At 71.3% G+C, this 56642-nt stretch carries 53 protein-coding genes and 1 pseudogene (1 of these 54 only partly in view); 24 read left to right on the top strand and 30 right to left on the bottom strand.

Features of this window, described 5'->3' with window-relative positions:
- Positions 1–907, bottom strand: part of the annotated coding region (dxs, locus tag ABD120_RS01655; RefSeq protein WP_425563920.1) for a 1-deoxy-D-xylulose-5-phosphate synthase (this coding region is incomplete at its 3' end). Its footprint begins 779 nt before the window's first position; 907 of its 1686 annotated nt are in view.
- A gap of 192 nt (positions 908–1099) precedes the next feature.
- Between dxs and ABD120_RS01650 the strand changes: the two genes are divergently transcribed.
- From ABD120_RS01650 to ABD120_RS01630, 5 genes are all read left to right on the top strand, one after another.
- Entirely contained in the window at positions 1100–1906 is an 807-nt protein-coding gene (locus tag ABD120_RS01650) for a neutral zinc metallopeptidase (RefSeq protein ID WP_343947831.1), read from the top strand.
- 64 nt (positions 1907–1970) lie between these two features.
- On the top strand, positions 1971–2738 hold the full coding sequence (locus tag ABD120_RS01645) for a neutral zinc metallopeptidase (RefSeq protein WP_343947830.1): 768 nt from the start codon (positions 1971–1973) through the stop codon (positions 2736–2738).
- Positions 2739–2773: 35 nt separating this feature from the next.
- Positions 2774–3529, top strand: a complete 756-nt coding sequence (locus ABD120_RS01640; RefSeq protein WP_343947829.1) for a neutral zinc metallopeptidase — start codon at positions 2774–2776, stop codon at positions 3527–3529.
- Positions 3530–3587: 58 nt separating this feature from the next.
- Positions 3588–4349: a neutral zinc metallopeptidase gene (locus ABD120_RS01635; protein ID WP_343947828.1), complete on the top strand. Its 762-nt coding sequence runs from the start codon at positions 3588–3590 to the stop codon at positions 4347–4349.
- A 32-nt stretch (positions 4350–4381) separates the two neighbouring features.
- Positions 4382–5428: a DUF5685 family protein gene (locus ABD120_RS01630; RefSeq protein WP_343947827.1), complete on the top strand. Its 1047-nt coding sequence runs from the start codon at positions 4382–4384 to the stop codon at positions 5426–5428.
- A gap of 3 nt (positions 5429–5431) precedes the next feature.
- Here the strand turns inward: ABD120_RS01630 and ABD120_RS01625 are convergent, their stop codons facing one another.
- The 3 genes from ABD120_RS01625 to ABD120_RS01615 form a co-directional block, all read right to left on the bottom strand.
- Entirely contained in the window at positions 5432–6154 is a 723-nt protein-coding gene (locus ABD120_RS01625; protein ID WP_343947826.1) for a sulfite exporter TauE/SafE family protein, read from the bottom strand.
- An 84-nt stretch (positions 6155–6238) separates the two neighbouring features.
- Positions 6239–8950, bottom strand: a complete 2712-nt coding sequence (acnA, locus tag ABD120_RS01620) for an aconitate hydratase AcnA (protein ID WP_343947825.1) — start codon at positions 8948–8950, stop codon at positions 6239–6241.
- Between the two features lie 144 nt (positions 8951–9094).
- Positions 9095–9823, bottom strand: coding sequence for a metal-dependent hydrolase (locus tag ABD120_RS01615; protein WP_343947824.1), 729 nt, complete (start codon positions 9821–9823; stop codon positions 9095–9097).
- A 126-nt stretch (positions 9824–9949) separates the two neighbouring features.
- Between ABD120_RS01615 and ABD120_RS01610 the strand changes: the two genes are divergently transcribed.
- Complete coding sequence (locus ABD120_RS01610; RefSeq protein ID WP_343947823.1) at positions 9950–11890, top strand: ricin-type beta-trefoil lectin domain protein; 1941 nt, start codon at positions 9950–9952, stop codon at positions 11888–11890.
- 82 nt (positions 11891–11972) lie between these two features.
- Here ABD120_RS01610 and ABD120_RS01605 read toward each other — a convergent pair whose 3' ends face one another.
- Positions 11973–13226 (bottom strand): MFS transporter, encoded by a 1254-nt coding sequence (locus ABD120_RS01605; RefSeq protein ID WP_343947822.1) that lies wholly within the window; start codon positions 13224–13226, stop codon positions 11973–11975.
- 61 nt (positions 13227–13287) lie between these two features.
- Between ABD120_RS01605 and ABD120_RS01600 the strand changes: the two genes are divergently transcribed.
- From ABD120_RS01600 to ABD120_RS01590, 3 genes are all read left to right on the top strand, one after another.
- The gene (locus ABD120_RS01600) at positions 13288–13800 is read left to right on the top strand and encodes a CGNR zinc finger domain-containing protein (protein WP_343947821.1); all 513 of its coding nucleotides are present in this window, start codon (positions 13288–13290) and stop codon (positions 13798–13800) included.
- A 67-nt stretch (positions 13801–13867) separates the two neighbouring features.
- Positions 13868–14605 (top strand): PadR family transcriptional regulator, encoded by a 738-nt coding sequence (locus ABD120_RS01595; protein ID WP_343947820.1) that lies wholly within the window; start codon positions 13868–13870, stop codon positions 14603–14605.
- A 5-nt stretch (positions 14606–14610) separates the two neighbouring features.
- On the top strand, positions 14611–15063 hold the full coding sequence (locus tag ABD120_RS01590) for a DUF1707 SHOCT-like domain-containing protein (protein ID WP_343947819.1): 453 nt from the start codon (positions 14611–14613) through the stop codon (positions 15061–15063).
- On the opposite strand, the gene ABD120_RS01585 is transcribed toward ABD120_RS01590, so the two are convergent.
- Positions 15060–16469 (bottom strand): sugar porter family MFS transporter, encoded by a 1410-nt coding sequence (locus tag ABD120_RS01585; RefSeq protein ID WP_343948238.1) that lies wholly within the window; start codon positions 16467–16469, stop codon positions 15060–15062. The two genes, ABD120_RS01590 and ABD120_RS01585, sit on opposite strands and share 4 nt — an antisense overlap.
- 109 nt (positions 16470–16578) lie before the next feature.
- On the opposite strand from ABD120_RS01585, the gene ABD120_RS01580 reads away from it, so the two are divergent.
- Positions 16579–17688, top strand: a complete 1110-nt coding sequence (locus ABD120_RS01580) for a hypothetical protein (protein ID WP_343947818.1) — start codon at positions 16579–16581, stop codon at positions 17686–17688.
- 12 nt (positions 17689–17700) lie between these two features.
- Here ABD120_RS01580 and ABD120_RS01575 read toward each other — a convergent pair whose 3' ends face one another.
- The 4 genes from ABD120_RS01575 to ABD120_RS01560 are packed head-to-tail and all read right to left on the bottom strand — an operon-like array spanning position 17701 to position 23095.
- Positions 17701–20208 carry a polynucleotide kinase-phosphatase gene (locus tag ABD120_RS01575; protein ID WP_343947817.1) on the bottom strand — a complete coding sequence of 836 codons (2508 nt, stop codon included), beginning with the start codon at positions 20206–20208 and terminating at the stop codon, positions 17701–17703.
- Positions 20201–21721: a 3' terminal RNA ribose 2'-O-methyltransferase Hen1 gene (locus ABD120_RS01570; protein ID WP_343947816.1), complete on the bottom strand. Its 1521-nt coding sequence runs from the start codon at positions 21719–21721 to the stop codon at positions 20201–20203. The genes ABD120_RS01575 and ABD120_RS01570 overlap by 8 nt, the downstream gene beginning before the upstream one ends.
- Before the next feature lie 24 nt (positions 21722–21745).
- Positions 21746–22651 carry an LLM class F420-dependent oxidoreductase gene (locus tag ABD120_RS01565; RefSeq protein ID WP_343947815.1) on the bottom strand — a complete coding sequence of 302 codons (906 nt, stop codon included), beginning with the start codon at positions 22649–22651 and terminating at the stop codon, positions 21746–21748.
- A gap of 51 nt (positions 22652–22702) precedes the next feature.
- Positions 22703–23095, bottom strand: coding sequence for a hypothetical protein (locus ABD120_RS01560; protein ID WP_343947814.1), 393 nt, complete (start codon positions 23093–23095; stop codon positions 22703–22705).
- On the opposite strand from ABD120_RS01560, the gene ABD120_RS01555 reads away from it, so the two are divergent.
- From ABD120_RS01555 to ABD120_RS01535, 5 genes are all read left to right on the top strand, one after another.
- Positions 23079–23879, top strand: a complete 801-nt coding sequence (locus ABD120_RS01555) for a glycoside hydrolase family 18 protein (protein WP_343947813.1) — start codon at positions 23079–23081, stop codon at positions 23877–23879. The two genes, ABD120_RS01560 and ABD120_RS01555, sit on opposite strands and share 17 nt — an antisense overlap.
- A gap of 53 nt (positions 23880–23932) precedes the next feature.
- The gene (locus ABD120_RS01550) at positions 23933–25051 is read left to right on the top strand and encodes a sensor histidine kinase (protein WP_343947812.1); all 1119 of its coding nucleotides are present in this window, start codon (positions 23933–23935) and stop codon (positions 25049–25051) included.
- A complete protein-coding gene (locus tag ABD120_RS01545; protein ID WP_343947811.1) occupies positions 25048–26118 on the top strand; it encodes a sensor histidine kinase in 1071 nt (356 codons plus the stop codon). The genes ABD120_RS01550 and ABD120_RS01545 overlap by 4 nt, the downstream gene beginning before the upstream one ends.
- Positions 26115–26714 carry a response regulator gene (locus ABD120_RS01540; RefSeq protein ID WP_343947810.1) on the top strand — a complete coding sequence of 200 codons (600 nt, stop codon included), beginning with the start codon at positions 26115–26117 and terminating at the stop codon, positions 26712–26714. Before ABD120_RS01545 ends, ABD120_RS01540 begins: the two co-directional genes overlap by 4 nt.
- Before the next feature lie 86 nt (positions 26715–26800).
- Positions 26801–27382 (top strand): hypothetical protein, encoded by a 582-nt coding sequence (locus ABD120_RS01535; protein WP_343947809.1) that lies wholly within the window; start codon positions 26801–26803, stop codon positions 27380–27382.
- 9 nt (positions 27383–27391) lie between these two features.
- Here the strand turns inward: ABD120_RS01535 and ABD120_RS01530 are convergent, their stop codons facing one another.
- A complete protein-coding gene (locus ABD120_RS01530) occupies positions 27392–28144 on the bottom strand; it encodes an SAM-dependent methyltransferase (protein ID WP_343947808.1) in 753 nt (250 codons plus the stop codon).
- A 132-nt stretch (positions 28145–28276) separates the two neighbouring features.
- On the bottom strand, positions 28277–29527 hold the full coding sequence (locus ABD120_RS01525) for a class I SAM-dependent RNA methyltransferase (RefSeq protein WP_343947807.1): 1251 nt from the start codon (positions 29525–29527) through the stop codon (positions 28277–28279).
- Positions 29528–29594: 67 nt separating this feature from the next.
- On the opposite strand from ABD120_RS01525, the gene ABD120_RS01520 reads away from it, so the two are divergent.
- The gene (locus ABD120_RS01520) at positions 29595–31232 is read left to right on the top strand and encodes an alpha/beta hydrolase (protein WP_343947806.1); all 1638 of its coding nucleotides are present in this window, start codon (positions 29595–29597) and stop codon (positions 31230–31232) included.
- Here ABD120_RS01520 and ABD120_RS01515 read toward each other — a convergent pair.
- The gene (locus tag ABD120_RS01515; RefSeq protein ID WP_343947805.1) at positions 31210–33243 is read right to left on the bottom strand and encodes an APC family permease; all 2034 of its coding nucleotides are present in this window, start codon (positions 33241–33243) and stop codon (positions 31210–31212) included. The genes ABD120_RS01520 and ABD120_RS01515 overlap by 23 nt on opposite strands.
- 99 nt (positions 33244–33342) lie before the next feature.
- Between ABD120_RS01515 and ABD120_RS01510 the strand changes: the two genes are divergently transcribed.
- Together ABD120_RS01510 and ABD120_RS01505 are read left to right on the top strand one after the other, a co-directional pair.
- Positions 33343–34008, top strand: a complete 666-nt coding sequence (locus ABD120_RS01510) for a potassium channel family protein (RefSeq protein WP_343947804.1) — start codon at positions 33343–33345, stop codon at positions 34006–34008.
- Entirely contained in the window at positions 34008–34667 is a 660-nt protein-coding gene (locus tag ABD120_RS01505; protein WP_343947803.1) for a potassium channel family protein, read from the top strand. Before ABD120_RS01510 ends, ABD120_RS01505 begins: the two co-directional genes overlap by 1 nt.
- A gap of 216 nt (positions 34668–34883) precedes the next feature.
- Here the strand turns inward: ABD120_RS01505 and ABD120_RS01500 are convergent, their stop codons facing one another.
- From ABD120_RS01500 to ABD120_RS01480, 5 genes are all read right to left on the bottom strand, one after another.
- The gene (locus ABD120_RS01500) at positions 34884–35549 is read right to left on the bottom strand and encodes a DUF3159 domain-containing protein (RefSeq protein ID WP_343947802.1); all 666 of its coding nucleotides are present in this window, start codon (positions 35547–35549) and stop codon (positions 34884–34886) included.
- 4 nt (positions 35550–35553) lie between these two features.
- Positions 35554–35943: an OB-fold nucleic acid binding domain-containing protein gene (locus ABD120_RS01495; protein WP_343947801.1), complete on the bottom strand. Its 390-nt coding sequence runs from the start codon at positions 35941–35943 to the stop codon at positions 35554–35556.
- Between the two features lie 28 nt (positions 35944–35971).
- Positions 35972–36619 (bottom strand): DUF3710 domain-containing protein, encoded by a 648-nt coding sequence (locus ABD120_RS01490; protein ID WP_343947800.1) that lies wholly within the window; start codon positions 36617–36619, stop codon positions 35972–35974.
- A 47-nt stretch (positions 36620–36666) separates the two neighbouring features.
- Entirely contained in the window at positions 36667–37110 is a 444-nt protein-coding gene (gene dut, locus ABD120_RS01485; RefSeq protein ID WP_343947799.1) for a dUTP diphosphatase, read from the bottom strand.
- 110 nt (positions 37111–37220) lie between these two features.
- A complete protein-coding gene (locus ABD120_RS01480; RefSeq protein WP_343947798.1) occupies positions 37221–38339 on the bottom strand; it encodes an AI-2E family transporter in 1119 nt (372 codons plus the stop codon).
- An 83-nt stretch (positions 38340–38422) separates the two neighbouring features.
- Between ABD120_RS01480 and ABD120_RS01475 the strand changes: the two genes are divergently transcribed.
- A complete protein-coding gene (locus ABD120_RS01475) occupies positions 38423–40588 on the top strand; it encodes a DUF6351 family protein (RefSeq protein WP_343947797.1) in 2166 nt (721 codons plus the stop codon).
- Positions 40589–40639: 51 nt separating this feature from the next.
- Here ABD120_RS01475 and valS read toward each other — a convergent pair whose 3' ends face one another.
- Positions 40640–43138 (bottom strand): valine--tRNA ligase, encoded by a 2499-nt coding sequence (valS, locus tag ABD120_RS01470; protein WP_343947796.1) that lies wholly within the window; start codon positions 43136–43138, stop codon positions 40640–40642.
- Positions 43139–43218: 80 nt separating this feature from the next.
- On the opposite strand from valS, the gene ABD120_RS01465 reads away from it, so the two are divergent.
- Entirely contained in the window at positions 43219–43497 is a 279-nt protein-coding gene (locus tag ABD120_RS01465; protein ID WP_343947795.1) for a DUF4235 domain-containing protein, read from the top strand.
- Here the strand turns inward: ABD120_RS01465 and ABD120_RS01460 are convergent.
- Genes ABD120_RS01460 through ABD120_RS01435 form a run of 6 tightly spaced genes read right to left on the bottom strand, consistent with a single transcriptional unit; the run spans position 43478 to position 50067 of the window.
- Positions 43478–44863 (bottom strand): alpha,alpha-trehalose-phosphate synthase (UDP-forming), encoded by a 1386-nt coding sequence (locus tag ABD120_RS01460; RefSeq protein ID WP_343947794.1) that lies wholly within the window; start codon positions 44861–44863, stop codon positions 43478–43480. The genes ABD120_RS01465 and ABD120_RS01460 overlap by 20 nt on opposite strands.
- 24 nt (positions 44864–44887) lie before the next feature.
- Complete coding sequence (locus ABD120_RS01455; protein ID WP_343947793.1) at positions 44888–46408, bottom strand: FAD-dependent monooxygenase; 1521 nt, start codon at positions 46406–46408, stop codon at positions 44888–44890.
- Positions 46387–47334, bottom strand: coding sequence for an MBL fold metallo-hydrolase (locus tag ABD120_RS01450; RefSeq protein ID WP_343947792.1), 948 nt, complete (start codon positions 47332–47334; stop codon positions 46387–46389). Before ABD120_RS01450 ends, ABD120_RS01455 begins: the two co-directional genes overlap by 22 nt.
- Before the next feature lie 20 nt (positions 47335–47354).
- Positions 47355–48164: a 3-hydroxyacyl-CoA dehydrogenase family protein gene (locus tag ABD120_RS01445; RefSeq protein ID WP_343947791.1), complete on the bottom strand. Its 810-nt coding sequence runs from the start codon at positions 48162–48164 to the stop codon at positions 47355–47357.
- On the bottom strand, positions 48161–48898 hold the full coding sequence (locus ABD120_RS01440) for an enoyl-CoA hydratase/isomerase family protein (RefSeq protein WP_343947790.1): 738 nt from the start codon (positions 48896–48898) through the stop codon (positions 48161–48163). The genes ABD120_RS01445 and ABD120_RS01440 overlap by 4 nt, the downstream gene beginning before the upstream one ends.
- The gene (locus ABD120_RS01435; RefSeq protein ID WP_343947789.1) at positions 48895–50067 is read right to left on the bottom strand and encodes a thiolase family protein; all 1173 of its coding nucleotides are present in this window, start codon (positions 50065–50067) and stop codon (positions 48895–48897) included. Before ABD120_RS01435 ends, ABD120_RS01440 begins: the two co-directional genes overlap by 4 nt.
- A 146-nt stretch (positions 50068–50213) precedes the next feature.
- Here ABD120_RS01435 and paaI point away from each other — a divergent pair, with 146 nt between their 5' ends.
- From paaI to ABD120_RS01420, 3 genes are read left to right on the top strand one after another with little or no spacing between them, the layout of a single operon-like run.
- Positions 50214–50585 (top strand): hydroxyphenylacetyl-CoA thioesterase PaaI, encoded by a 372-nt coding sequence (gene paaI, locus ABD120_RS01430; protein WP_343948237.1) that lies wholly within the window; start codon positions 50214–50216, stop codon positions 50583–50585.
- A gap of 1 nt (position 50586) precedes the next feature.
- A complete protein-coding gene (paaK, locus tag ABD120_RS01425; RefSeq protein WP_343947788.1) occupies positions 50587–51882 on the top strand; it encodes a phenylacetate--CoA ligase PaaK in 1296 nt (431 codons plus the stop codon).
- 4 nt (positions 51883–51886) lie between these two features.
- The gene (locus ABD120_RS01420; RefSeq protein WP_343947787.1) at positions 51887–52474 is read left to right on the top strand and encodes a TetR/AcrR family transcriptional regulator; all 588 of its coding nucleotides are present in this window, start codon (positions 51887–51889) and stop codon (positions 52472–52474) included.
- Between the two features lie 45 nt (positions 52475–52519).
- Here the strand turns inward: ABD120_RS01420 and ABD120_RS01415 are convergent, their stop codons facing one another.
- The 4 genes from ABD120_RS01415 to ABD120_RS01400 all read right to left on the bottom strand — a co-directional run bounded on the left by ABD120_RS01415 (position 52520) and on the right by ABD120_RS01400 (position 55962).
- Positions 52520–53329 carry a hypothetical protein gene (locus tag ABD120_RS01415; RefSeq protein ID WP_343947786.1) on the bottom strand — a complete coding sequence of 270 codons (810 nt, stop codon included), beginning with the start codon at positions 53327–53329 and terminating at the stop codon, positions 52520–52522.
- Positions 53330–53342: 13 nt separating this feature from the next.
- Positions 53343–53642 carry a DUF4193 domain-containing protein gene (locus ABD120_RS01410; protein ID WP_090929286.1) on the bottom strand — a complete coding sequence of 100 codons (300 nt, stop codon included), beginning with the start codon at positions 53640–53642 and terminating at the stop codon, positions 53343–53345.
- Between the two features lie 285 nt (positions 53643–53927).
- Entirely contained in the window at positions 53928–55292 is a 1365-nt protein-coding gene (locus ABD120_RS01405; protein WP_343947785.1) for a sensor histidine kinase, read from the bottom strand.
- 16 nt (positions 55293–55308) lie between these two features.
- Complete coding sequence (locus ABD120_RS01400; protein ID WP_343948236.1) at positions 55309–55962, bottom strand: response regulator transcription factor; 654 nt, start codon at positions 55960–55962, stop codon at positions 55309–55311.
- 223 nt (positions 55963–56185) lie between these two features.
- On the opposite strand from ABD120_RS01400, the gene ABD120_RS01395 reads away from it, so the two are divergent.
- Positions 56186–56350: a hypothetical protein gene (locus ABD120_RS01395; RefSeq protein WP_343947784.1), complete on the top strand. Its 165-nt coding sequence runs from the start codon at positions 56186–56188 to the stop codon at positions 56348–56350.
- A gap of 79 nt (positions 56351–56429) precedes the next feature.
- Here the strand turns inward: ABD120_RS01395 and ABD120_RS01390 are convergent.
- A pseudogene (locus ABD120_RS01390) lies at positions 56430–56642 on the bottom strand (hypothetical protein); the annotation flags it as partial.

Raw genomic sequence — 56642 nt, 5'->3', positions numbered from 1 at the left:
CGGTGGCGCGGTCGAAGGCGCCGGGCGAGTGGAACTGGTCCTCGTCGTGGTTCTCCGCCGGGGTGTAGCCCCGGCCCTTCTGGGTGAGCGCGTGGACGATGACCGGGCCGCCGAAGTCGCGCGCCTTGCGCAGCGCCGCCTCCATGGCCTGCTCGTCGTGGCCGTCGATGGGGCCGACGTACTTGAGGCCGAGGTCCTCGAACATGGCCTGCGGCGCGAGGACGTCCTTGACGCCCTTCTTGAAGCCGTGGAGCGCGTCGTAGAGAACGGGCACGTTGCCGATCTTGTCCTTGACGAAGTCGAGCATGTCCTCGTAGCGGCGGGTGACCCGCAGGGAGGACAGGTGGGAGGCCAGGCCGCCGATGGTCGGGGAGTAGGAGCGGCCGTTGTCGTTGACCACGATGACGACGGGCAGGTCCTTGATCCCGGCGATGTTGTTGAGCGCCTCCCAGGCCATGCCGCCGGTGAGGGCGCCGTCGCCGATGACGGCAACCGCCCTGCGCTCGCGCTCGCCGCGCAGTTTGAACGCCTTGGCGAGGCCGTCGGCGTACGACAGCGCGGTGGAGGCGTGGGAGTTCTCGACGAAGTCGTGCTCGGACTCGGCCTGGCTCGGGTAGCCGGACAGGCCGCCCTCCTGCTTGAGCGCCTCGAACCCGGACCGGCGGCCGGTCAGCAGCTTGTGCACGTACGCCTGGTGGCCGGTGTCCCAGATGACGGGGTCGCGCGGGGAATCGAAGACCCGGTGGAGGGCGATGGTGAGCTCGACGACGCCGAGGTTGGGGCCGAGGTGCCCGCCGAACCTCGCGCAGCTGTCGACGAGCAGGTCGCGGATCTCTCCTGCGAGGAGTGGCAACTCCTCCGCGCCGAGCCTTTTCACATCCTCCGGTCCGTTGATTGAGCCCAGCAGCGCGCCCACGTAATCAGCCCCTCCTGCTCGTTCCCGCCAACTCACCCGAGTGTAGTTCGTGAGGTGAGAAGTGATGGCAAGGTGGCAAATGAGCCCTCATTTGTCCGATCTTGACCTAGTCTTTCCATCATCATGAACACTCTCCCCTTTGGAAAACTCTCGTCTCTCGCGGCCACAGGGCTGGTGATCGCCATGGCCGCGGTAGGCACGGCGAACACGGCGAACGCGGAGGTCAGACCCGCTCAGCAGCCCGTCCGGGTCCAGCAGGCCGGCGCACAGTTCCAGCAGCAGGCGGCCCCCCGGGGCCGGGCGGCGGCGATGAACAACCCGCTCTACCGGAGCGGGCGCCTGGCCGACTCCGGGTGCGCGCCCGGCGACCTGCCCCGGGGCAGCACCGCCGCCTACCGGAAGTTCCTGCAGCGCGTCACCAACTGCCTGAACGCCACCTGGAGCACGCAGTTCCGCAAGGCCAGGATCCCGTTCACCAAGCCGCGCCTGCGGATCGTCACCGGCAAGGTCCGTACCGCGTGCGGCCCGTGGAGCTCGGGCGCCGACGGCATCTACTGCCCGACCGACCGCACGATGTACATGCTGATCACCAAGAAGCAGCTCAGGCAGCCGTACCCGCTCGGCATCAGCAGGCTGATGGCCCATGAGTACGGTCACCACGTCCAGCAGATCTCCGGCATCTGGAGCTACTACTGGTCGGCCAGGTCCGCCTCGGGCAAGTCGGGGCAGCTCCTGCTGTCGCGCCGCTCCGAGCTGCAGGCCGAGTGCTTCTCCGCGGCCTTCATGAGCACCGTCCAGGACACCCTGCCGGTCGACCCGCAGCAGTGGGAGGGCACGGTGGACTGGTTCCACAAGAACGGCCACAAGGCCTGGGCCCAGAACGACCACGGCCGGGGCCCGACCCAGGCCACCTGGATGCGGCGGGGCTTCCAGCACGCCTCGCCCGGTGCGTGCAACACCTGGAAGGTCAGCCCGCGCTACGTGAGCTGACGCCCGTTCCGATCCGGCCCTCCTGAGATCCAGGGGGGCCTTTCCTCACATAAGGTGCCTATCCATGCGTTCTCCGTTACTCGCGCTGGTTTCCGGCGCGCTGGCGAGTGTGCTCTTCGCGGGCGTCGCCCATGCCGCTCCCCCGGCGTACAGCCCGGTGCTGACCGACAACCCGATCCACAAGACGGGCCGGTTCGACCTCAGGGAGTGCAAGGAGCAGCCGGTCGACAGCGGCGACCTCGACGCCGCCCGCGTCTACCTGGAGTTCCTGCTCGACTGCATGAACACCACGTGGAGCTCCCAGCTGGCCAAGGCGAAGATCCCCTTCTCCAAGCCCCGCTTCGGGGTGATCGCCAAGCCGGGCGCGCGCACCCGGTGCGGCGCGTTCCCGAAGGGCGCCCAGGCGCTGTACTGCCCGGTCGACCGGAAGATCACCTTCCTGCTGGACGAGGCCATCCTGGAGGAGCCGTTCGAGCTGTTTCTCATGGCGGTCATGGCCCACGAGTACGGTCACCACGTCCAGTACCTCACCGGTGTGCTGAAGGTCGCCGACCGGGTCAAGGGCAAGTCCAAGACCCGGATCCTCGACGAGAGCCGCCGCGTCGAACTGCAGGCGGAGTGCTACGCCGGCGGCTTCATCGGCAGTGTGTGGCGCTCGCTCGGCCGGGGTGACTTCGACTTCCGCTACATCGTGAAGACGGCGCAGAACGGCTACGACTTCGCCACGCACGGCAAGGCCGCGAACGTCGGCTACTGGCTCAAGCGCGGCTTCGACGCCGAGTCGCCGGACTCCTGCAACACCTGGAAGGCCCCGAAGTCGCGGGTCTCCTGACCAGCCCTGCGATATTTCGTCTAAGATCCGCGATCGTGCGCATTCGCCATTTCGCCCTGTGTGTGGGCATGGTCGCGGGTCTGACCGTTTCTGGGACCGCGCGCGCGGAAAGCGCGACGCCGCCCGCTCTCAGCCAGAACCCGATCTACCGCTCGGGCCCCACCACGCCGATGGCGTGCGCGGTGCCCGCCATCCGGCGCGGCAGCCTCCGCTCGCTCAAGTCCTTCCACCGGGCCATGGCCCGCTGCGCCGACCGGTTCTGGGCGGGCCGGTTCAGGGCGGCGGGGTTGCCGTACAGTTCGCCGAAGGTGGAGATCACCACGGGCAACGCCTCCGCCTGCGGGCGGGTCACCACCCACGGTGCGCAGTACTGCCCGCAGCAGCGCACGGTCGTCATCCGCGTGATGCGACGCGACCTGACCGACCCGTTCCGGATGAACATCGCGCACTCCGTCGCGCACGAGTGGGGCCACCACGTACAGGAGCTGAGCGGCATCCTCGACGCGCGCACCACCGTCTACCTGACCTCCTCCGACGAGGAGCGCACGACCCTCAGCCACCGGCTGGAGATGCAGGCCGAGTGCTTCGCCGGGGTCTTCTACAGCTCCACGCTGGAGTCGATCGGGCCCGGCATCACCTGGGCCCAGTGGATCCAGGCCGTCGGCGACGCCGGCGAGAGCCGCAGCCACGGCCGCCCCCGCAACCTCGCCTACTGGCAGAACCGGGGATACACCGAGGCCGGCGCGGGTGCCTGCAACACCTGGACCGCGCCGAAGTCCCGCGTCTCGTGATCGTCAAGCGGGCGTCAAGCGGCCACCCGCACAATGCCCCATGACCTTAAGCATCCGCGTGAGCACCGCTGTGCTCACGGCCTTTGTGATCATCCCGTTCGCCTCCACGCCTGCGGCCGCCTACCCGGTCAAGGGCGAGGAACTCACCGCCAACAGCCTGTACGACACCGGTCCCGTCGAGGCCACGAGCTGCCGGGAGCCGAGCGTGCGGCCGTTCGACATCGCCCGCGCCAAGGCGTACGTCCGCGCCGTGCACGCCTGCACCGACCGGATGTGGCGGAAGCACTTCAAGGCGGCGGGCCTGCCGTACTCCTCGCCGAAGGTCACCTTCATCACCAGGAAGAACGCCCGTTTCTGCGGCGAGAAGTGGGACGCCGTCGGCGTCTACTGCGCCAAGACCCGCACGTACGCCGTCAGCCTCCTGCGCGACACCATGACAGAGCCGGACGACCTGTACCTGATGAACGTGATCGCCCACGAGTTCGGCCACCACGTCCAGGAGCTCACCGGCCTGGCCGACGCGTACGTCGAGGAGCCGTACCGGCACAAGAAGGAGATGCTTGAGCAGAACCGCCGCCATGAGCTGCAGGCCGAGTGCCTGTCCGGGGTTGTCATCGGCGGCCTGTGGGACTCCCTCGACCGCTCCTCCGCCGACTGGAGGGACCTGCTGGCCATCGCCGCCGACTCCGGCGACGATGCCACCTCGGACAGAACCCACGGAGCGGACCGCAATGTCAGGTACTGGCTCGGCAGGGGCTTCCGGGCGGCCTCGCCCGAGGCGTGCAACACCTGGACGGCGCCGTCCTCCCGGGTCGCCTAGCAGGCGTCCGCCGTCCCACGGATCGAGGATCGATGTTCGGCATCGTACGGCCGTGCCAGCAGGGGATGTGTGACGGGCACTTCTCCGACTGGCTGGGCCATCTGTGCGGGTTGTGCCTCGCGTTACGCGACGAGCACGGGCAGGCCGCCCGCCTGGTTACCAACTACGACGCGCTGCTCGTCTCGGTTCTCGCCGAGGCCCAGGTGCCCGCCGCCGCGCCACGCCGTACGGCGGGGCCGTGCCCGCTGCGCGGCTTCAGGGGCGCCGAGGTCGTCCGATCGGACGGGGCCCGGCTGGCGGCGTCGGTCTCGCTGATCCTGGCGGCCACCAAGCTGCGCGACCACGTCTCGGACGGCGACGGGCTCTACGCGCGCCGCGCGGTCGCCGCCGGGGCCGCGCGAACGGCCGCCCGCTGGACCCGGGCGGGCACCTCGACCGCCCGTGACCTCGCCTTCGATCCGGCGCCGCTGGTCGCCGCCGCCGAGCGGCAGACCGGGCTGGAACGCCGGGGCGAGGCGGGCCTGCTGGAGCTGACCGCGCCGGCCGAGGACGCGGTGGCCGCCGCCTTCGCCCACACCGCGCGCCTGAGCGGATGTCCGGGCAACGCCGAGCCCCTGGAGCGGGCCGGGCGCGCGTTCGGGCGGCTGGCGCACCTGCTGGACGCGGTCGAGGACCTCGGCGCGGACCGGGCGGTGGGAGCGTACAACCCGCTGGAGGCCACCGGCACCGGCCTGGCCGAGGCGCGCGGGCACTGCGACGCCGCCCACACCGACCTGCGGGCCGCGTTCGACACCCTGGAACTGCGACGGTCCGGGCTGGCTCGGACGCTGCTGGTGACGGAGACCGCGCGGGCGATCACGCGGGCCTTCGCGACCCCGGACGAGACGCGGCCCCCGCCACCGGGGCTGCCGAAGCAGGTGGTGGGCGGGCTGGCGACGGCCTTCTCGTGCGGCCTCTACCGCCCGCCGTGGGATCCGAAGCACCGCCGGTCCTTCTGCAAGCGCCACGACTGCGGCAACTGCCGGTGCGACGCCGACTGCGGCAGGTGCGACAACTGCTGCTGCGACTGCGGCGGCTGAGGCTCACAGCGCCTGTACGACGCTGTGCCCGATGAGCACCAGCGCGGAGGCGGACGCGACGACCAGGATGGCGATGCGGACCTTGCCGCCGTCGAGGTAGCGGCGCAGCGGGCCGGAGACCAGGAAGCCCACGACCATCGGGACGATGAGCAGCCCGCCGGTGGTGAGCGCGGCGCTCGGCAGGTGGCCGATGTAGGCGAGGAGCACCAGCGACTGGCCCGCGCTCAGGAAGAAGTACATCGCGAGCGTCGCCCGGATCTGCGGGCCTTTGGCGTTCTGGTAGACCAGGCCCATGGGCGGGCCGCCGATGCCGGTGGCCGTACCGGTGACGGCGGAGGCGAAGCCCGCGCCCATGAGGGTTCCGGCGTTGCGGGGGACGCTGATCGCGCGGGCGCTCAGCGCGACCGCGACGAGCACCATGGAGCCTACGAGGATGCCGAGCGTCTGCGTCGAGACGTAGACGACGATGAGCGCGCCGATGGCGCTGCCGGGCAGGCGGCCGATCAGCGCGAAGCCGAGGCCCTTCCAGTCGACCCGCCGCCATTCGACGGCGAGGGTGAACAGCGGCAGGGCGACGTTGACCACCTGGACGGCGCCCGGCATGATCTCCGGTTTGAGCAGGGTGAGCACCGGGGCCGCGACCAGTCCGAGGCCGAACCCGACGGCGCCCTGCACGATCGCGCCCACGAAGACCGCTACCCCACCGACGATCAGCACCAAAGCCATGTCACTCACATGACAGAGTCAACCATTCGTCAAATAACGGTCGGACCGCGCCCCCGAGGCAGCCCCCGGGGGCGCGGCCGAAGATCACTTGGCCAGGAGCGAGCGCAGGACGTACTGCATGATGCCGCCGTGGCGGTAGTAGTCGGCCTCGCCGGGGGTGTCGATGCGGACCACCGCGTCGAACTCCACGTCGCCCGCCTTCACGTGCACGGTCGCCGGGATCCCGCCGTCGTTGAGCGCCTCGACGCCGGTGATGTCGAAGCTCTCCTCGCCGGTGAGCCCCAGTGAAGCGGCCGAGGCGCCCTCGGGGAACTGCAGCGGCAGCACGCCCATGCCGATGAGGTTGGAGCGGTGGATGCGCTCGTAGGACTCGGCGATGACCGCGCGCACGCCCAGCAGCGCGGTGCCCTTGGCGGCCCAGTCGCGCGAGGAGCCGGAGCCGTACTCCTTGCCCGCGAGCACCACCAGCGGCGTGCCCTGGGCGGCGTAGCTGACCGAGGCGTCGTAGATGAACGACACCGGCGCGCCGTCGAGGGTGAAGTCGCGGGTGTAGCCGCCCTCGGTGCCGGGGGCTATCTGGTTGCGCAGGCGGATGTTGGCGAAGGTGCCCCTGATCATGACTTCGTGGTTGCCCCGGCGCGAGCCGTAGGAGTTGAAGTCCTTGACCGCGACGCCGTTGGCCTCAAGGTACTGGGCGGCGGGGGTGCCGGCCTTGATGGACCCGGCGGGCGAGATGTGGTCGGTGGTGACCGAGTCGCCGACCTTGACCAGCACGCGGGCGCCCGCGATGTCGGTGACGGGCTCCGGCTTGGACGGCATGCCGTCGAAGTAGGGCGCCTTGCGCACGTAGGTGGAGGCGGGGTCCCACTCGAAGGTGTCACCGGTCGGGATCGGCAGCGAGCGCCAGGTGTCGTCGCCCTTGAAGACGTCGGCGTAGTCGCGCTCGAACATGTCGCGCCCGATCGAGGAGTTGACGACCTCGGTGATCTCCTCGGGCGAGGGCCAGATGTCGCGCAGGTAGACGGGCTCGCCGTCGCTGCCGACGCCGAGCGGCTCGGTGTCGAGGTCGATGTCCATCGTGCCCGCGAGCGCGTAGGCGACCACCAGCGGCGGTGAGGCCAGGTAGTTCATCTTGACGTCGGGGTTGATGCGGCCCTCGAAGTTGCGGTTGCCGGACAGGACGGCGGTGACGGCGAGGTCGTTGTCCTGGACGGCCTGGGAGATCTCGGGCAGCAGCGGGCCGGAGTTGCCGATGCAGGTGGTGCAGCCGTAGCCGACCAGGTTGAAGCCGATCTTGTCGAGGTACGGCTGCAGCCCCGACCGCTCGAAGTAACCGGTGACGACCTGCGACCCGGGCGCCAGCGAGGTCTTGACCCACGGCTTGCGGTTGAGGCCCTTGTCGACGGCGTTGCGGGCGAGCAGCGCGGCGCCGAGCATGACGAACGGGTTGGAGGTGTTGGTGCAGCTGGTGATGGCGGCGATCGAGACGATGCCGTGGTCGATCTCGAAGGTGGTGCCGTCGGCCAGCGTGACCGGGCAGGACTTGCTCGGGCGGCCCGCGCTGACGGCGGGGGCGTCGGAGGCGGGGAAGCTCTCCTCGCCCGCCTCATCGTCGGCGACGTAGTCGGACACGTCGTGGCGCCAGGTGACCTTGGCGGCCGACAGCGCGATGCGGTCCTGCGGGCGCTTGGGCCCGGCGATGGAGGGGACGACGGTGGCGAGGTCGAGTTCGATGTACTCGGAGAACTCGGGCTCGGGCCCGGTGGGGTCGAGCCAGAGTCCCTGGGCCTTGGCGTACGCCTCGACGAGGGCGATCTGCTCCTCGGAGCGGCCGGTGAGGCGCAGGTAGGCGGTGGTCTGCTCGTCGATCGGGAAGATCGCGCAGGTGGAGCCGAACTCGGGGCTCATGTTGCCGATGGTGGCGCGGTCGGCGAGCGGCACGGAGGAGACGCCCTCGCCGTAGAACTCGACGAACTTGCCGACGACGCCGTGCTTGCGCAGGATCTCGGTGATGGTGAGCACCAGGTCGGTGGCGGTGGCCCCGGCGGGCAGCTTGCCGCTGAGCTTGAAGCCGACGACGCGCGGGATCAGCATGGAGATGGGCTGGCCGAGCATGGCCGCCTCGGCCTCGATGCCGCCGACGCCCCAGCCGAGGACGCCGATGCCGTTCTCCATCGTGGTGTGGGAGTCGGTGCCGACGCAGGTGTCGGGGTAGGCCTTGCCGTCGCGGATCATGACGACGCGGGCCAGGTGCTCGATGTTGACCTGGTGCACGATGCCGGTGCCCGGCGGGACGACCTTGAACTCGTCGAAGGCGGTCTGGCCCCAGCGCAGGAACTGGTAACGCTCGCGGTTGCGCTCGTACTCGCGCTCGACGTTGCGCCGGAAGGCGTCGGGGTGGCCGAAGTAGTCGACGATCACGGAGTGGTCGATGACCATCTCGGCGGGCGCCAGCGGGTTGATCCGCGCGGCGTCGCCGCCGAGGTCGCGTACGGCCTCGCGCATGGTGGCCAGGTCGACGACGCACGGCACGCCGGTGAAGTCCTGCATGATCACGCGGGCGGGCGTGAACTGGATCTCGACGCTCGGGTTGGCGCTCGCGTCCCAGCCGCCGAGCGCGCGGATGTGCTCGGCGGTGATGTTGGCGCCGTCCTCGGTGCGGAGGAGGTTCTCAAGCAGGATCTTCAGGCTGTAGGGCAGGCGCGCCGAGCCCTCGACGGCGTCGAGCCGGAAAATCTCATACGACGCGTCGCCGACGCGTAGCGTGTCACGGCTGCCGAAGCTGTTCGCGGACACGGTGGATCGCCTCCTCGGTGGACCAGATACTCAGCTCAAATCCTGCCGCACCTCAGGACCAGACCGGACGTTAGGTCACCCTAACCGGCGGGCGGCGACAGGTATCTCGACATCAAGATATCTCCATACTATCTCGACATCAAGCTAAATCGGACCGAGGCGCCAGAACAGCAACCCGATGATCGCCACCGACAGCACCGGGGCCAGGATCTTCTGCTCGAACTTCTGGCCGGTCTTGATGCCCATCTTCCACGGCAGCAGGAACCTGGCCCTGAGCGGCCAGAGCACCGGGCAGCCCTTCTCGGTCATGCAGTCGCCGAGCACATGGACGAAGGAACCCACCCCCACCGCGAGACCGAGCCACGCGTAGCCGACCCCCATCGACTGGAACACCACGAACAGCCCGGCGGTCAGCCCGATGTTGACCATAGCCGAGCCCAGCTTCTTGCCCGGGATGCCGATGCCGATCGCCCGCAGCGCGAGGCCGACGAGCAGCACGACGACGATGTCGCGGGCGATCGGATAGGCGTCGGCCAGCAGGTGGACGCCGATTCCGGCCGCCAGGGCGAAGGCGAGGGAGTGCGTCATCCCCCGGTGCCCGCCGGCCAGCCAGTTGACCGCCTTGGACAGCCCCCACGTCACCGGCCCGAACGTCTGCGCGATCGTGGCGCTCGGGTGGTCGAGGTCGGGCAGCATGGCCGCACCGGCGCAGACGATCGCACCCGCGATGAGCTCGACGGGTGTCAGCGCGGTCGCCATGATCCCGGTGTCGATGTACCGCGACGACTCGTTGAACAGCGGAATCGCCGCGAGCCCCGGAGCGAGGCCGAGCCAGGCGATGGCGCCGGTCATCGCGTGCGAATGTCCCATCATGCGAAGATCACAGAAGGTCACTGTACGGCAAAGGACCGTCGATTCCCGGGTAACGGCACGGCTTCACTTTCGTCCGAATATGAGGTTACTTATGAGTATCGCTCATATAAGCGGAGGTGCCCCCCAATGCGCTTACCCCTCGCGATCCTCGCCGCACTCACCGTGCTGGTGACACCCGCCCAGGCGGAGTCCACGGCGGCGGAGACCCCGCTGCCCGCCCGCCTGGAGACCATCCGCCAGGCCGAGGCCGTCGCCCTGTACGGCGACCCGGCCGTCCGCCCCCTCTCCCAGCGCAAGACCTCCCTCGCCACCCTCGGAGACAGCGAGATCTCCGGCGAGGGCGCCTTCGACCGCTCCCTGTACGAGCCGGGCACCGACGGCCCGGACAACTGGTGCCACCGCTCGGTCAAGGCCGCCGTCCACGTGACCGCCGTCCCCGCCGATCGCACCTACAACCTCGCCTGCTCGGGGGCGCAGACCAACGACCTCACCATCGGCGGCACCCATCAGTACGAGGAGCTGAACCAGGGCGAGAACCTGGCGATCAAGGCCCGCAACACCCGGATCAAGATGATCACCGTCGTCGCCGGGGCGAACGACACCGGCGGCCCCGAGTTCGGCCCGACGATGACGAGTTGCGTGACGCGGCGGGTGCTGTTCCAGGGCGACTGCTGGCCCGCCCAGGACCCGACCTGGGCCGCGCGGGTCGACTTCATCGTGCCGCGCGTCGCCAAGGCGCTGACCGACGTCAAGCAGATCATGGCGGAGGCCGGGTACGCCCCCGGCGACTACCGGCTCGTCTCGATGTCCTACCCGGGTCCCGGCAGTCCGGACGTCGAGGACAACCCCAACTTCCCCGGCTGGTACAACGGCGGCTGCCTCGCCTACCTGTCGGACATGGCCTTCGCCCGCAACAAGGCCGTCCCGATCTTCGAGAACGGCATCCGCAGGGCGGCCCAGCAGGCGGGCGCCCGCTACCTGGACGCCAGCCGCCTGTTCCACGGCACGGAGGTCTGCCAGGACCCGGCGTGGCTGACCGGGCTGCACGCCGTGGGCGGCGACTTCTTCAACCCGAACGCCGTGCGCCAGTCCTTCCACCCGAACACGCGCGGCCACGCCGCCTTCGCCGCCTGCCTCGGTCAGTTCTACGCGGCCGACCTGACGCAGGGCACCTGCATGAACCCGGCGGGCTCGCTCACCCCGAAGGTCTACGCCGGCCTCGCCGAGTTCAAGCGGCTGACGCACGCGGCGACGGGCAACTGCGTGGACGTCGAGGGCAACAGTTCGCGCAACGGCCGCGACCTGGTCTCCTGGCCGTGCGAGGGGACCCGCAACCAGGCGTTCTGGTACGACCCCGCCACGCAGGCGATCCACTCGCAGCTCTCGCAGGACCGGTGCGCCGACATCGACGGCGGCGCGCTGCGGGCCGGCACGGTGATCCAGGTGTGGGACTGCACGGCGAGCCCGGCCCAGCGCTGGACCTACGACGGCGCCCGTCTGCGCCCGGCCGCCGCGCCGTCGCTGTGCGCGAGCTTCCCCGGCACGGCCCGCGCGCTCGGCGACGACCTGGTGCTCGCGGCCTGCGACGGCGCCGACCGGCGGCAGGTCTTCACCTGGGACCGGCCGCAGGCACTGACGTACACGCAGTTGAAGCTCGGCGCCAAGTGCCTGGACGTGCCGGGCACCCGGCCCTCCGGCGGCGCGAACCTGCTCCTGTACGCCTGCGACGGCAACGCCGACCAGTTCTGGGGCTTCAACGCGGTCTCCGGCCAGTTGCACAACCTGGCCGACCCGGGCCTGTGCGCGGACGTGGAGGGCGGGACGACGACCCAGGGGCGGCCGGTCCAGGTCGCCGACTGCGCCTCGGCCGTCGGGCAGTACTCGGACTCGATGCGCTGGACGCTCGCGGGCGGCGTGTACGCCTCGCGCAAGGACGGCTCGTGGGTGATCGGCGCCGCGGGAAGCGCGGACGGCACGCCGGTGACGCTTCAGCGGGCGGGAACGTGGTCGGCGGGCCAGAGCCGGACGCCGGACCCGTGGAAGTTCCTCACGGTCGACATCTACTGAAAGGCCGGGAAACGCAGACGAGGTCGTTTCCAGCGGCGACAGCACCCCCCAGCCCTGCCGACGCGGAACGACCTCGTCTGCTCTAGTTAACGGTAGTCGAGGGACTCCTGTTCCCAGATTCCGCAACTTTTTCGTGATCTGCCTCACTCTCTTTGATCTCTCGTTCGGTGACGGAACGGAGGAAGGGGACAAAGACGACGGCGGCTAGAAGCGCGAACGCCAGGAAAGCCTCCCTTACTCCCACAAACTGGGCGAGTAGCCCGGCGAGGAGGGTCGCGATGGGCATCGAGCCGTAGGAGAGCAGACGGGCGGCGGCGCCGTACCGGCCGAGGAGTTCGTCGGGAACACGGCGCTGCGAGATCGTGCGGGCGTTCACGGTCCAGAGCGTGCCGCCCATGCCGCCGAGGAAGGCGGCGGCGCCGACCGCCCACACGTTCGGCAGCGCGAACGGGACGAGCACCATGAGGAAGGTGGCGACCAGGTCGGCGAACAGCGCCCAGCGCACCCCGGCCACCCTGTTGACCCACACGGTGGCGACGGCGCCGACCAGTCCGCCGACGCCGATGGTGCTGATGAGCAGGCCGAAGCCCTGGGGGCCGAGGCCGAGGACCTGGGTGGCGTAGACGGGCAGCAGGGCCAGCCAGGCGGCCCAGGAGGCGCCCAGCACGGTGACGGTCAGGTTAAGCGTGCGCAGCAGCCGGTCGCGCCACAGGAACCGCAGCCCCTCGCGGATCTCGCCGGAGACCGTCTGCCGCTGCTCGGCACGGCGGGCGCGGAAGCGTCCGGCCAGCAGGGCGAGCAGCACCGCGCCCAGCGCGAACCCGGCGGCGGCCGAGCCGAGGGCGAAGGAGACGCCGATGCCCACGAGCAGGCCGCCGACGGCGGGGCCGGCGAACTCGTTCATGAGCGTCTCGGCGCCCGCCATCCAGGAGTTGACCCGGGTCAGGCCCTTGGCGGGCACGGCGGCGGGCACCAGGGCGCCGACGGCGGCGGTGGCGATCACCTCGGAGACGCCCAGGGCGAGCCCGGTGGCGTACAGGACGGGAAGGGAGGCCCAGCCGCCGAAGACGGCCGCGAGGAGCACGCCGACGGCCAGGAGGCGGCCGAAGTTGGCCAGGACCGCGATCCGGCGGCGGTCGCCCCTGTCGACGAGCACGCCCGCGTGGAGGGAGACGAGCAGCCAGGGCAGCGTCAGCGTGAACGGGACGATCGCCACCAGGGCGGGAGAGTCGGTGATCGCGACGGCGGCCAGCGGCAGCGCGACCCGGGAGACGCCGTCGGCGAGGTTCGTGACCGCGGTGAAGCCGACGAGGACGGCCTCGTTCCTGGAGCGCATTTCTACCACCTATCGCAATGGACCAGATGGATTCTAACCATCTAAGTGATTAGATGGAATAGTGCTGACACCATCGCCTTCGACGAGCCTGATCGAGTCCTTCGCGAACACCGTCGACATCGAGGAGGACACCGACCTGCTGTCCACCCTTGAGGGCCTGCGGACCTGGCTGGACGCCCGCGACCTGCCCGCCGAGGCCGACACCGCCACCCTCGAACGCGCGCGCGTGCTGCGCGCCGGGATCAGGGAGCGCCTGCTGGCCGCCAACGGCGGGCGGCCGGACGAGGCGGCGGTCGCCGCCGCCGACGCGGTGCTGGCCGGGCTGCCGCTGACCGTACGGCTGAGCGTCGAGGAGCCCCTTCGGGCCGACGGCGCGCTGGCCGCGATCGGGGCGGCCTGGGCCACGACCGTCGCCACCGGCGAGTGGCAGCGGCTCAAGCGCTGCCCCGACCACGACTGCGCCTGGGTGTTCTGGGACGGCACCCGCAGCCGCACCCGCCGCTGGTGCTCGATGCGCGTATGCGGAAACCGGGCCAAAGCCCGCGCCCACGCGGAACGGCAGCGGACGACGTAGGGTTGTTGTCGACATGTTCTCGATATATCTTTGAAGCATCGAGAGCGTTCGACAGAAGGAGAACAACATGACATCGGCACAAGCGTCCGGCGGGTCCTGGTACGACCCCGGAGAGATCGCGCGCGCTGCCAAGGAGGCCCTCAACGCCGTCGCGGGCGCCTTCGAGCAGCACGCCGGACACCACGGACACCACCACCGGAGCGGGCACCACGAGCACAGGGGACGCGGCAACCGCGGTCCCGGCGGGCCGTTCGGCTTCGGCCCCGGGGGGCCGTTCGGACCCGGCGGGCCCTTCGGCCCTGGGGGGCCGTTCGGCGGCAAGGGCGGCTGGGGCGGCCGGCCGCGCAAGGCCAAGCGCGGTGACGTCCGCGCCGCCATCCTGGCCCTGCTGTCGGAGGAGCCGCGCAACGGCTACCAGATCATCCAGGAGATCGCCGAGCGCAGCGAGGGCGGCTGGCGGCCCAGCCCCGGCGCGGTGTACCCGGCGCTGCAGCAGCTCACCGACGAGGGCCTGGTCGTCCCCGACGAGAGCGAGGGCCGCAAGACCTTCCGCCTCACCGACGCGGGCCGCGCCTACATCGACTCCCACGCCGACGAGGTCCGCGCCCCGTGGGACGAGATGCGACCCGACATCGACGACAACACCGCAGATTTGTGGGATATCGCAAGACAATCCGCGTTTGCGATGATGCAAGTACTGCAGACTGGATCTGACGCCCAGATCCGCGAGGCCCGCAAGATCCTCGCGGACACACGGCGCAGGCTCTACCAGATCCTGGCAGACGGCGACCCCGACGAGGAGTGAACCCGGTGGACTCCCGCGACCTACGCATCGGCGACGCGGAACGCGAGCAGACGACGGCCTCCCTGCGCGAGCACTACGCGCAGGGGCGCCTCACCCCCGAAGAGCTCGACGAACGACTCGACGCGACCCTGGCCGCCAAGACCTTCCGCGACCTGGACTCGATCACCGCCGACCTGCCCGGCGAATGGCAGAACAGGCGGGCGCCCGACCTCCCGGCGGGCCTGCCCCGGTTGCACGCACCCTGGCACGGGCCGTTGCACGGGGCGATGCAGGCCCGCCGGGCCGGTTTCCTCGACAGGTTCGGCCGCCTGCCGATCGGGCGGATCATGCTCGCCGTCGCCGTCGTCGGACTGGTCCTCGGCGGGATCGGCACGGCCTTCCGGTTCCTGCTGCTCGCGTGGATCGTCATCGGCGTGGTCGCCCTCGTCAACCGCCGCGCCCACCGGCGCGACGGCTAACCCATCTCCTCCAGCCTGCGGCCCTTGGTCTCCCGCACCCACACCAGGACGAACCCGAACGACAGCACCGCGAACAGGGCGTACATCGCGTACGTCAGCGGCAGGTTCCACTCCGCCAGCGCCGGGAACGTGACCGTGATCAACCAGTTGGCGAGCCACTGGGCGGCGGCGGCCACGCCCAGTGCGGCGGCGCGGATCCGGTTGGGGAACATCTCCCCCAGCAGCACCCAGACCACCACACCCCACGACAGCGCGAAGAACAGCACGAACAGGTTGGCCGCCACCAGCGCGACCGGCCCCTGCGGGTCGGGCAGCACCACCCCGCCGGCTGTGCCACCCACCTCGCGGGCCGCGCTGAAGGCCCACGCCGCCGTCGCCAGCGACACCGCCATGCCCGCCGAGCCGATCAGCAGCAGCGGCCTGCGGCCGATCCGGTCCACCAGCGAGATCGCGATGAACGTGCCCACGATGTTGATCACGGAGCTGGAGAAGCTGATGAGCAGCGAGTCGCTCTGGTTGATGCCGACCGACTGCCACAGCACCGACGAGTAGTAGAAGATCACGTTGATGCCGACGAACTGCTGGAACACCGACAGCACGATGCCGACCCACACGATCGGCAGCAGCCCGAGCGCCGGGCCGCGCAGGTCCTTCGCCGTCGGCCGCACCTCGCTGCGCAGCACCTGCCTGATCTCGGCCACCCGGGCGTCGAGGTCGGTGTGCTCCCCCTCGACCTCGGCCAGCACCGTACGCGCCTGGGCGGTGCGCCCGGCCTGGACGAGGTAGCGCGGCGACTCGGGGATCGTCGAGGCGAACAGCAGGTACAGCAGCGCGGGCACCACGCAGGCACCCAGCATCCACTGCCATGCCTGCAGGCCGAGGACCACGTTGTTGACGTTCCCGCCCGCGATCCGCGCGATCACGTAGTTGACGAGCTGCGAGACCGCGATGCCGAGCACGATCGCGAGCTGCTGGAAGGATCCCAGCCTGCCCCGGTACGCCGCCGGCGCCACCTCGGCGATGTAGGTCGGCCCGAGCACCGAGGCCATCCCGATGCCGAACCCGGCCAGCAGCCGCCAGAACGCCAGGTCCCAGATCGCGAACGGCAGCATCTGGCCGATCGAGCTGACCGCGAAGACCACCGCCGCGACCTGCATCGCCCGCGTGCGCCCCCACCGGTCGGCCAGCCCGCCGCCCACCCAGGCGCCCAGCGCGGAACCGAGCAGGGCGATGGCCACCACCAGCCCGGTCTCCACCGAGCCCACGCCGAAGTGCTTCTGGATGCCGGTGACCGCGCCGTTGATGACCGAGCTGTCGTAGCCGAACAGGAACCCGCCGATGGCCGCGGCCGCCGTGATGAACACGACATGGCCGAGGTGTTCCGCATGGGGCTGCGCTCTCGCCATGCCCGTGATGTACCCCTTGGTGACTGTCCGCACCGCTGCGATTGCGCAATCTTGAACCGGACCCGGCATGCGCCCGAGACGGCGCGGGCAGGCGTGCTAGCGTCGCGCCGTGAGCACCGATCCGCTGCCGTTGCTGTGGCTGCACGGCCCGCCGGGCGTAGGGGCCTCGTCCGTCGGGTGGGAGGTGTTCTCCCGGCTCGGCCGCGACGGCGTCACCACCGCCTTCGCCGACGGCGACCGGCTCGGCCTGTGCTATCCCGTCCCCGACGGCGACACGCTCCCGCTGCGCGCCCGCGCGCTGGCGGCGCTCTGGCCCAACCTGCGCGCGGCCGGGGCCCGGGGCGTGGTCATGTCCGGCGTCCTCGACGGCCGCGAAGAGCTCGACCTCTACGCCAAGCTGCTGCCGGACGCCCAGTTGATGCCGTGCCGCCTGCGGGTGCCGCCCGAGGTGCTGCGGGCCCGCTACCTGAGCTGGGGCTGGCGGCCCGACCTGGCCGAGGCGGCCGTCGCCGACGCGCTCGCGGACGACGACGACCTCGGCGGCACCTGCCTCGACCTGGGCGAGCTGGGAGTGACCGAGGCGGCCCGCCTGGTCTGCGAGCAGGCCGTCACCTGGGACGCGAGCCCGGCCGACCCCCCGGCCGCCCACTGGCCCGGCGCCTCCCCCGCGACCGAGCCGATCATCTGGTTCTCCGGCCCCACGGCGGTCGGGCGCTCCACGGTGACGAGGGGTGTCTTCAGCCAGCTCGTCCTGCCGGGCGTGCCGGTGGCCTACGTCGATGTGAAGCAGCTGTGCGCGGTGCGCCCGGCGCCCGCCGACCCACGCCCGCTGGTGGCGCGCAACCTGGCCACCCTGTGGGAGTGCTACCGCGACGCGGGCGCCCGCGTCCTGATGGTCTCCGGCGGCCCCGACTCCGACCAGGACGTCGCCGCCTATCTCGCCTACCTGCCCGAGGCCACCCCGATGGTCTTCCGCCTGCACGCCTCCCGCGAGGCGCTGGCCGAACGGGTCGAGGCGCGCGGGCGGGGCACCGGGCCGAAGGAGCCGGGCGACGAGCTGCACGGGCTCGACGCCGACTCCCTCGCGGCGGTGGCCGCCCGCGCGGCGGCGGAGGCGGCCCGGATGGAGCAGGCGGACATGGGCGACATCCGCATCGAGACCACCGGCCGCTCGGTCTACCAGACGGTCGTGGAGATCATTCAGCGCCTGTCCGACTGACGACCCGGAGCGCTACAGCCTCGGGTCCACGGGTTCGGTCTCCAGGGCGAGGACGCCGAAGACCGCCTCGTGCACCCGCCAGGTGGGCTCGCCGTCGGCCAGCCGCGACAGCGCCTCCAGGCCGAGCCAGTGCTCCCGCAGGGCCAGCGAGCGCTTCTTGCCGAGGAAGCGCCTGCGCAGGATGTCCAGCGACTCGGTGTAGTCCGGTCCGTAGATGATGCGCAGGTACTCACGGCCGCGCACCTTCACGCCCGGCTGCATCCGGCCCTCCCTCGCCGGTACGGCGGGCTTGACCACCATGCCCTCGCCGCCCTGCGCGGTCAGCTCCTCCCACCAGGCCACGGCCGAGTCCCGCTCGGCGTCGGAGTCGAGGTCGACGAACCGGTGCCGGGTCTGCTGGATCATCGGCGAGTCGAGCGCGCCCAGCGTCTCCAGGTGCCAGGCGTGCGGCTCCAGCGCGGCGTTGCGCCCCTCGTGGGCGAGGATCTGGAACGGCGCCAGCCGTACGCCGTCCAGCCCCTCGACCGGCCAGCAGTAGCGCGCGTAGGCGTCCCGGAAGCGGGCCGCGTTGTCGTGGCGGCGGCGGGTGCGCTCAAGGAGCGCGCCCACCTCGACGCCGCGCGCGGCGGCCGCCTCCAGCGCCGCCGTGGCCAGCGGCAGCGAGGTCCGGGCGGCCGCGCCGACCGAGGCGTACTGCGACCTGATCAGCTCGACCGCCTTCGCCGACCACGGCAGCAGTTCGCCGTCGAGGACCACCCAGTCCGAGCCGAGCGCCTCCCACAGGGGCTCGCACGCGGCTCGCAGGCCGTCCACGAGCGGCCGGGTGTCGCCGAAGAACCGGCGGCCGGTCCGCGTGAAGACCTCGCCGGCGCGGCCGTCGTCGACGCCGAAGCGCGCGGCCGCCACCTCGGGCGTGCGCGCGAGTACGGCGACCGCCCGCGAGCCCATGTGCTTCTCCTCGCACACCACGTGGCGCACCCCGGCGGCGGCGAACTCCGCGAACGCCTCGTCCGGGTGCTCCAGGTAGCCGTCGCGCCCGGACGTCTCCGGCGGCGCCATCGTCGGCGGCAGGTAGACGAGCCAGCGCGGATCGACGGCGAAGCGGCTCATCACCTCCAGCGCCCCGGCCGCGTTGGTGTCCAGGATCTTGACCGGGCGGCCGAACCTGTTCTCGATATGCCGGGTGCCCTGCACGTCGCCGATGTCGAGGCGGCTCGGCGTGCGCCCGGCGCCGCCCAGCGGCTTGACCGAGGTGTACCAGGTCTGCTCGGCGGGCACGGAGACCAGCTCGCGCGACGGGTAGCGCAGCGCGGTCAGCCGCCCGCCGAAGACGGCGCCGGTGTCGAGGCAGATGGTGTTGTTGATCCACTCCGGGGTGGTCGTCGGCGTGTGGCCGTAGACGACCATGGCCCGGCCCCGGTACTCCTCCGCCCACGGGTAGCGCACCGGCAGGCCGTACTCGTCGGTCTCGCCGGTCGTGTCGCCGTACAGGGCGAAGGCGCGCACCCGCCCGGAGGCCCGGCCGTGGTATGCCTCCTTGAGGCCCGCGTGGGCGACGACGAGTTTGCCGTCGTCGAGCACGTAGTGGCTGAGCAGGCCGTCCATGAACGTGTGCGCCCGCTTGACGAACTCCTCGTCGCAGGCGGCGAGCTGGTCGAGCGACTCCTGGAGCCCGTGGGCGACGCGCACCTTGCGGCCGTTGAGCGCGCGGGCCAGCTTCTGCTCGTGGTTGCCGGCCACGCAGAGGGCCGTTCCCGCCTCGACCATGTCCATGACGATGCGCAGCACGCCGGGGGTGTCCGGGCCCCGGTCGACCAGGTCGCCGACGAACACCGCCGTCCTGCCCTCCGGGTGGTGGAGGCCCTGCCAGCCCAGCTCGGCCAGCAGCGACTCCAGCTCCGCGCGGCAGCCGTGCACGTCGCCGATGATGTCGAACGGGCCGGTGAGGTGGCGCAGGTCGCTCCACGAGCGCTCGTGGACGATCTCGGCGTTCTCGACGGCCTCCACGCCGCGCAACACGTGCACGCGGCGGAAGCCGTCTCGGTTGATCTTGCCGAGCGAGCGCCGCAGGTCCTTGCGCTGCCTGATCACCACGCCGGGGCCGAAGTCGCGCTCGGGCCGGCTCCGGTTCCGCTCGATCGCCACGTCCTCCGGCACGTCGAGGACGATCGCGTCGGCCAGCACGTCGTGGCGCTTGGCCAGCTCGATCAGGCTCTGCCTGGCCGGGTACTGCACGTTCGTGGCGTCGACCACGGTGAACAGGCCCCGGCTCAGCCGTACGCCCACGATGTGGTGCAGCAGGTCGAAGGCCGCCGGGGTCGCCGCCTGGTCGTTCTCGTCGTCGGAGACCAGGCCCCTGCAGTAGTCGGAGGAGATCACCTGCGTGGGCTTGAAGTGCCTGGCGGCGAAGGTGGACTTGCCGCTGCCCGAGACGCCGACCAGCACCACCAGCGACAACGCGGGCACGCCGAGCGCGACGCGGTCCTTCGCCGCCTCGGCGACGTCCTGTGTGTCAGTCACGGTGGAACACTCCCATCTGCGTCGGTGCGCCCAGCTCCGGGTCCTGCTCACCGATCGGTTCGTAACTCACGCCGTACCCGTAGGCGGCGCAGACGCTGTCGCACCAGGCGGCGAACTCCGCCCGCGTCCACTCGAAGCGGTGGTCGCGGTGGCGCATCCCCGTGAGGAACTCATAGCGCGGGTTGTATTCGACATTGGGGGTGGTGACCAGGACGTACCTGGGCTTCGCGGAGCCGAACACGACCTGTTCGAGGGCGCCGAGCCGCTGCGGGTCCACATGCTCGATCACCTCCATGAGGACGGCGGCGTCGTATCCGGCGAACCGCTTGTCCGTGTAGGTGAGCGAGCCCTGGAACAGCTCCAGCCGGGCGCGCTTGGAGTCCGGCATGCGGTCCAGGCGCAGCCTGCGGGCGGCGATCATGAGCGCGAACGCCGAGACGTCCGAGCCGCCGACGCGGGTGTGGCGGGGTCTGGACAGCAGCGCGCCGACCAGGTCGCCCTGGCCGCAGCCGAGGTCGATGACGCTGTTGACGCCGAGCCGGTCGAGGGTGTCCAGAACGGCCTCGCGGCGCAACAGGTTGAGCGGCTTCGGCCGGGCGGGATCCTGTGCGGCCCCGTCCTGGGTGGCCCCTTCTTGGGCGGGCCCGTCCGGCGCCGGCTCGGTCTCGGTTCGCGTCGCCCGCTCCGGTTCCCGCGCGGTGGCGTCCTGGTCCGGCGCCTGCGCGTCCTGCTCGGAGGTGTCGGCCTCCAGCGGGACGGCGGAGTCCAGCTGCTCCTCGGTGTCGTCGCCCAGCTCGGCCAGGCGGGCCAGGGCCGTACGGGCCAGGGACCACCTGCGGCCGAGGTAGCGGCGGGCGATCACGCCGCGCAGCGGATGCTCGCGCAGCCAGCCCTCACCGGCGCGCACCAGCTTGTCCACCTCGTCCGGCGCCACCCAGTAGTGCTTGTTGTCGTCGAGGACGGGCAACAGCACGTACAGCTGGTTCAGGGCGTCGGCCAGACGCAGGGTCCCGCGCAGCGTCAGCCGCACGTAGCGGGAGTCGCCCCACTCGGGGAAGCCCTCGTCCAGTGGCACGGCCTGCGCCTCGACCGCCCAGCCGAGTGGCGAGAAGACCCCTTCGGCCAGTTCCGCGCCGCCCCGGCAGACCAGCGTGATCTCCAGTGGCAGCGGGCGGCCGGGCAGCTCCGGCCGGGCCTTGCAGCGTCCGCCCCTGGCCGTCCGGTAGACGTCGGCCAGGGCCACCGCCATCAGCGAGGAGGCGGCGTAGGGGCGGTCGTTGACGTACTGGGAGAGGCTGAAGTCGGCGGAGGTCTTGCCGCGCGAGCGCACGAGGGCGACGGGGTCGACGTCGAGCAGCAGCGCGGCGGTGCAGCGGTCCTCGCCCGCCTCTGGGTAGAACACGGTCGCGGTGCCGAAGGACTGGCCGAACTCCTGCACACGGTCGGGATGTTTGTGCAGCAGGAAGCCAAGGTCGGTGGCCGGCCTCGCGGTGGTGGAGATCGTCAGCAACACCGGACAAGTGTTGCGTATCGCCCGTCACACGTGCGGAAGGATCTCCGCCGCGATGAGCTCCAGGTGGTCGAGGTCGGCGAGGTCGAGGACCTGCAGGTAGACGCGCTCGGCGCCGATCTCGGCGAACTCGCCCAGCTTGGCGAGGACCTCCTGCGGGGTGCCCGCGAGCCCCTCGTGCCGCATCGCGTCCAGGTCGCGGCCGATGGCGGCGGCGCGGCGTTCGAGTTCGGCCTCGCCTCTGCCCACGCACACGACCTGGGCGGCCGAGTAGACGAGCGGCCGGTCGGCCGCCGCGCGGACCCGGTCGAACAGGGCCCCCGTGTCGGCGGGACCGGCGAACGGCACGTTGTACTCGTCGGCGTACTTCGCCGCGAGCAGGGGTGTGCGCTTGGCGCCGAACCCGCCGATGATGATCGGCGGGCGCGGGCGCTGGACCGGCTTGGGCAGCGCGGGCGAGTCGGTGAGCCGGTAGTGGGCGCCCTCGTGGGTGTAGGCGCCGTCGGCTGTCCAGAGCCCGGTGACGATCTCCAACTGCTCCTCGAACCGGTCGAAGCGCTCGCCGACGGACGGGAACGGGATGCCGTACGCGTCGTGCTCGCGCTCGAACCAGCCGGTGCCGAAACCGAGTTCGACGCGGCCGCCGCTCATCTGGTCGACCTGGGCGACGCTGATCGCCAGCGGTCCCGGCAGGCGGAAGGTGGCGGGCGTGACCAGGGTGCCGAGCCGGATCCGCGAGGTCTCGCGGGCGAGACCGGCCAGCGTGATCCACGCATCGGTGGAGCCGGGCCCGTGCTCTCCCTCGCCGATCCGCACGTAGTGGTCGGAGCGGAAGAAGGCGTCGAACCCCAGCCGCTCGGTGGCCTGCGCGACGGTCAGCAGTTCGTCGTAGGTGCTGCCTTGCTGAGGCTCTGTGAAGATCCGCAATTTCATGGGGATCATTATCCGAAGACCGCCTCCGCGCCGGGTAAAGGCTTGCTAGTTTCACTTTCGGTAGCTGCCCGGCGACAGGGGGTCAAGCATGCCGAGAACGCGTGGAGACGGGGAGAGACTGCCCCGGCCGATCGCCGTGATCCTCGGGCTGCTCTTGGTCACGGCCACCGGTCTTGCGGTGTGGCTGCTGCCCTCGCGGACGGTCCTGGCCCCGGCGACGCCCAGGACCTCCGCCAGTGCGGACGTCAGGCGGCCACGGGCGAGTCTCAGCCCGTCGCCCGTGCCCGCCGTGCCCTCCACCGGGTCTGCCTCCACCCTGCCTTCCTCCTCAGGGCCGTCCTCCGCCGGGTCTCCCTCGCCCTGGCCGTCGCCGTCCCCCGCGGCGTCCGTGCCGTCGCCGCAGACCGCCGCCGGGCCTTCGGCGTACGTGTCGTACGTCGACACCGCCCGCGCGCCCTCCTTCGACCTGCCCGGACACGCGGCCCGCTCCGGGGTGCGGTGGTACGTCCTCGGCCATCTGGTCTCCGGCGGCGACGGCTGCGCCCCGCGCTGGAGCGGCAGGCACGAGCCGGGCGGCGACCCGGTGGCCAACCGGATCGGGCGGCTGCGCGCCGAGGGCGCGGACGCCGGGCTGTCCTTCGGCGGACCGACCGGCACCGACCTGGCCGACGCCTGCGCCTCGACGCGGCGGCTGACGGCGGCCTACCGCCGGATGGTGGGAGCCTTCGACGCCGACTTCGTCGACTTCGAGCCGCGCGACGACCTCAGCCTCGACGTGGTGCTGCGGCGGGCCAGGGCGGTCCGGGCGCTGCAGCGGGAGCGGCCGCTGCACGTCAGCCTCACGCTGCCGGTCGGCGCCGCCGGGCTGTCCGAGCGCGATCTCGCGGTGCTGCGCTTCACCCATGAGGCGGGGGCGGTGGTCTCGACGGTCAACCTGCTCGCCCCGATCGAGCCGCACAGCGCGGGCGAGGGGCGGATGCACCGCGTGGCGGAGGCGGTACGCGCGGCGCACCGGCAGGTCGGCCGGGTGTTCGCGCTGCGCGACGAGGCGGCGGTGTGGCGGCGGATCGCGGTGACGTCCGTACTCACCTCGCCCGCCGATCTGGACGAGGTGGACGCCCGCAAGCTGAGCACGTTCGCGGTGCGCAACGAACTGGCCTGGCTGTCGATGCGGGGGGCCACCCCGGTCACGGACGTGTGCCGCATCCTCTGGCGCACTCGTGGATGAACTATAAGATTCTGCACGTCGGAGGAACATCTGTTCGCGTGCAAGGGGGGTTGATGGCGTCCCGGCCGGAAGTGGCGAGAAAACTGCTGCTGTTCTGGATGGACGCCATGATGGTCCTCATCGGCGTGCTCACCTTGTCCTCCATGGTCGCCCTGGCCGTCACCAAGGTGCTCTCCCCGCAGCAGGCGATCTTCGGCACCCTCTGCGTCTGGGGCGTGGTCGCCTTCATCCCCCCCATCCTGCGCGCCGCCTACGACGACCGGCCCCGCCCCACTCTGCTGCTCATCCTGTCCGGCCTGCTGGCGCTCGGCACGTTGGTGATGATCCCCCGGGGGCTGGCCACGCCCACGTGGGAGGTGGTGGGCGCGGTCTGGCTGTCGGGGCTGGCGATCTACGTGCGGTGGCGCGTGTCCGTCGCCTTCGGCGTCCTGGTGTTCGCCCTCACCGTCGCCGCGAGTGTGCTCATCAGCGGGCAGTCCCTGATCTCCGCCGCGCTCACCGAGGCCGTCAACGTGGTCGTGGTGCCCCTGGCCATGTGGTTGTGGCTGTGGCTGTGGCGGGTGATCAGGGAGGCGCACGAGAGCAAGGAGGCCAAGGCCCGGCTGGCCGTCGCGGAGGAGCGGCTGCGTTTCGCCCGCGATCTGCACGACCTGCTCGGCCACAGCCTCTCGGTGATCGCGTTGAAGAGCGAACTGTCGGCCAAGCTCGCCACCAAGGATCGCGAGCGGGCGGCGGGCGAGATGGGGCAGGTGCGCGAACTGGCCGAGGCGGCGCTGACCGAGGTCGAGGCGGCCGTGGAAGGCTATCGCGCGCTCGACCTGCAACTGGAGCTCGACCGGGTGCGCGCCGTGCTGGAGGCGGCGGGAACCCGCTGCACGTTCCAGGTGAGCGCCGACGACCTGCCCGAGGCGACGCGAACCCTGCTGGCCTGGGTCGTCCGCGAGGGGGCGACGAACGTGCTCAAGCACAGCACCGCCGGCCGCTGCGACATCACCGTCGGCGGCGGGGTCCTGGAGATGCGCAACAACGGCGTGCGCACGCCCCGCCGGTCCCAGGGGGACGGCAGCGGCCTGCGCGGGCTGGCCGAGCGGCTGACCTCGGCGGGCGGCTCGTTCTCCGCGACGTTCGTGGGCTCGGACGAGTTCCTGCTGCGGGCGGAGGTGCCCGTATGAGGAAGATGACCCGGCTCACCAAGATCCGCTGGCTGATGATGGCCTCGGGCGACATGGTCAATCTGACGGTGTTCATCGGCCTGTTCCAGCTTTACGTCCTGTACACCCTCGGCCAGGTGCCCGTCGTCCTGGCCGCCGCCGCGGCGGCCGGACTCGTCGCCTTCTACGCCCTTGCCACCCGCCCCTTCCGCATCGCGATCCGCAACGGCCCGCGTCCGACGGTACTGCTGGTCGTCGCCGGGCTCCTCGCGCTGGTGTACGCCGTTCTCGGGATGATCTGGCCGGTCCCCGTGTGGGTCGCGATGCTGGCGCCCTTCGTGCGGCGGGCGACCTATCTCAAGCTCGCCGTGCCCATCACCGTGATCTGCTGTGTCTACTACGGCATCATGGGCGGTCTGGCCGCCGTGGTCGTCGTCCTGCTGCTGTCGCTGTTCGTCATGGGCGGGATGCTGGCGAACGCCGTCATCTGGCGAGTCTCCGTCGAGGCGCACGACGGGCAGGAGGCCAAGGCGGCGCTGGCGGTGTCGGAGGAGCGGCTGCGCTTCGCCCGCGACCTCAACGACGTGCTGGGGCAGAGCCTGGTGGACATCTCCTCCCGGACCGGCCAGGCCGCCGCCGCGCTCGCCGCCGATCCCGGGCGGGCGGAGCGCGAGATGTTCGAGGTGCGCGATCTGGCCAGGCGGTCGCTGCGCGAGGTGCGGGCGACCGTACAGGACTACCGGGCCCTCGATCTCGGCGAGGTGCTCGCGAGCGTACAGGCGGTGCTGGAGGCGGCGGAGGTGCAGTGCGCGATCGACGCCGATCTCGACGGGCTCGCGCCCGAGGCGCGGACGCTGCTCGCGGCGGTCGTCCGCGAGGGCGCGACCAACGTGCTCAAACACAGCGCCGCCCAGCGGTGCGCGATCACGATCAGGAACGGGGTGCTGGAGATGTCCAACGACGGGGTGTCCATGGCGGCGGGCCCGCCCGCCGGGCTGCGCGGCCTGTCGGAGCGGGTGCGCGCGGCGGGCGGCACGCTCACCGCCGGGGCCGAGGGCGGCCGGTACGTCCTGCGGGCGGCACTGTGACCATCCGCGTGCTGCTGGCCGACGACGAGCACCTGATCCGGGGCGCACTGGCCGCGCTGCTCGACCTGGAGGACGGGATCGAGGTCGTCGCCCAGGTCGGCAGGGGCGACGAGGTGCTGCCCGCCGTGCAGGAGCACCGGCCGGACGTGGCCGTGCTCGACATCGAGATGCCCGGCATGGACGGGCTGAGCGCCGCCGACCGGATCAGCTCGCTGTGCCGGATCGTGATCCTGACGAGCCTCGGGCGGCCGGGCTACCTACGGCGGGCGATGGCGGCCGGGGTGAGCGGGTTCCTGGGCAAGGACGCCTCGGCCGAGGAACTGGCGATGGCGATCCGCAAGGTGATGGCGGGCGGGCGCTACCTCGACGCCGAACTCGCGGCGGCGGCGATGGCGGCGGGCGACAGCCCGCTGTCGGAGCGGGAGCGTGACGCGCTGCGACTGGCGGCGGACGGGGCCTCGATCTCGAAGATCGCCTCGGATCTGCACCTGACCGAGGGCACCGTGCGCAATTACCTGTCCAACGCGATGACCAAGCTCAACGCGGGCAACCGGGTCGAGGCGATCAGGACGGCGCAGCAGATGGGCTGGCTCTAACTTTCCCGACATTTATGTTGATTTCCCCATATATCGGGCAAATCACTTATATGGCTACGTTGTCAGTTGAGCGGGTCGTGGTCCCCATGCCGGAGCTCCCGGACCGGATCGCCACCCTGGCCTTCGCCCACGGCGCCGACCGATTCATGATCGTCGGCAGGCACTCGCTGCGCAGCCTCATGGAGGCCGAGATCGGGCAGCGCCGCAAACCCACTCTGCACCTCAACGCCGACCGGGTGGACGTCGACTATCCGCACACGGGCATCCTGCGGCGGCCGGAGCCCGCGGCCTTCCATCTCAGCACCCGGGTCGGCTGGCGCCTCGAACTCGTGGGCGGCGTCCACGACCTGCGGGCCGACCTGTCGGAGCTGGACGTCCACACCGTCACGGTGGACGGCGGCATGACCGAGTCGGCGATCGAACTCGGCGACCCCAAGGGGGCCAGGACGTTCACCGCCGACCACCTCAGCCACGTCGAGATCCGCCGGCCGCCCGACGTGCCCGTCCGGGTCGTCGTCACCCGCTCGGCCGCCCACCTGCGGGTGGACGGCCGGCATCTCGGACACACGGCCGAGGTGGAACTGCAGTCACAGGCCTACGACCTGCACTTCCCCGGCTACACCTTCACCTTCCGCCGGGCCGACCGCGTGACCATCGCCACCACCTGAGCGCGAACCCTACGGCAGGGAGGGGCGCAGGACGAAGACGCCCCACCCCAGGTACCGCCTGCCGAACTCCAGATGGGCCCGGCGGCCCTTGCGCAGGAACTCGCGCAGGCCGGGGGCGTCCGGGTCGCCGGGGTTGTCGCGCAGCCAGTCGCTGACGGTCCACCACTGGGAGGCGACGTAGCGGTCCCAGCTGTCGGCGTTGGCGAGGACCATGTCGAGCAGATCGTAGCCCGCCGCCTCCATCGCCTCCGCCGTGTCGGCCAGGGACGGGCACGCCTCCGGGTCGGCGTGGAGGGCCTCGGCCGCCTCCGGTGTCGGGACGGCGTTCCAGAAGACCTCGCCGACCAGGATCAGGCCGCCCTCGCGCAGGAGCGGGCGCATGAGGTCGAGGGTTCCGGCCAGGCCGCCGCCGATCCAGGTGGCGCCCATGCAGGAGACGACGTCGTAGGCACCCTTCTCGGCCCCCTCCGCGTACTCGGCGGCGTCCGCGCGGGCGAAGCCGACCCGGTCCGAAACACCGAGTTCGGCGGCGCGGGCCGCCGCGGCGTCGAGGAAGACGTCGCTGATGTCGACGCCGGTGCCCTGCACACCGTAGCGGGCGGACCAGCGGGCGAGCAGCTCACCCTTGCCGCAGGCCAGGTCGAGGACCCGGGTTCCGGCGCCCGGGCGGCAGATCTCGCCGAGGGTGTCGAGTTTGTCGTCGGTGAACGGGTTGAGGATGCGGTGCCGGGATTCGGCGATCTCGTGGAAACGGAGCGACATACGGGTCTTTCACTGAGTCGGGCAAGGACGGAGTCGTCACGGCGAGAGGCGGCCGGAGGAGGAGCGTGACCCTGGAGGCCGCCCGCGCGGGGCGGCGGGTGGGGGGAAGAGGGCTGGCCGTGGCCGGAAACATCAGGATCTGAGGAGCAGGGCCACGCACTCCACGTGATGCGTCATCGGGAAGCAGTCGAAGGCCCGCAGGTCCGTCAGGGGGTAGCCCAGCTCCCCGAACCACGCCAGGTCGCGCGCCAGCGTCGCCGGGTCGCACGAGACGTACACCACCCGCTCGGCCTCCAGCCCCGCCACCCGCTCCACCACGTCGCGCCCCAGCCCCGACCGGGGCGGGTCCACCACCACCAGGTCGGCACGCTCGATCTGGAAACGGTCGAGGGCCTCCTCGACCCGCCCCCGCTCCACCCGGGCCTGCGGCAGGTCGCGCAGGTTCGCGTGGGCGTCGCGGACCGCCGCCGTCTCCCACTCCAGCCCGAACACCGCGCCCTCCGGCCCCACCGCCTCGGCCAGCGCGGCCGCGAACAGGCCCGCGCCGCAGTACAGGTCGAGCGCCCACTCGCCGGGCTCCGGCTGCGCGTAGGCGAGCACCGCGTCGAGCAGCGTCTCGGCCGCCCCCGGATGCACCTGCCAGAACCCGCTGCCCGACACCCGGAACTCGCGGTCCTCGACCCGCTCGTGCAGCACCCCCGAGCCGAACCTGGCGTCGGTGCGCCCCTTGCCCTGGTCGACCAGGATCGACGCGGGCGCGTCGAGGTCGGGCACCGCCACCGTACGGCGCGGCCGGGGCGCGATGACGACCGCCCGGTCGCCGCCGGAGGAGGCGATGACCTCCACCCCCGCCGCCCCGTTCCAGCTGCGCGCCTCGGCGCCGACGGCCTCGACCTCGGGATGGGCGATGAGGCAGGCGTCGACCACCTCGATGTCGTGGGAGCGGTGATGGCGGAAACCCAGCCGCCCCTCGCGCGTGGCGGCGAACTGCACCCTGGTACGCCAGCCGAGCCCGTCCGGCGCGCCGGGCACCTCCTCGACCACGATCTTGCGGTCGATGCCCGCCAGGCGGCGCAACTGCTCGGCCACCACATCGGCCTTGAGGCCGCGCTGGGCCTCCAGCGTGGCGTGCTGCCAGTCGCAGCCGCCGCAGCGTCCCGGGCCCGCGTACGGGCACGGCGGGAGCACCCGATCGGGCGAGGCGTCGAGGATCTCGACGGCGTCGGCCCGCAGGAACCTGGCCGTCTCCTCCGTCACCCGGGCGCGCACCCGCTCACCGGGCAGCGCGTGCCTGACGAACACCACCCGCCCCTCGTGGCGTGCCACGCACCACCCGCCGTGCGCGACGGGTCCGACTGTCAGCTCCAGAGTTGCCTGTTCCACAGGACCACAGCCTAAGCCCTCGCCCACGGGACGCCTCCGCGCACCCGTACGGCTACGCTGGGTGGTCATGCGTGTGGTGAGGCGGCGGCTCGGGTTCGGCGGCACGCTGCTGGCCGCGTTGTTCTTCTGCGCGTCGCTGACGCCGACGCTGCTGCCCCGGCCGTGGGTGATGCAGGGGCTGATGGGCGCGCTCGCGGCCGCGATCGGCTACGCCGTCGGCGCCTCGGCGGGCGCGCTGGGCCGGGCGCTCATCCCCTACCGGCTCCCCGAGCGCGGCCGGGTGCCGGCGTGGCGGGTGATGCTGGCGGGGTGCGCGCTGCTGACGGTGCTCGCGCTCGGCTACAGCCTCGGCTGGCAGCAGGACCTGCGGCAGCTCATGGGCATGGACACCGCCATCACCTGGTTCCCGCCCGCGATCCTCGGGCTCAGCGCGCTGCTGTTCGCGGCGATGCTGATGGCGGCCAGGCTGGTACGGCTGGGCGGGCGCACACTGGTGCGGTGGCTCGACAGGTACGTCCCGGTGATCGTCGCCCAGGTCACCGGCGTCCTCGTCGTGGCGTGCGCGGTCGGCGTCCTCGCCAGCGACGTGCTGTTCTCCGGATTCGTCAACGTCATGAACGACGCCTCCTCCGTGACCAACGGCACCACCGACCCCGGTGTGGCGCGGCCGGCGTCGCCCAAGGTGTCCGGAGGGCCGCGCTCGCTGGTGTCGTGGGACACCCTGGGCCGGGAGGGGCGCACGTTCGCGGGCACCGCCGTGCCGGTCGCGCGGCTGTCGGCGTTCTCCGGCGCCCTCGCCAGGCAGCCGATCCGCGTGTACGTCGGGCTCGACTCGGCCGGTTCACCGGCGCAGCAGGCGGCGCTCGCGGTCAGGGAACTGGAGCGCACCGGCGCCTTCGACCGCGCGGTGCTGGCGGTGCTCGGCACCACCGGCACCGGCTGGGTCGACGAGAACATCTCCGACAGCCTCGAGTACATGTACAACGGCGACACCGCCCTGGTCGCGATGCAGTACTCCTACCTGCCGAGCTGGCTGTCGTTCCTGGTCGACAGGGGCAAGGCGGCGCGGGCGGGCGCGGCGCTGTTCGACGCGGTGCGGGCCAGGTGGGAGCGGGCTCCGCAGGGGCGGCGGCCCAAACTCGTGGTCTCCGGCGAGAGCCTCGGCAGTTTCCAGTTGGAGAACGCCTTCGACGACCTGCCCGACCTGGTGCGGCAGACCGACGGGGCGCTGTTCGTCGGCCCGCCGGACGCCAACCCGATCTGGCGCACGCTCACCTCCGGCCGCGACCCCGGCAGCCCCGTGTGGCGCCCGGTCTACCAGCGCGGCGCCACCGTGCGGTTCGGCCAGTACCCCGAGGACCTGACGAGGCCGGGCACCACCTGGAACCACCCGCGCGTGGTCTACCTGCAGAACGCCTCCGACCCGGTCGTGTGGTGGTCGCCCCGGCTGATCTACGCCAGGCCGGAGTGGCTGGCGGCGCCGCGCGGGCCCGATCTCAACCCGGAGATGGACTGGTTCCCGCTGGTGACGTTCTGGCAGGTGCTGGGCGACATGTCGGTCGGGCTGGACGTGCCGCCCGGTCACGGCCACGTCTACGGCGCCGGCGTCGTCGAGGGCTGGGCCGCCGTGGCCGCCCCGCGCGGCTGGAGCGCCTACGACACCGCCCGCCTGCACACCCTGATCAGCGCTCGCCCCGATCAGTGACCTGGTCGACGGCGTGCCAGGGACGGCGCACCGAGCCGGGGGCCAGCGGCTCCGGACGGCCCTGCAACCGGTCGGAGGAGTGCAGCTGCCAGGGCACGCTCGTCACCATGACACCCGGCTTGAACAGCAGCCTGGCCTTCAGCCGCAGCGCGCTCTGGTTGTGCAGCAGGTGCTCCCACCAGTGCCCGACGACGTACTCGGGGATGAAGACGGTGACGACGTCGCGCGGCGAGCGGCGCCGCAGCGTCTTGACGTAGTCGAGGATGGGCTGGGTGATCTCCCGGTACGGCGAGTCGAGCATCTTCAGCGGCACCGGGATGCCCCGCCGCTCCCACTCCTCCTGAAGGCGGCGGGCCTCCTCGCCCTCGACGCCGACGGTGATGGCCTCCAGCGTGGACGGCCGCGTGGCGCGGGCGTAGGCCAGGGCGCGCATGGTCGGCTTGTGCACCTTGGAGACCAGCACGATCGCGTGGTTGCGGGCGGGCAGCATCGACGGGTCGTAGTCCTCGTCGATCTCCAGCTCGGTCGCCACGTTGTCGTAGTGGCGGCGGATCGCCTTCATCATCAGGAACAGGATCGGCATCGCGATGCACACGATCCAGGCGCCGACCAGGAACTTCGTCAGAAGTACCACGACCAGGACGAGCCCGGTCATGATCCCGCCGAAGAAGTTGATCACCCGGGAGCGGTGCATCTGGTGGCGGACCCTGGGGTCGGTCTCGGTCTTCAGGTGCCGCGTCCAGTGGATCACCATGCCGGTCTGGCTGAGCGTGAAGGAGACGAAGACGCCGACGATGTACAGGTTCAGCAGGCGGCTGACGTCGGCCTGGAAGCCCCACAGCAGCAGGCAGGCGCCCAGGGCCAGGATGACGATGCCGTTGGAGAAGGCCAGCCGGTCGCCCCGGGTGTGGAGCTGACGCGGCAGGTAACGGTCCTGCGCCAGGATCGAGCCGAGCACCGGGAAGCCGTTGAAGGCGGTGTTCGCGGCCAGGAACAGGATGAGCGCCGTCACCACCGCGATGATCACGAACAGCGCCGAGCCGCTGCCGAACACCGCGTCGGCGACCTGGGCGATGATCGGCTGCTGGTAGTAGTCCTGGCCCGCCGGTTTGCCGTCGATGAGGATGTCGACGGCCGGGTGCTCGGCCACCTTCACGCCGGAGACCAGGCCGAGCGCGATGATGCCGCCGAACATGGTGATCGCGACCAGGCCCATCATGAGCAGCGTCGTGGCCGCGTTCCTGCTCTTCGGCTTGCGGAAGGCGGGCACGCCGTTGCTGATCGCCTCGACGCCCGTGAGGGCCGCGCAGCCGGAGGAGAAGGCGCGCAGGATGAGGAAGGCCGCCGCGAACGAGGTGAGGTTCGTCTGTTCGGCCACGATCTCGTAATCGGCGGTCGGCGCATGGATCTCGTCGCCGATGATCAGCAGCTTGATGCCGCCCCAGGCGACCATCCCGACGACCACGAACATGAAGGCGTAGGTGGGGATGGCGAAGGCGGCGCCGGACTCCCTGATGCCCCGCAGGTTGACCACGGCGAGCAGGATCACGATGACGATCGCGACCGTCGGCTTGTGCTCGGCGACGAACGGGACGGTGGCGCCCACGTAGTCGACGCCGTTGGCCACCGACACCGCGACCGTGAGCACATAGTCGACCATGAGCGCGCTGGCCACGGTCAGCCCCGCGTTCTTGCCGAGGTTGGTCGTGGCCACCTCGTAGTCGCCGCCGCCGCTGGGGTAGGCGTGCACGTTCTGCCGGTAGGAGGCCACGACCGTGAGCATCACGACGACGACCGCCGCCGCGACCCACGGGCTGTAGTGGTAGAACGACACCCCCGCCAATGACAGGATGACCAGAATCTCCTGCGGTGCGTACGCCACGGACGACAGCGCGTCACTGGCGAAGACCGGCAACGCGATGCGCTTGGGCAGCAGCTGCTCGTGCAGTTGCCCACTGCGCAGCGCTCTGCCCACCAGGAGGCGTTTGAGAAGATCTGTTACCTTCGCCACGGGAACAGATGCTAGCCCTCACTGCCGTTCCCCCAGTTACGGCGCTCCCTTATCACGCCATACTGGTGTTGAGACTGCCAACCGCGGACGGCGGAGAGTATGCACATAGTGATCATGGGATGCGGCCGCGTGGGCTCCACCATCGCGCACATCCTTGAGGACAACGGCCACTCGGTCGCGATCATCGATCGGGACCCCCAGGCGTTCCGTCGCCTGCGCGCCGGATTCCGCGGCCGCCGTGTGACGGGCATCGGCTTCGACCGCGACGTGCTCACCGAGGCCGGGATCGAGTCCGCCTCCGCATACGTGGCCGTCTCCAGCGGGGACAACTCCAACATCATCTCCGCGCGGGTGGCCCGCGAGACGTTCGGCGTCGACAACGTGGTCGCCCGCATCTACGACTCCCGGCGGGCCGAGATCTACCAGCGGCTCGGCATCCCCACCGTGGCGACCGTACGGTGGACGGCCGATCAGATCCTGCGCCGCGTGCTGCCCGAGGGGGCCGAGCCGCTCTGGCGCGACCCGACGGGCACCGTCGTCCTGGCCGAGGTCACCGTCAACCAGGCGTGGATCGGCACCCGCGTCATCCACCTGGAGGATCGGGCGCACGCCCGCATCGCCTTCATCAACCGGATGGGCGAGGCGCTGGTCGTCAAGCACGACACGATGGTGCAGGAGGGCGACATCCTCCACGTCATCGCGGCGGAGAGCGACATGGACCGGATCAACAAGGTGCTCGCCGTGGCGCCGGAAGAGGACCACTGATGCGCGTCGCCATCGCCGGGGCCGGGGCCGTCGGCCGTTCGATCGCCGCCGAACTCCTGGAGAACGGGCACGAGGTCCTGCTCATCGACAGCGACCCCAAGGCCATAAAGATCGACTCGGTGCCGCACGCGGAGTGGCTGCTGGCCGACGCGTGCGAGATCTCCTCCCTGGACGAGGCCGGGCTGAACAACTGCCACGTGGTCGTCGCCTCCTCCGGCGACGACAAGGTGAACCTGGTGGTGTCGCTGCTGGCCAAGACGGAGTACGGGGTGCCACGTGTGGTGGCCCGGATCAACCACCCGTCGAACGAGTGGCTGTTCAACGAGTCGTGGGGGGTGGACGTGGCGGTGTCCACTCCGCGCCTGCTGTCGGCGCTGGTCGAGGAGGCGGTGAGCGTCGGGGACCTGGTGCGGCTGATGACGTTCCGGCAGGGGCAGGCGAACCTGGTGGAGCTCACGCTGGCCGACGACGCGCCGGTGGTGGGGCAGCGGGCGGGTTCGGTGCCGTGGCCGACGGACTCGGCGCTGGTGGCGATCCTGCGCGAGGGGCGCGTTCTGGTGCCGACGGCCGACGACCCGCTGGAGGCGGGCGACGAACTCCTCTTCGTCGCGAGCCAGGAGGTGGAGCCCACTCTGGCGCACCTGCTGTCCGGCCACTGACCCCTCTGTCCGGCCACTGACCCTTCAGACACCCCATCCGTCACGGCCCGGCCGACTCGCGCCCACCCGCCGTCCCGCGCGGGCGGAGCGTGACCCTGGAGGCCGTCGGCCGAAGTGCGGCGGTGGGGGCAAGGGGGCTGGGCCGTGACGGAGAAGCCGGTTTTACCCCCAGCAACCGAGAGAAACCGGCTCTACGCCGGCAACCGGGAGAGACCGCTAAGAACCCGCAGGGCGGATCGGGGTGCGGCCTCGGCCGAGCATCCAGACCATGGTGGCCAGGGCGGCGACCTGCAGCGGCCACCCCATGAGGATCTTGGCGATGCCGAGCGCCGCCACCGCCTCGTCCCCGCCGTAGACGTACACGGGCGCCTGCACCGCCACCCGCACCACACACGGCACCATGAGCACCCACGTCAGCCGCGTGCACAGCCGTACGATGCCCGGATCCCGGCGCCACGCCGTAGGGTCGCCCGTGACCGATCCGATGAGGAACCCGACCACCGGCCACCGCGTCACGATGGACATCAGCATGACCAGGCTGTATCCGGCGTTCCACAGGATGCCCGGCAGGAAGTACGCCTTGGCGTCGCCGGACCGGCTGGCGAAGAAGGCGCCGATGGCGATGCCGATGAGGCTGTTGATGACGAACTGGGGCGTCGAGCGCTGCACCAGCCGCACGACGAGCAGCGCCACCGCCAGTGAGACGCTGACGATGAGCGACAGCCGCAGCTGCTCGGTGGTGATCCAGGTGACCGTGAAGGCGATCGTCGGGACCGCCGCCTCGATCATGCCGCGCACCCCGCCGAGCGCCTTGCCGAGCTGGGCGCGTACGGCCGCCTCGACGGTGTCGTAGGCCACTTCCTCAGCCTCGTCGGCCTTCACTCGATCAGCTCCCTGGGCGCAGTTCGTATCGTGGGTTGAACATCACCTTGCGCCCGTCCTGCATGCTGACCAGGCCCTCGGCCTTGACGATGCGGCCGGGTTCGATGCCCGCGATGCGGCGGCGGCCGAGCCAGACGAGGTCGATCACGTCGGACCCGTCGTAAAGCTCGGCCTCCAGCGCGGGCGCTCCGCCTCTCGGGCGCAACGTCACAGTGCGTAGCGTACCGGCAACGCAGAAGCGGCGGCGACCGCCGCACCGCGCGATCGGGGTGGCGCCGGCCTGGTCGGCGTCCTCGCGAAGCTCCTGGGCCTCGATTTCGGACTGCGGCGAGGTCAGCCGGCTGAAGAAGCCGCGCAATCCCCCGCGTTTGTGGGGCTCTGCCGTACTCGTCATGATGACCCAGCTTATGCGATGAGACGCCTCAGCGAATCTCGCTGATTTCAGGTCCTCGCTTGAACGGGTCCAGGGTCGGCTCCGGCTTGTCCTCGACGGTCTTCTCGTTGGGCCGCCGCAGCGTGATGGGCTCCTCACGGGCCATCGGCTCGTCGCCGCGCACGACCACGACGTCGCGGACGAAGCCGAGGAACTCCTGCGCCACCTGATCGTCGAGGGCGGCCCGGCCGCTGACGATGGCCAGCAGCAACCAGCGGGGGCCGTCGACGCCGAGGTAGCGGATGGGTCGCCGCTCGCCGTCGACCTCGACCTCTCCGGCCAGTTCGGTGCCGAGGGGGCCCGGTCGCGCCGCGAGCGTCGGCGAGCTGGAGGTGATCTTGGTGCGGACCTCGTCCCAGAGCCCGGCGGACTTGGGCGCGGCCAGCGCCTGGACCTGCAGCGTGCTCTCCTCGTAGAGGGCGACCACACTCACGTTCTGGTCGCCGACGGCGGCCAGGCGGATGTCGAAGGCCGGCTGGTTCGGCACGCGCAGGCCGCCGAGGTCGATCCGGTCGTTGTCCGGATGCGCCTCCTCGGCGTCCCACGGGCCCCCGTCGCGGGCCTGGCTGGGCGCGTCGGCCCCGGCAGCGGCCCCGGCAGCGGCCTCGGGCTCCTCGCGACGCTTGCGTCGGAACACGGTCTCTCACTCCCTCTCGTCCGGACGGGCGAGCCCCGCCGGAAGTCCTATCGCCCCGTGGAGCCGAATCCGCCGTCGCCGCGCGCGGATCCCGGCAGGCTCTCGACCTCGGCGAAGGCCGCCCGCTCCACCCGCTGGACGACCAGTTGCGCGACGCGGTCGCCGCGCTGGAGGCGGAACGGCTCCTTGGTGTCGGTGTTGATCAGGGTGACCCTGATCTCGCCACGGTATCCGGCGTCGACGGTACCCGGTGCGTTCACGAGCGTGACGCCGTGCTTGGCGGCCAGGCCGGAGCGCGGGTGCACGAACGCGGCGTAGCCGTCGGGCAGCGCGATCGCCACGCCGGTGCCGACCATCGCGCGCTCGCCGGGCATCAGCTCGACGTCCGCCGTGGCGTAGAGGTCGGCGCCGGCGTCGCCCGGATGCGCGTACGCGGGCAGCGGCAGACCCTCGTCGAGCCGCTGGATCAGGACCTCCACGGTGCTGGGCACGGGTTCACCTCGTCGTCATGGTTGCGTTGTCCACGCAAGAGGTTACTAGCAGCCGGGTCGAGTCCCCGGGTGCTCGTTGACGGCTCGCTGACCGTGTCCGGATCCCGGTGTTACGGCGCGGGCTCCTCCTTGGCCGCAGGCGGGGACGGCTGGGGCACCGCGGGCAACGGCATCGGAGGGTCGTGGCGCAGCTGCGGCAGGGCCCGGTAGATGACGGCCGCCACCGGCACCGCGACCGCGGCGCCCGCGATGCCGCCCATCACGCCGCCGACGGCCAGGACGAGGATGATGGCCAGCGGGTGGAAGTTGAGCGCCCGCCCCACGATGAGCGGCTGCAGCACGTGGTTCTCGAGTTGCTGCTCGACGACGAGCAGGATGACGAACAGCAACGCCTTCCACGGCTCGACGGAGCCGAGCGTGACGAGGGTGGCGACCGTACCGGCGAAGAAGATGCCGACGATCGGGATGAAGCTGGCCAGGAAGATGAGTACGGCCAGCGCCGCCCACAGCGGGACGCCGAGCCAGTACAGGACCATGCCCATGACGACGCCGTGGACGGCGGCGACGGCCACGGTGCCCTGCACGTAGTGGGAGACGGTGGTCCACGCGGTCTTGCCCGCCCGGTCGACGCGCGGCGCCATCGAGCCGAAGGCGCGCAGGAACCACGCCCAGATGCGGTCGCCGTCCTTCAGCAGGAAGAACGTGACGAACAGCAGCAGCACGATCGAGGCCAGCACCTCGATGGCGACCTGCCCTGCGGCGATGGCGGTGCTCGTCAGCGCCTGTGACTGGGTGGTGACCAGGTCGGTTATCTGGTCGGCCCACTGGGTGAGCTGCTCCTCGCGCAGGTGCAGCGGCCCGGTGATCAGCCAGTCGCGCACGTCGGTGACGGTGGTGGTGATCTGGGCGGACAGGCGGGGCAGTTCCTCGCTGGCGCGGGCGCCGACCAGCCAGCCGGTGCCGACGATGATGGCCAGCGCGACGAGCATGGTGGCCCAGGTGGCGTAGATCGGACGCAGGCCGGCCTTGGCCCGCAGGATCCGGGTGAGCGGGTAGAGCAGGGCCGTCAGCAGGAGCGCGATGGCGACGGGCAGGGCCACGAAGCTGAGGCGGGCGATGATCAGGGCGAAGAAGTAGACGACCACGCCGACGAGGATCAAGCACACGCTCCACGCGGCTGCTTTGGCGACGAGGGGCGGGACGAGCTTTGCGGTGCGGTCGGAGAACACGTGTTCAAGACTGGCACGCCTCGGCGGAAGATGCGCGCACATATTCCTGGTGAAGCGGCCGCCGCCGTGGCAGGTTCGAAACCATGAGGACTCTGTCGATCTTCGCAGTGGTCGCACTGCTGTTATCCGGGCTGTTCGCCGTGCCCGCCCAGGCGGGCGGGCGGCTCGCGTTGGAGGTGCTGTCCGGCCGGGCCGACCAGGTGAGCGGCGGCGACGCCCTGGTACGGGTCTCCTGGCAGCGCCCCCGCGTCCCCGCCCGCCCGAAGGTGACACCGAAGGTGACGCTGAACGGGCAGGACGTGAGCGCCTCCTTCACCACCGACCCGGACGGCCGCTCGGCCACCGGCCTGGTGCGCGGCCTGCGCGCGGGCGACAACACGCTCGCGGCCGCCGCCCTGTCGCAGCGGGGCACGCTGCGCCTGCGCAACCATCCGATCTCCGGGCCGATCTTCTCCGGCCCGCACCAGTACCCGTTCCTGTGCAAGACCGAGCGCGGCGGCCTCGGCCCGCCGGTCGCCGACAACCAGGACCGCCAGGGCTACCGGGTGGCGGACGGCTGGAGCAGGGACTGCTTCGCGCCGACGGTCACCGACCGGCTCTACCGCACGACGGGCGGCGCGTGGCAGCCGCTCCCGGCCGAGCGGCCCGCCGACATGGCGACGACCACGCTGATGGACGGCAGGCGCGTGGACTTCGTCGTCAAACGCGAGCGCGGCGTGATCAACCGCTTCCTGTACTCGATCGCGGTCGTGGAGGACGGCTGGAACCGGCGGGCGATCTACCGCTTCGACGGCGGGGTGGGCATCGGCCGCGACCAGGGCACGCTGGGCGGCAGCGCCCTGGACGAGCACGGGCTGGGGCTCGGCTACGCGATCATGTACTCGTCGGGGACCCGTACCTCGACCCACTCGAACATGGTGCTGGGCGGCGAGACCGCGCTCATGGTGAAGGAGCGCTTCGTCGAGCTGCACGGTCGCCCGCTGTACACGGTCGGCGTCGGCGGCTCCGGCGGCGGGCTGCAGCAGTACCTCTACGGGCAGAACCACGGCGACCGCGTGATCGACGCGGCCATCCCGCAGTACGCCTTCCCCGACATGATCACCCAGACCATCCACGTGGCCGACTGCGAGCTGCTGGAAAGGTACATGGACGGTGACCCGCGCTGGGCGCGCTGGGACTCGCGCAGCGTCCTCATCGGCATGAACGCCAGCGACACGGTCGCCAACCCGTACACGCGGCGGCCCGGTTCCACCGAGTGCGTGAGCGGCTGGCGCGGCCTGACGCCGCTGTCGCTGAACCCGAAGTGGACCGACGACAACGACCCCGAGTGGGAGCGGATGGACCCGCCGGGGGTCAAGGACGGCGTGCACTGGACCTTGTGGGAGGACCTGAAGAACGTCGTCGGCACCGGCCCCGACGGGTACGCGCGCTCGACGATGGACAACGTGGGCGTCCAGTACGGCCTGACCGCCCTGCGGGAGGGGAAGATCACGCCGGCGGAGTTCCTGGACGTCAACGAGAAGGCGGGCTCGTGGAAGGAGACGCGGGACATGGTCCAGGAGGGCTGCCCGTTCGTGCCCTCGGTCTGTCCCGGCGACTGGGATCCGTGGAGTTCGCGCAACGCCGGTCCCGGCCGCAGGGGCGCGGACCCGGCGGTGGTCCGCGCGGTCGAGCGCAGCGGGCTGGTCTTCACCGGCGACATCGACATCCCGATCATCGACTGGCGCCACTATCTGGAGGACGAGCTGGACATGCACAATTCCCACCAGTCGTTCGCCACGAGGCAGCGGATGCGCGACCACGACGGTGACGCCGCCAACCAGGTGATCTGGTTCACCGACGCCCGCCCGGACGGCCGCCGTTCCGACCAGACGCCGGAGGCGCTGCGGGTGATGGACGAGTGGATGGCCAACCTGCGCGCCAAGCCGTGGCGCGGGGTGGCGGGCAACAAGCCGCCGCTGGCGGTCGACCGCTGCTTCGCCACGGACGGCACGCCGCTCGCCGCCGGTGACGGCGTGTGGGACGGGGTTCTCGACAAGCGGGCGCCGGGCGCGTGCACGCAGCGGTTCCCGCTCTACTCGACCTCCCGGATCGTGGCGGGCGGCCCGATCGAGGGCGGCGTCTTCTCGTGCGGGCGGCAGCCGGTCACGCGGGCGATCGAACGCGGCCTGTACGGCTCCTGGCGGCCCTCGCCCGAGCAGCGGGCCCGGCTGGAGGCGGTGTTCCCGACGGGGGTGTGCGACTACTGACGCGGGCCGGGCGCGCATCCGGTGCGGGACCGGGTGCGCGCCACCCAGGGCTCAGCCGAGTTCCACCTTCACCACCAGGCCCTCGCCGGACTCCAGGACGAACTCCTCGACGCTGCCGGCGCCGCACAGGTCGTCCTGGGCGTGCTGGACGAGCGCCGGGTCGGGCGCCACGACGGTGAGGCGGGAAACCTCGGCGCGCATGGACAGCCTGGCCTCCGACTTGGCCTTGCGGATCTGGCCGAGCACGTCGGAGGCGACGGCGAGCACGGCCGGGTCGCCCTGGCCGTGCTCGGGGGCGGGCCAGGCGGCGCGGTGGACGGAGCCGTCACGCCACCACGACCACACCTCTTCGGTGACGAACGGCAGGAACGGCGCGAACAGCCGGAGCTGGATCTCCAGCGCCCGCCGGAGCGCGGCCACGGCGGAGGCGTCGCCGTCGTAGGCGCGGGCCTTGACGAGTTCGAGGTAGTCGTCGCAGAAGGTCCAGAAGAACCGCTCGGCGACCTCCAGCGCCCTGGTGTGCTCGTAGGCGGCCAGCGCGGCCCCGGCCTCGCGGACGGCGTCGGCCAGCGCGGCGAGCATCGACAGGTCGAGCGGCTCGGTGACCTCGCCCTGCGCGGACTCGAAGCCGAGCACGAACTTCGAGGCGTTGAGGATCTTGATGGCCAGGCGGCGGCCGATCTTGAGCTGGCCGGCGTCGAAGGCGGTGTCGACGCCGTAGCGGCCGTTGGCCGCCCAGTAGCGGACGGCGTCGGAGCCGTGCTTGTCGAGCAGGTCCATCGGGGTGACGACGTTGCCCTTGGACTTCGACATCTTCTTGCGGTCGGGGTCGAGGATCCAGCCGGAGATGGCGACGTCGCTCCACGGCACCCGTCCGGACTCCAGGTGGGAGCGGACGGCCGTGGCGAACAGCCAGGTGCGGATGATCTCGTGGGACTGGGGCCGCAGGTCGTAGGGGGCGACGCGCCCGTAGAGGTCGTCGTCGCTGCCCCACCGCCCGGCGATCTCGGGGGTGAGCGAGGAGGTGGCCCAGGTGTCCATGACGTCGGGGTCGCCCGTGAAGCCGCCGGGGACGCCGCGCTGCTCCTCGGTGTAGCCGTCCGGCACGTCGCTCGCGGGGTCGACGGGCAGGCGGTGCTCAGGCGGCACGATCGGCTCGTCGTAGAGCGGCTGCCCGGCGCCGTCGAGCCGGTACCACACGGGGAACGGCACGCCGAAGAAGCGCTGGCGGGAGATGAGCCAGTCACCGGCCAGGCCCTCGACCCAGTTGTCGTAGCGCACCCGCATGTGGGCGGGGTGCCAGTCGAGCTCGCGCCCGCGCGCGAGCATGCGCTCGCGCAGGTCGGCGTCGCGCCCGCCGTTGCGGATGTACCACTGGCGGGTGGTGACGATCTCCAGGGGACGGTCGCCGCGCTCGTAGAACTTGACCGGCCGGCGCACCGGCTGCGGCTCGGCGACCAGGTCGCCGGACTCGCGCAGCAGCTCGACGACGCGCTCGCGGGCGGTGTGGACGGTCTTGCCCGCCAGTTCGGAGTACGGCTCGGCCTCGACGCCGTGGGGCGGCTCGGGCAGCAGCCTGCCGTCCCAGCCGACGACCGGCCGGGTGGGCAGGTCGAGTTCACGCCACCAGGTGACGTCGGTGACGTCGCCGAAGGTGCAGATCATGGCGATGCCGGTGCCCTTGGCGGGGTCGGCCAGGCGGTGGGCGAGAACGGGCACCTCGACGCCGAACAGCGGGGTGAGCGCGGAGGTGCCGAACAGGTGCCGGTAGCGCTCGTCGTCGGGGTGGGCCACCAGGGCGACGCAGGCGGGGATGAGCTCGGGCCGCGAGGTCTCGATGGTGATGGGGCCCTGGTCGCCGTAGAAGGAGATCGCGTGCATGGCGCCCGGCCATTCGCGGTCCTCCAGCTCGGCCTGGGCGACGGCGGTGCGGTAGGTGACGTCCCACAGGGTGGGCGCCTCGGCGAGGTAGGCCTCGCCGCGCGCGAGGTTGCGCAGGAACGCCCGCTGGGAGATCGCGCGGGACTCGTCGCCGATGGTGGTGTAGAGCAGCGACCAGTCGACGGACAGGCCGACGCGGCGCCAGACCTCCTCGAAGGCCCGCTCGTCGATCGCGGTCAGCCGGTGGCACAGCTCGACGAAGTTGCGCCGCGAGACGGACACCGGGTTCTTGCCCGGCTTGTCGGGCGGGGCGAAGGCCGGGTCGTAGGGCAGCGACGGGTCGCAGCGCACGCCGTACACGTTCTGGACGCGCCGCTCGGTGGGCAGGCCGTTGTCGTCCCACCCGATGGGGTAGAACACCGTTTTGCCCGTCATCCGCTGATAGCGGGCCATGATGTCGCTGTGGGTGTAGGAGAAGACGTGACCGATGTGGAGCGAGCCGGACACGGTGGGCGGCGGCGTGTCGATGGAGTAGACGCCGGCGCGCTCACGGGTGCGGTCGAAGCGGTAGACGCCCTCGGCCTCCCAGCGCGCTACCCATACCTGCTCCAGGCCGTCGAGAGTGGGTTTCTCCGGCATGGCGGCATCGCGTAGTCGCTGCTGAGTCATGCCACCTTATGGTACGGCTTCGCGGGCCCGGCCCGCGCTGGAGACTAGTGTTCGTTACATAGCTGAAGGGGATGGTCGACATGGCTGACGAGAAGCCGGATCTCGCGTGGAGAGTGATCGGGGGGCTGGTGGGCCTCGTCACCGCGTGGGGGGCGAAGAAGCTCCTCGGGTTCGTCTGGGTCAAGGCGACGGGCAAGGAGCCGCCGGTCGACTCGGAGTCGCCCGAGGTGAGCATGGGTGAGGCGATCGGGTACGCGGTGGTGATGGGCGTGGGGATGTCGGTGGCGCAGATCGTGGTCAACAAGACCGCGAAGAAGCGCTACGACGCCTGGAAGGCGCTCAAGACTCCAACGCCCTGAGGAACTCGCTGGCCCAGCGGTCCACGTCGTAGGTCGCCACGCGGCGCCGCATCGTGCGCATCCGCCGGGCCAGCTCGTGCGGCGAGGCGTTCATGGCGGACATCATCTGGCGTTTGACGCCCTCGACGTCGTAGGGGTTGACGAGGTACGCCTGCCGCAGCTCGTTGGCTGCCCCGGCGAACTCGCTGAGCACCAGGGCGCCCTGGTGGTCGTGGTGGCAGGCGACGTACTCCTTGGCGACGAGGTTCATGCCGTCGCGCAGGGGTGTGACGACCATGACGTCGGCGGCGAGGTAGAGGGCGGCCAGTTCGCGCTTGTCGTAGGACTGGTGGAAGTACTGCACGGGCTGCCTGCCCATGTTGGAGTGCTCGCCGTTGATCCGGCCGACCTGGAGTTCGATGTCGTCGCGGAGCCTGCGGTACTCCTCGACGCGCTCGCGGCTGGGTGTGGCGATCTGTACGAACACCGCCTCTTCCGGGGTGATGCGCTGCTCCTTGAGGAGTTCGCCGAAGGCTTCCAGGCGCAGCCCGATGCCCTTGGTGTAGTCGAGGCGGTCGACCCCGAGCAGCACGTGCTCGGGGTCGCCGAGCTCGACGCGGATCTCCTTGGCCCGGTGGATGATCTGCGGGTCGCGCACGAGCGCGTCGAGTTCGCCGAAGTCGACGGAGATGGGGAAGGGCAGGGTCTTGACGGTGCGGTCGTCGAGGAAGATCTCGCTGCTCTTGTGGTTGACGTTGAGCAGGCGTTTGCACAGCTGCCGGAAGTTGGCGGCGCCGCCGGCGAGCTGGAAGCCGACGAGGTCGGCGCCGAGCAGCCCTTCGACCAGTTCCTGGCGCCACGGCAGCCGCCAGAACAGTTCGATGGGCGGGAAGGGGATGTGCAGGAAGAAGCCGATGCGAAGGTCCGGCCGCATCTTCCTGAGCATGGCGGGCACGAGCTGGAGCTGGTAGTCCTGCACCCAGACGACGGCGCCGCGCTCGGCGGTGCGGGCGGCGGCCTCGGCGAAGCGCTCGTTGACGCTGCGGTAGGTCTCCCACATGGCGCGTTCGAAGAGGGGCTGGGCGACCACGTCGTGGTAAAGGGGCCACAGGGTGGCGTTGGAGAAGCCCTCGTAGTAGAGCTCGACCTCCTCGGCGGTGATCGGCACGGGGATGAGGTCCATGCCGTCGTGCTCGAAGGGTTCGAGGAGTTCGTCGGCGGCGCCGGTCCAGCCGAGCCAGGCTCCGTGCCTGCTCTGCATGACGGGGGTGAGGGCTGTGACCAGTCCGCCCGGGCTCCCGCGCCACGAGGCCCTGCCGTCCGGCTCGATCACTCGATCCACCGGCAGCCGGTTAGCCACGATCAGGAACGAGCTTCGGCCACTCACCTTGGGTATCCTCCTACGACCACTCTACGGAAGCCGCAGGGCGCGGCTCACGGCGGCCGCCACCCGGTCGGTCCCCGCGTGGGGGACGATCGCGGCGATGTGGGCGTCGGGCCTGATCAGCCAGGCTTCGTCAGGCGCCGCACCGAGTGTGTCGGCGAGGAGTCCGGTACCGTCGATCTCCGCGAGCTCGACCACGGCGAGCGGCGCCTTGGTCACCTTGCCCAAGATCTGCACAAACAAACGAGAATCGCACATTTCGCCCAGAATCAGTAGAAATCCGTCACGGCACCGCTCGCGCAGCCGTCCCCCGGGGAGGGCGACGTCCGGCACGATCACGCCCGGCGCGGGCGCCTGGCCCGCACCGCGCGGCGGGCGCCCGCCGCAGGGCCGCCCCGGCGTGGTCAGCGGCGAGTCCGCATACCAGTACGGCTCGGCGAAGCGCCCCGAGTCGATCTCCTCGACGGCCCCGCGTTCGAGCACGTCCAGCCGGTGGGCCCGCTCCCCCTCGGTGCGCGGCACCAGGAAGCGCATGGTGGCCGAGGTGACCTCCAGGTTCTCCAGCGCGGCAGCGTGCCGCTCGGTGTGGTAGGTCTCCAGCAGTTCGGCGGGCGCCCAGCCGTGCAGGACGGCGGCCAGCTTCCAGGCCGCGTTCTCGGCGTCGGCGACGCCCGAGTTGAGGCCCCTGGCGCCGAACGGCGCGAACAGGTGCGCGCAGTCGCCCGCCAGCAGCACCCTGCCGGCCCGCATCCGGGAGACCACCCGGGAGTGGAAGCGGTAGACGGACTGCCAGACGAGTTCGTAGTCGCGGGCGCCGACGATCTGCCTGATCTTGGCGTCGACGTCGCCGGGGGCGGCGGCGAAGCCGGGCGGCACCTGCCAGTCGACGCGGAAGGTCGAGTCCGGGCACGGGTGGATGAGCACCTGCCTGCCGGGATTCCAGCCGGGGTCGAAGTAGAAGCGGCGCTCGTGCTCCCAGCCGGGCAGGTCGGTCCTGATGTCGCAGATGAGGAAGTGGTCGGCGAAGCTCTCGCCGTCGAAGGACAGGCCGAGCCCCCGCCGCAGGCCGTGGGCGCCGGCACCGGCGCAGACGAGCGCGTAGGGGGCGCGCAGCACCCGCTCCCCGCAGTGGACGCGCACCCCGTCCCGGTCCTGGGTGAGGGAGGTGACCTCGTGATCCCAGCGCACGTCGATCAGGGGCTGCTCGGCGATGGCGGCGTCGAGCAGTTCCTCGGTGCGCGCCTGCGACAGGTTGACGAACGGCGGCAGCGGCCCGCTCCGCTCGAAGCTCCAGGAGAACAACTCGCGGTCGCGGTAGTAGGTGCGGGCGGTGGTCCAGGTCAGCCCCTCCTCCGCGATCTCCGGTACGCCGAGCGCGCACCACAGGTCGAGGACGTCACGTTGCTGGCAGATCGCCTTGGAGCCGACCGGGTCGCGGGCCGGGCGCCGGTCGAGCACGACGACGGGCAGGCCCCAGCGGGCCAGCAGCAGTGCGGCCGTCTGGCCGACCGGCCCGGCCCCGACGACTACGACTGCAGGGCCGCCCATACCTCCCTGTCCCTTTCCGCCGTCCAGATGACGGGGCGCTCGACGCCGTGCAGTTCGTCCCACAGGCGGGACACGTCGAAGGGCAGGCAGTGCTCGAAGATGGGCCAGCCGCCGTACCGGGGGGCAAGGGCCGCGTGGGTGCGCTCGAAAGCCTCTTTCAGGGTGGCGCTCGCGCCGACCTCCCTGATCATGACGTCGAGGAAGTCGCGCGTCTGGGCGATGGCGGCCGCGACCCCGTCCACGCCTCTGGCCACCGCTCCCCTGCCGCCGACGAGGGTCTCGGCGCCGAAGGCGGCGACGCGGTCGAGGGTGTCTGTGGCCCAGTCGCGGTGGAAGGCGTCGCCGGTGTACAGGGCGGCCTGCGACTCGACCAGGTCGCCCGCGAACATGATCCGCTGCCGGGGCAGCCAGACGACCAGGTCGCCCTCGGTGTGGCCGCGCCCGCAGTGGGCGAGCACGAGGTCGCCTCTGCCGCCGCCGAGGTCGATGGTGAACCTGTCGCTGAAGGTGGCGGTGGGCCGGGTGAGGCCGGGGATGGAGGCGGGGTCCTTGAACAGGCGGGGCATCCTGCCGTACTCGCTGGCCCAGTCCTGCTCGCCGCGTTCGGCGATGAGGCCGCGGGTACGCTCGTGGGCCACGATCACCTCGGCGCCGAACGCGGAGGCGCCGAGGACGCGGACCGCGTGGTAGTGCGTGAGGACCAGGTACTTCACCGGCTTGTCCGCGTGCTCGCGCAGTCTGGCCAGCCACTCGCGGGCGGCGGTGGGTGTGGCCAGCGCCTCGACGCACACCAGGAAGTCCTCGCCCTCGACGGCGCCCACGTTGGGGTCGCCCTCGGCGGTGAGCGCGTAGACGCCGTCGGCGAGGACCTCCAGGGTCTGCCGCTTGTCGGCCAGGTCGGCGGAGGAGGCGAAGGGCTTGCTCATCGGCACTCCGTTCCGTGGCGTCACCAGTCGTAGAAGCCTTTGCCCGTTTTACGGCCGAGCTCACCCTTCGCCACCTTCTCCCGCAGGATCGCGGGCGGCTCGAAGCGCGGGCCGAGCTTGGCGTGCAGGTACTCGGCGATGGCCAGCCGCACGTCGAGCCCGACGAGGTCGCCGAGCCTGATCGGCCCCATCGGATGCCGGTAGCCCAGTTCCATGGCGGTGTCGATGTCCTCGGGGGCGGCCACGCCCTCCTCGACCATCCGCATCGCCTCCAGCCCGAGCAGGACCCCGAGGCGGCTGGAGGCGAAGCCGGGCGAGTCGTTGACGACCACGCCGGTCTTGCCGAGCCGCCCGACCCAGTCCCGGGCCCGCTGGAGCACGCGGTCGGGGGTGGCGGGGGTGACGACGATCTCGACCAGAGCCTGCACCGGGACCGGGTTGAAGAAGTGCAGGCCGATGAGCCGCGCGGGTACGTCGAGGCCCGCCGCGAGCTCGGAGATGGACAGCGAGCTGGTGTTGGAGGCGAGCACGGCGTCCGCGCCCACCCGCGACTCGGCCTCGGCGAGCACCGCGACCTTGAGCGCCGGATCCTCCGGCACGGCCTCCACGACCAGGTCGGCGTCGGCCGGCACGGGGCCCATCGTGAGCCGGGCGAGCGCCTCCTTCGCCGCCGCGCCGCCCTTGGACTCGGCGAGCGCCAGGCCCCTCTCGACGCGCTCGCGCGCGGCGGGCGCGTCCGGTTCCTGGACGGTGACCTCCGCCCCCGCCGACAGGAAGACCTGGGCGATGCCCGCCCCCATCCGCCCGCCGCCGATGACCGCGACCCTCATCCGGTCCTCCTGTCGAGAAAGGCCCGCATCCGCGAGCGCTTGTCCGGGTCCTCGAACAGCACCGCCTGCGCCAGGTGGTCGGCGAGCGGATGCGCGCCGGGCGGGGCGTCCAGGACCAGCTTGGTCAGGCGCAGCGCCGCCGGCGACATCGCGCCCATCCGGTCGATGAGCGCGTGCGCGGCGGCCTCCACCCCCTCCGGCTCGTGCAGGGAGGCGACCAGGCGGCTGGACAGCGCCTCCTCGGCGCCGATCGGGTGCCCGGCCAGCAGCACCAGCTTGGCCAGCGGCTCGCCCACCAGCTCCTTCAGCCGCCAGCAGGCGCCGGCTCCGGCGATGATGCCGAGGTTCGGCTCCGGGTTGGCGAACCTGACCCGGGTACTGGCCACCCGCAGGTCGCAGGCGTAGGCGAGTTCGGCGCCGCCGCCGAGCGCGTAGCCGTCCACGGCGGCCACCGTGGGCATCGGCAGGCGGCGGATCCGCTCGAACAGCGTGCTGTTGACGCCCTGCAACGCCTGGTCGCGGCCGCGTTCGAGAAGCTCGGCGAGGTCGGCGCCCGCCGCGAAGAAGCCCGGTGTGCCGCTGGTGAGCAGCAGCGGCAGCGGCTCGCGTTCCAGCCGGGCGCACACCTCGTGCAGTTCGCCGACCATCTCGGCGTCGATCGCGTTGCGGGCCTGCGGGCGGTGCAGCCGTACGACGAGGCGGTCGTCGCGCTCGTCCAGGATCAGCGTGTTCACGGGCGCTCCACCAGCATCGCGACGCCCTGGCCGACACCGACGCACAGGGCGGCGAGGCCGGTGCGGGTGTTCTCGCGCTCCATCCGGCCGAGCAGGGTGACGACCAGGCGGGCGCCGGAGCAGCCGAGCGGGTGGCCGAGCGCGATGGCGCCGCCGTCGGCGTTGACGGTGGCGGGGTCGAGGCCCAGACGGCGGACGCAGGCGAGCACCTGGGGGGCGAACGCCTCGTTGATCTCCACCGAGAGGTCCGCCACGTCGGCCGGGTCCCGTCCGGCGCGGGCGAACGCCTTCCGCGTGGCGGGGACCGGGCCGAGGCCCATGAGCCGGGGTTCGACCCCGGCGGCGGCACCGGTGAGGATGCGGGCGCGCGGGATCAGCCCGTGGCGGCGCACGGCTTCGCCGCTCGCCACGACGACGGCGGCGGCGCCGTCGGACAGCGGCGACGCCGACCCGGCCGTCACCACCCCGCCGGGACGGAAGATCGTCCTCAGGCGGGCCAGGCGTTCGAGCGAGGTGTCGGCGCGCGGCCCCTCGTCGGCGGTGACCTCGCCCACGGTCACGAGCTCCCGGGCGAAGCGGCCCTCCTTCGCGGCGGCGACCGCTCTGGTGTGCGATCGCAGCGCCCAGGCGTCGGACTCCTCGCGGCCGATGCCGTCGAGTGCGGCGACCTCCTCGGCGGTCTCGCCCATCGACAGGGTGGTATCGCCGGGGAAGGCGGGGTTGGTGAGGCGCCAGCCCAGCGACGTGTCGGCCACCTCGCCCGGCTTGGCCCACGGGGTGCCCGGTTTGGCCATCACCCAGGGCGCCCTGGTCATCGACTCCACGCCGCCCGCCACCACCAGGTCGGCCTCCCCCGCCCGTACGGCCTGCGCCGCCGACACCACGGCGCTCAGGCCGGAGGCGCACAGCCGGTTGACCGTGTACCCGGGAGTGCTCACGGGCAGCCCGGCCAGCAGCGCCGCCATCCTGGCCACATTGCGGTTGTCCTCGCCCGCCTGGTTGGCCGCGCCCAGGATCACCTCGTCCACGGCCTCCGGATCGGCGCCCGCGCGGCGCAGCGCCTCGCCCACGACCAGCGCGGCCAGGTCGTCCGGGCGCACTCCGGCGAGGGCGCCGCCGTACCTGCCCAGGGGGGTGCGGACCCCTCCGACCAGAAAGACCTCGTTCATGGGGATTCCTCACGTGTCCGGTGTCGCGAGCTCGGACTTCGGGTAGGTGCTGCGGACGTCTCTTGACAGAGATCCCGCACGGTGGAATGTTTACCGAACATTCGGTCAGTTGACAAGGGAGACCTGCGTTGGACAGCGCACGTCGCATGCTGGCCGCCGACACGGCCTCGGCCGCGCTCGGCATCGAACTCATGGACCTCGCCCCCGGCCGGGCCGTCTGCCGCATGACCGTGACCGCCCGGATGGTCAACGGGCACGGCCTGTGCCACGGCGGGTACGTGTTCCTGCTGGCCGACACCGCCTTCGCCTGCGCCTGCAACACCCACGGCCCCGTGACCGTCGCGGCCGCCGCCGAGATCACCTTCGTGGCGCCCGCACGCGAGGGCGACGTGCTCACCGCGACGGCGGCCGAGCGCACCCGCTTCGGCCGCAGCGGCGTCTACGACACCACCGTCCGCGACGCGGGCGACCGGGTCGTGGCCGAGTTCCGCGGTCACAGCAAGCAGCTGAGGAGCTGAGATGAGATACGGCGGCGCCCCCGAGCCCGGCGAACTCGACCCTGCGGAACGCCTGTCCCGCGACGAACTGGCCGCCCTGCAGCTCGAACGCCTGCGGCGGATCCTCGACCACGCCTACCGCAACGTGCCCTTCTACCGGCGCAGCTTCGACGCGCACGGCGTCCACCCGGACGACTGCGGGGAACTCGCCGACATGGCGCGCTTCCCCTTCACCACCAAGGAAGACCTCCGCGACAATTACCCGTTCGGGATGTTCGCCGTCCCCCGCGAGCGCATCGCGCGCATCCACGCCTCCAGCGGCACCACCGGACGGCCGACCGTGGTCGGCTACACACGCGGCGACGTCGAGCTGTGGGCCGAGGTCATGGCCCGCTCGATCCGCGCGGCGGGCGGACGTCCCGGCCAGCTCGTCCACGTCGCCTACGGCTACGGCCTGTTCACCGGCGGGCTCGGCGCCCACTACGGGGCCGAACGGCTCGGCTGCGCCGTCGTGCCCGTCTCCGGCGGCATGACGCCGCGCCAGGTGCGCCTCATCGAGGACTTCCGGCCGGAGGTCATCATGGTCACGCCGTCGTACCTGCTGGCGCTGCTCGACGAGTTCGAGAACCAGGGCCTCGACCCCCGCCGCAGCTCGCTCCGGACCGCGATCCTCGGCGCCGAGCCGTGGACGGAGGACATGCGCGCGGAACTGGAGGACCGCTTCGACCTGCACGCCGTGGACGTGTACGGCCTGTCGGAGGTGATCGGCCCCGGCGTCGCGCAGGAGTGCGTCGAGACCAAGGACGGCCTGCACGTCTGGGAGGACCACTTCTACCCCGAGACCGTGGACCCGTTCACCGGGCAGGCGGCCGAATCGGGCGAACTGGTGCTCACCACGCTCACCAAGCAGGCCATGCCCGTCATCCGCTACCGCACCCGCGACCTGACCAGGCTGCTGCCCGGCACCGCCCGCCCGGCGTTCCGGCGCATCGAGAAGATCACCGGCCGCAGCGACGACCTGATCATCGTGCGCGGGGTCAACGTGTTCCCGACCCAGATCGAGGAGCTGGTGCTCCGTACGCCGGGCCTGTCGCCGCACTTCCAGCTGCGCCTCACCCGCCCGGGACGGCTCGACGTGCTGACCGTCGTGGTCGAGTCGCGGCCCGGCCTCACCGACCCCGAGCGGGCCGCCGCCGAACTGCGCGGCGCCGTCAGGGACGGGGTCGGCGTGCGCGTCGAGGTGGAGATCGTCGGCCCTGAGACGCTGGAGCGCTCGGTGGGCAAGCTCAAGCGGGTCGTGGACAGCCGGGATAATTGACCTCATGGCCACCACCAGCCGCAGACGCGGGCGCGGACACGACCCCGAGTCGGTGCTGTCGGCCGCCGTGGGCGTCTTCAACGAACGCGGCTACGACGGCACCAGCATGGAAGATCTCGCCCGCGCGCTCGGCGTGACCAAGTCGGCCATCTACTACCACGTACCGGGCAAGGAGCAACTGCTCGCGCGGGCGCTCGACCGGGCCCTCGACGGGCTGTTCGAGGTGGTGGCCGACCAGCGCGCCGCCACCGGGCCCGCGATCGAGCGCCTGTCCTGGGTCGTACGGCACAGCGTCCGCGTCCTCGTCGAGCGCCTGCCGTACGTGACGCTGCTGCTGCGGGTGCGCGGCAACAGCGCGACCGAGGTGGCCGCGCTGGAGCGGCGGCGCGAGTTCGACCGGTTCGTGGCCGCGCTGGTGAAGGAGGCGGCGGCGGCGGGCCAGATCCGCGCAGGACTGGACCCCGCGCTGGTGACGCGGCTGCTGTTCGGCACGGTCAACTCCATCACCGAGTGGTACCAGCCGGGCCGGGGTACGGCCGACGACCTGGCCGACGCCCTGCTCGCGATGGCCTTCGACGGCCTGCGCGTCTGAACCTCGTCCCGTTCGCGGCGCTGTCGAGGGGGCGGCGCCGCAAGGTCAGGAGCCGAGCTCCCGGGGGTCGTCCGGGTGGAGTTCGCGCACGGCGGCCAGGTGCGGGGGCGCCTGCTTGCCGCGCAGGTCGGCGCGCACCGCCGCGCTGAGTTTCTTGGTGGCCGCCCGGTTGAGCACGCCGCCCGCCACGGCTCCGGTGAGGAACGGCCCGAGCGTCGTCAGGTGGCGGCCGAGGGTCCTGAGCAGCCGGTTGCGCACCGCCGTCTTGGCGGCCGCGCCGAGGGCGAGGCTGACGGAGGTGGGCGCCAGCGGGTCGATGCCGCGCTGCTTGGCCCACGCCGTGGTGAAGGCGACGGCCCGCTGGGTGCCGGTGCCCTCGATCCGGACCCCGTAGACCTCGTGCAGCTCGGCCAGGAGTTTGACCTCGATGGCCGCGACGACGATGGTCTCGGCCACGAGCTGCGCCGGGGCGGAGAGCAGGAGGGGTGGAGCGGCGAACTCGGCGGCGGCCAGCGCCCCGCCGATCGCGCCGACGGTCATGGTGCCCTTCTGCGCGGTCCGCACCAGGTCGTCGGCGAGTTGCTCGCCGGTCAGGCCGTGATGGTGCTCGGAGAGCGTCTGAAGGTCCCTGATCGGGATGCGGGGCGCGATGTTGAGAAAGACGTCGGCCAGCCACCGGCCCCGGGTCTCCCCGCTCTCGCGAGCCCTCTTGCTCCCGGCGGCGAGGGTCCGGGTGAGTCGGCCGAGCAGCTTGCGCCGCTCGGCCGGCTCCAGCTCACCGGAGTCGGTGAGCCGGCCCACGATCTCGCCGACTTCCCTCGCGGGGTCGGCGTGCTCCCTCTCAGGTTGTGCCACGATGCCTCCTTGGTCAGGCGGCGCACTCCCGGCAGACCTGCTGTCCGTTCCTCTCGGAGGCCAGCTGGCTCCGGTGGTGCACCAGGAAGCAGCGCGAACAGGTGAACTCGTCGGCCTGGCGGGGAATCACCCGCAGGGAGAGCTCCTCGTTGGACAGGTCGGCCCCGGGCAGCTCCAGCGACTCGGCGAGGTCGGTCTCGTCGATGTCGATGCTTCCGGACGACTTGTCCGTGCGCCGCGCCTGAAGTTCCTGAAGGCTGTCTTCCCCCAGGTCGTCATCGGTCTTGCGCGGGCTGTCGTAGTCGGTAGCCATTGTTCTTACTCCATCCCCCTCAGCTCTATGTCTTCGCGCTCGTCGCGCGTCTTCTAACGTCCGGGACGCTCAACTTGTGCCCGTTCCGTCGGGAGATTTTGCATCGGTACCCCGCGGGAACGGTAGTCGAACCTCCCAACACGTCAGGGCACGGTACCGGGGACAGCAGTTAGCCAAATATGGCGAAACCCGCAGCCTCGGCGTCTTGCACCACCGTGTTCGACGGCACATCCAACCACATGTGCGGCGTGAACGAGACGCCCGCGGGCGAGCAACACGCCGGTGTCAGCGGCTGGGGAGCCGAATCGTCACCACGAGCCCTCCACCCTCTCGGGGGACGGCGGAGACGTCGCCTCCGTGTGCCTGCACGACCGCGCGGACGATGGACAGTCCGAGGCCCGATCCCTTGGCAGACTCCACCCTGTCGGTGTGAAGCCTCCTGAAGGGCTCGAACAGACTGTTCACCTCGTACGCCGGGACATGTTGGCCGGTGTTGGCCACCTGAACAACCAACCCCCTGTCCCCAATTCCCGTTCGGATCCAGACTTTTCCGTTCTCGGGGAGGTTGTACTTGATGGCGTTCTCCAGCAGGTTGCTGATCGAACGCTCCAGCAGCACCGGGTCACCCAGCGTGGCGCCCGGCTTCAGGTCGGTGGTGACGGCGACGCCCTGCTCGTCGGCGAAGGGGGTCACGATCTTCAGGGCGGTCCTGGCGACGTCCTCGATGTCGAGGGGTTTGCGGACGGCCAGCTCGCGTTCGCTCCTGGCGAGCAACAGCAGGCCCTCGATGAGCTTCTCGTTGCGCGCGTTGACCTCGAGGAGCGTGCGGCCCAGGGTTTTGAGGTCCTCTGACGTTTCGGGATCGCCGAGGGCGATCTCCAGCACGGTCCTGTTGATGGTGAGGGGGGTGCGCAGTTCGTGGGAGGCGTTGGCCACGAACCGGCGCTGAGTGTCGAAGGCGACGTTGAGCCGGGTCAGCATGTCGTCGAAGGTGTCGGCCAGTTCCTTCAGCTCGTCGTTGGGGCCCTGCAGGCCGATACGCTGGTGCGCGAGGGTGCTCTCCGAGAGCTTGCGGGCCGTGGCCGTGATCTTGGTGACCGGGCGCAGCGCCCGCTCGGCCACGAAGTAGCCGACGATGATGGCGAAGATGCCGACCCCGATCAGCGCAAGGATCGAACTCTGCACGAGCACGTCGCGCGCGTAGGCGACGGCCTCGGCCCTGGCGTTGTCGAACTTCGCCTCAAGGATCGCCTGCTGGATCACGTCCAGGCCCCTGGTTTCGAAGGGCAACTGCCAGGCGACGTCGATGGCGTTGCCCACGATGACGTACAGCATGGAGATGACCACGGCGGAGGCCGCGAAGAACACCAGGCTGTAGGTCATCGTGAGCCGCCACCGGATGCTGACCTTGTTGGGCAGGTCCTTGAGCATCTCGGTGTGGGCACGCGCGGGCCCCTCCACGACCTCGGGCGGCGGCGGGCCGTCCCAGGCGGGTGGGCCGCTGGGCGGCGGCGCCGGTTTGTCCCCGGCCCGGCGAGGGTGCGGGTTGATCATCGGGTGGGTCGGTACCGGGTCGCTCACCAGGACTCCTCCGCCGACCGCCGGGCCCGCCCGCCCCGCCGCGCGGACGCGGCGGGCGGACTCGGACAACGGTCGGCTCCTCGGCTCACAGCTTGTATCCCACTCCGGGCACGGTCTCGATCACCTGCGGCTCCCCGAGCTTCTTGCGCAGCGTCATCATCGTCACCCGCACCACGTTGGTGAACGGGTCGATGTTCTCGTCCCATGCCTTGTCCAGCAGGTCCTCCTGAGAAACCACGGCGCCTTCGGCGCGCATCAGCTCCTCCAGGACGGCGAACTCCTTCTTGGTCAGCACGACCTCCTTGCCCTCGCGCTCGACCAGCCGCTTGCCCGGGTCGAGGCGGATGCCGCTGCGCTCCAGCACGGGCGGCAGCGCGGGCGCCGAGCGGCGTCCGAGGGCGCGCACCCGCGCGACCAGTTCGACGAAGACGAACGGCTTGGCGAGGTAGTCGTCGGCGCCGAGGCCGAGCCCCTCCACCTTGTCGTCCACGTCGCCCGCCGCCGTCAGCATGAGGATGCGCGAGGCCGAGCGCTGCTCGACCAGGCGCCGGCAGACGTCGTCGCCGTGCACGACCGGCAGGTCGCGGTCGAGCACGATCACGTCGTAGTCGATGTAGGAGGTGCGCTCCAGCGCGCCACCCCCGTCGTAGGACACGTCGACGGCCATGGCCTCGCGCCGGAGACCGGTCGCGATCGCGTCGGCGAGCACCCGCTCGTCCTCCACCACCAGCACTCGCACTGCCTGGTACACCCTCTTTCCCTACCGATGCCACATTCTCCGCACACGACGATAAGCGCACGGTAAGGCATGCGTGGGCACGGGAGCCGCAAGCCATCCCCAAATCCATGTTTCAGAGGGTGGGGGGGTGGGGTACACATGCGGGACACCCACCGCCGTGTGCCTCGGAGCGGCATGCCCGCGCTCCGAACCCCCTGTCAGAGCCCCCGAGAGAGAAGGTGCGATGGGCGAGTTCACCACGACGATCGAACGCCGCCTCGACCAGGCCTACCGTGGCCTCAAGGAGGCCAGGTGCGCCGGTGACGACTACCTCGCCGACACGCTCGGCGCGGAGATCGAGGACCTCCGGCGGCTGGCGGACGAGCACGGTGTCCCGCTGCCCCGCTGAGGACCGTACGAGGACGGCCTGAGGACGACAAGACCGGCCGGGGCCCTGGAGGAGGGCTCCGGCCGGTTCACGTCCACGCTCAGGCGCCGCGCTCGCGGTCGTGGGGCGCCGCGAGGGCGTCGCCTTCGCGCTCGTGGGGCCCGAGGGCGCCGTTTTCCGCGTGGGGCGTGAGGGTGTCGCGTTCGGGGTCGAGCGGTACGAGGGCGTCGTGGAGTTCCTCGTACAGGCCGGGGGCGGCGCAGAGCGCGAACGACGGGCCCGCCGGCAGGTCGCCGAGGCCGGCGAGGCGGGC

It is taken from the genome of Nonomuraea longicatena (genome assembly GCF_039525605.1).
GTDB lineage: Bacteria > Actinomycetota > Actinomycetes > Streptosporangiales > Streptosporangiaceae > Nonomuraea > Nonomuraea longicatena.
Note: the sequence above shows the minus strand (reverse complement) of the source record. Positions and strands in the feature narration are given on the sequence as shown.

What these genes read in the sequence shown, in the direction of transcription:
- ABD120_RS01445 (WP_343947791.1), bottom strand. Translation starts at nt 48,164, where the DNA reads ATGAGGGTCGCGGTCATCGGCGGCGGGCGGATGGGGGCGGGCATCGCC.
- ABD120_RS01435 (WP_343947789.1), bottom strand. Translation starts at nt 50,067, where the DNA reads ATGAACGAGGTCTTTCTGGTCGGAGGGGTCCGCACCCCCCTGGGCAGG.
- ABD120_RS01420 (WP_343947787.1), top strand. Translation starts at nt 51,887, where the DNA reads ATGGCCACCACCAGCCGCAGACGCGGGCGCGGACACGACCCCGAGTCG.
- ABD120_RS01565 (WP_343947815.1), bottom strand. Translation starts at nt 22,651, where the DNA reads ATGAAATTGCGGATCTTCACAGAGCCTCAGCAAGGCAGCACCTACGAC.
- ABD120_RS01530 (WP_343947808.1), bottom strand. Translation starts at nt 28,144, where the DNA reads ATGTCGCTCCGTTTCCACGAGATCGCCGAATCCCGGCACCGCATCCTC.
- ABD120_RS01645 (WP_343947830.1), top strand. Translation starts at nt 1,971, where the DNA reads ATGCGTTCTCCGTTACTCGCGCTGGTTTCCGGCGCGCTGGCGAGTGTG.
- valS (WP_343947796.1), bottom strand. Translation starts at nt 43,138, where the DNA reads ATGACTCAGCAGCGACTACGCGATGCCGCCATGCCGGAGAAACCCACT.
- ABD120_RS01650 (WP_343947831.1), top strand. Translation starts at nt 1,100, where the DNA reads ATGGCCGCGGTAGGCACGGCGAACACGGCGAACGCGGAGGTCAGACCC.
- ABD120_RS01585 (WP_343948238.1), bottom strand. Translation starts at nt 16,469, where the DNA reads ATGGCGAGAGCGCAGCCCCATGCGGAACACCTCGGCCATGTCGTGTTC.
- ABD120_RS01410 (WP_090929286.1), bottom strand. Translation starts at nt 53,642, where the DNA reads ATGGCTACCGACTACGACAGCCCGCGCAAGACCGATGACGACCTGGGG.
- ABD120_RS01610 (WP_343947823.1), top strand. Translation starts at nt 9,950, where the DNA reads ATGCGCTTACCCCTCGCGATCCTCGCCGCACTCACCGTGCTGGTGACA.
- ABD120_RS01395 (WP_343947784.1), top strand. Translation starts at nt 56,186, where the DNA reads ATGGGCGAGTTCACCACGACGATCGAACGCCGCCTCGACCAGGCCTAC.
- ABD120_RS01465 (WP_343947795.1), top strand. Translation starts at nt 43,219, where the DNA reads ATGGCTGACGAGAAGCCGGATCTCGCGTGGAGAGTGATCGGGGGGCTG.
- ABD120_RS01505 (WP_343947803.1), top strand. Translation starts at nt 34,008, where the DNA reads ATGCGCGTCGCCATCGCCGGGGCCGGGGCCGTCGGCCGTTCGATCGCC.
- paaK (WP_343947788.1), top strand. Translation starts at nt 50,587, where the DNA reads ATGAGATACGGCGGCGCCCCCGAGCCCGGCGAACTCGACCCTGCGGAA.
- ABD120_RS01630 (WP_343947827.1), top strand. Translation starts at nt 4,382, where the DNA reads ATGTTCGGCATCGTACGGCCGTGCCAGCAGGGGATGTGTGACGGGCAC.
- ABD120_RS01545 (WP_343947811.1), top strand. Translation starts at nt 25,048, where the DNA reads ATGAGGAAGATGACCCGGCTCACCAAGATCCGCTGGCTGATGATGGCC.
- ABD120_RS01535 (WP_343947809.1), top strand. Translation starts at nt 26,801, where the DNA reads ATGCCGGAGCTCCCGGACCGGATCGCCACCCTGGCCTTCGCCCACGGC.
- ABD120_RS01475 (WP_343947797.1), top strand. Translation starts at nt 38,423, where the DNA reads ATGAGGACTCTGTCGATCTTCGCAGTGGTCGCACTGCTGTTATCCGGG.
- paaI (WP_343948237.1), top strand. Translation starts at nt 50,214, where the DNA reads ATGCTGGCCGCCGACACGGCCTCGGCCGCGCTCGGCATCGAACTCATG.
- ABD120_RS01605 (WP_343947822.1), bottom strand. Translation starts at nt 13,226, where the DNA reads ATGCGCTCCAGGAACGAGGCCGTCCTCGTCGGCTTCACCGCGGTCACG.
- ABD120_RS01625 (WP_343947826.1), bottom strand. Translation starts at nt 6,154, where the DNA reads ATGGCTTTGGTGCTGATCGTCGGTGGGGTAGCGGTCTTCGTGGGCGCG.
- ABD120_RS01550 (WP_343947812.1), top strand. Translation starts at nt 23,933, where the DNA reads ATGGCGTCCCGGCCGGAAGTGGCGAGAAAACTGCTGCTGTTCTGGATG.
- ABD120_RS01595 (WP_343947820.1), top strand. Translation starts at nt 13,868, where the DNA reads ATGACATCGGCACAAGCGTCCGGCGGGTCCTGGTACGACCCCGGAGAG.
- ABD120_RS01495 (WP_343947801.1), bottom strand. Translation starts at nt 35,943, where the DNA reads ATGACGAGTACGGCAGAGCCCCACAAACGCGGGGGATTGCGCGGCTTC.
- ABD120_RS01450 (WP_343947792.1), bottom strand. Translation starts at nt 47,334, where the DNA reads ATGAGCAAGCCCTTCGCCTCCTCCGCCGACCTGGCCGACAAGCGGCAG.
- ABD120_RS01510 (WP_343947804.1), top strand. Translation starts at nt 33,343, where the DNA reads ATGCACATAGTGATCATGGGATGCGGCCGCGTGGGCTCCACCATCGCG.
- ABD120_RS01455 (WP_343947793.1), bottom strand. Translation starts at nt 46,408, where the DNA reads ATGGGCGGCCCTGCAGTCGTAGTCGTCGGGGCCGGGCCGGTCGGCCAG.
- ABD120_RS01520 (WP_343947806.1), top strand. Translation starts at nt 29,595, where the DNA reads ATGCGTGTGGTGAGGCGGCGGCTCGGGTTCGGCGGCACGCTGCTGGCC.
- ABD120_RS01615 (WP_343947824.1), bottom strand. Translation starts at nt 9,823, where the DNA reads ATGATGGGACATTCGCACGCGATGACCGGCGCCATCGCCTGGCTCGGC.